Raw genomic sequence first — 57,671 nt, 5'->3', positions numbered from 1 at the left:
CTTATTACTTTATTTATCATGACAATATTACCGCACGTTACTGTACACTTAAACTAAATTATACTATGGTATTAGACAATTGTTATTCATTAATATTTGCTAAAAATTGTTGTTTACGGTAAACTATTCATGAAGTAGTACATAATTAATAGAAATGTAGAAACGCTGAGGAGCAATATTCTCTAACCCCATATCATTAGTTAAGTAGTTTTTCATTTTTCTTAAGTAAAAAATTTCTAGCACTTCAGAAAAAGTTTTATGTTGTTGTATAATGTATGTCTTTGTTTTGTAGTTTTATTTAGCAAAGTTTTTATTGTAATAATGGTTTTCTCCCTAAGGTTTTTATCCGCGTCCTATGGAAATTATACCTAGTAAATAGGTCTACAGTTGTGCAGGGTGTTGAGTGTGAAAACTGGAGCCCTAGTTGCTATATTCATTGTCCTCTTAATAGTAGTAGGAGCAGCAGCATTCTACATAGGAATGCAGTATGCGCCGAAAGAAGAGGTTACTGCAGCCGCCGAGTATACACCACCAGAGAAAGTCCGTGCAGCGTTTGTCTACGTAGGACCAGTCGGCGACTTCGGATGGACATTCCAGCATGACATTGGTAGAAGAGTTGCTGAGGAGCTCTTCGGCAAAGACTGGCTAGAGACAACATACGTCGAGAGTGTTTCAGAGGCACAGTTGTCAGAGACCATTGACAACCTGATATCACAGGGATACAACGTAATCTTTACAACATCATTCGAGTTCATGGACAAGACCATCGAGGCTGGTAAGAAGTATCCAGACAAGTTCTTCTTCCACTGCAGTGGTTACAAGAGGTACAAGAACGTTGGTACCTACTTCGCAGACCTATACCAGATCTACTACCTCAACGGCCTCATTGCTGGTGCTCTAACAAAGACCGGTAAGATCGGTTACGTAGCAGCTTTCACTATACCCGAGGTAGTCAGGCACATCAACGCCTTTGCTATTGGTGCCAAGGAGGTTGGTGAACAGCTAGGCAAGAACATTACTGTCTACGTAATACAAATCGGTGCCTGGTACGCTCCAGACAAGGCTAGACAAGCCGCACAGACACTAGTAGAGCAGTATGGCGTAGACGTAATCGCCTACACTGAGGACTCAACAGCAATAATTGAGTGGGCTCAGAACCTCTACGAAACCGAGGGCAAGCTAGTCTACGTATTCAGCCACTACAGCCCAGGATACTCCAAGGGACCAGACGTTGTACCCAGCGGACAGCTAGTTAGATGGGAGGTAATCTACGTAGACATCCTAGCAAAGATCAAGGCCGGCATCTACACACCATACAACCTAGAGAACGTTGACTACTGGTACCTACTAAACACTGGTGCTGTTGAGCTAGGTGCCCACATCTACGAGAACGGCAGTGTAATGATGATCAACCCGAAGTTTGTCCCAGAACTCAAGAACATCAAGGTTAAAGACAAGCTAACAGGCGAGGAAGTCAGCGTATACGACTTAGTCATGCGTAGATACGAGGAGATGAAGAACGCCTTCATGCTAACACCACTACAGCTAACAGCTGTAACACACAAGTACGAGAATATTGCTACAATCAAGCTCAACTACGGTACAGAAGACAACCCAAGATACATTGACTACCCAATCGCAGCAGTATTCGACCCATTCACAGGGCCACTAAGCGGATACATGAAGGATGAGCCAAGCAAGAAAGTAACCATACCAGAAGGACAGAGACTAGGTCACGACGACCTCTGGGAGATGCAGTGGTTTGTTGACTGGGTAGTATTCAAGGGAGCCATCTAGTCTCCCTAGCCCAGTAGAGTCATTTAAAACCCCAACATACCAGTAAATACAGTATATAGCGGTAAGAGGTGGTATAGTGACTGCCGCCGACACCCAATCTAAACATGTTTTTTCTTCTTCCCCTTCCCCTTCTGCCAAGGGCGAGCCAATAATAGTATTGAGAAATATAACAAAGAGATTCCCAGGAGTCGTAGCCTTAGACAAAGTGTCTATGGATGTTAGAAAAGGCGAGGTGCTGGCACTTCTAGGAGAAAACGGTGCCGGCAAATCAACACTAGTCAAGATACTATATGGAATATACATGCCCGACGAAGGAGAAATAATTGTTGAGGGAAGAAAAGTTACAATAAGTGATCCAAGAGATGCCATAAACCTCGGTATAGTAATGGTCTCCCAGTCACCACAAATAATAGACTCGCTAACAGTTGCAGAAAACATAATTCTTGGGCTAAAACAATACGGGGTCTTCACACCAGTATCCAAAGTAGTAGACTACATAAAGAAGACTAGCCAAGAAATCGGAATCAAAGTAGACCCCAAGACACCTGTCTGGCAGCTAAGCTATACACAGAAACAGCTAGTAGAAATAATGAGGGCAATCCTCCTAGGCGCCAAGGTACTAATACTAGACGAGGCAATAACCTACCTGCCTCTCGAGGAGAAAAAGAAGTTCTACAAATTCATAAGAGCCTTTGCCGACAAAGGCGGAAGCGTCATACTGATAACACACAAAATCTACGAGGCAATGGATGTCGCCGACAGAATAACAGTACTAAGACTAGGACGTGTAGTGGGAACTGTTGAGAAAACAAAAGTCACAATCGATGACGTCCGCAAACTCATGTTTGGAGAAAGATCAGCCGAAATAACCTATGAGAGACTACCATTATCGAAACCCGAGGACAAAGTAGTACTAGAAATCAAAGACGTATGGGTTCTAGGAGACTTCGGCGAATACGCCGTCAAAGGAGTCAGTCTGAAGATTAGAGCCGGGGAAGTAGTTGGTATAGCTGGTGTAGCAGGAAACGGTCAGAAAGAACTCATACAAGCAATAGTTGGTTTAAGAAAGATATCTAAAGGAAAAGTATTCTTCGAAGGAAAAGACGTCACAAACAAGGGTACAAACGTAATACGTAGAATGGGTACCGGATACATACCAGACATACCAGCCCGTTATGGAGTATCCCTAGACAATACTATTGAAGAAAACATAGCGATAATACCAGTATTCACGAACTTCATCATTGACTGGAATAAAATAAGAGATCTTGCGAAAAAGCTTATTGATGAATACAAGATTATGACGCCTTCCTCTACTACACCAGTCAAACTATTATCTGGAGGTAACATAATGAAGGTACTCGTATCAAGAGAACTTACAGCCGCAAAGAAGCTACTAATAGCCTACAACCCAACAAGAGCACTAGACGAGGCAACCGCTATTAAGGTAAGGAAAATAATCAAAGAAAAAGCAATGAAGGAAAAGATAGCCGTGTTATTCGCCTCAGAAGACCTAGACGAAGTATTCCAGATGAGCGATACTATAGCAGTAATGAACTCTGGCAAAATAGTTGGTGTATTCCCCGCAGAGAAAGCCAAGAGAGAAGAAGTCGAGAAACTCATGGTGATGTAGCATGGCCGGCTCTCCTCTCCCTAAAATAATCGTGTTAAAGAGAGTTAAGCCAATCCCCTATAGTGGAGTAGTAATTCCAGCAGCATCACTAGTCTCAGGACTAATACTGGCAACAATAATACTATGGGCTCTTAAGGGAATACCACCAGTAGCCCTATTCTGGAATATCATAGAATCATTCAAAGCACCATCAGTAGTAAAAGACTTCCTGATACTCTCACTAGTAGGTATAGCACTACTAGTATCGTTCACTGGAGCAGTATGGAATATTGGTGGAGAAGGACAAATCCACATGGGCATGATGATCGGAACCTACATAGCATTATTCACTGCCCTAGCCAATATACCGATACTAGCGAAAATCGTTATAGTGATAGCCGCTGCAATACTAGGGTCTCTCTGGGCAGCACTAGCTGGTGTCTTGAGGGCATACGTGAACATAGATGAAGTACCAATAACACTGATGCTAAACTACATAGCATACTATATCCTCGACATCCTAGTATACGGTCCCTGGAAAGGCAAGTACACCTATGGATACATTAGAACAGATGAGATCCCATACGACTTATGGTTTGTCAGAATAAAGCCAAGCACTGCGACTATTGAGGCAGTCATACTGTTCGTACTAGTATTTGCTGGCGCCTGGTTCCTGCTAAAGAACACAAGCATAGGATTGAGAATAAGAGTACTAGGCTCAAACCCACAGATACTAAGGTCCGCGGGAATCAGCGTCCCATTAACAATAGTAATCGCTTTAGCAATCTCTGGCGGCATAGCTGGTATTGTCGGAGCAGTATACCTTCTAGGAGACACTCATAGATTATCCTATCCACTAGAGGAACACACAGCGAACTATGGATACCTAGGAATACTTGTAGCATGGTTGTCAATGCTTGACTTGAAGGCAATACCTGTAGCAGCATACATAGTAAGTGCACTAAGAAACACTGGTATAATGCTACAAATAGCGAAGCTTGGTGGCATCGAGATAATGCTCATATTCATTGGTTCAGTACTACTAACGTACACTATAGTCAGTGTCATGAGCGAGTACACAATCAAGATTGTTTTGCCGACAAGAAAAACAAGCGAGGAAGAGGCCGTGGAAAAGAAGGAGGTGGTTAAGAAATGAACATCGCCGAGATACTCTTAGACACAGCCCCGGTATTCATAATGTTCTACTTGACGGCACTAGGACACGGATTCTTCGAGAAATCAGGAGTACTCAATCTAGCGATCGACGGACTATTCATACTATCTGCAGCAACAGCGTTCGCGGCGGCAGTCTACAGTGGTAATCCATGGATTGGCGTTGCAACAGCAGCAGTAGTCGCAGCATTATTCGGTGCATTCCTAGCATACATAACGACAAAACTACCGATAAGCCATGGCGCAGCAGGACTATCACTGATGTTCCTTGGATACGGTCTAGCATTAACAATAGGAGATCCAGCATACTCCTATGTCTCAGTACACGGTATAAGAGGATACAACATAACACCAGTAGGCATAGTGCCAGTACTAATGTATGTTATACCGATAGCCATAGGAGTACTACTGCTATACGTGCTAAACTATACTAAACTAGGAGCAGCCATAAGAGCAGCTGGAGAAAACCCGCACGCAGCTGCAGCACTAGGCGTCGACGTACTTGGAGTAAGAATTATCGCTGGACTCATAGGCTACGCGCTAATAGGCGCTGGAGGAGCATTCTTCGTACTATCCTACGTTGGCAGCTGGAACCCCAAGCTATACTACCTAGGCTATGGATGGATAGCATTCGCTATATCATTATCAGCCGGCAGACACCCATTGCTAACAGCACTTAACGCAGGAATCTTCGCAGGACTAATCAACTACCAGTTCACAATCCTAGCACTATACGGGCTACCAACAGACGTAGCAAAGATGCTACCATTCATAGCTGCAATACTTGCCATGGTAATATTCAACGTGACACCACTAAGGAGAAAACTAGCTCCACCAGCAAGCCTAGGGAAGATATACTTCAAGGAAGAAAAGACCGTTTAAACCCAACATATTTTTTCTTTTTCCTCTTCTCTTCTTCTCCTTGAGTAACATGTATTTGATACTATACACGGAAAATCATGAAGCCTAATAGGATAAGCTTTATGATAAGTAGAGTGAATAATCCTTTAGCGACCAGGTATTTCAAAGTCTTAGCCAAGTGAGGTAGCATGTTTATGGATAGGAGAAACTTGGGGATAATACTGATATTCATTGGTGTGCTCTTGATAGCTTTATCCTATACTCTTATAGCGCGCGAGGAGCCTCAGACATTCGAGTACAGTGAAGAACATACTATACCACCGGAGAGATATTATAGGTCCTGTTTACCCCTAGTTGAGGGAGACAACATTACTATTGTTGTAAACACGAATAATAGTATAGGACTAGCTTTTACGCCGGCTGATACCGTATATGATGTTCTAGCCAAGAAAAGCTATAGCAACATCTCAGCACCACAAGGAGTATATTCTACGGTAATAAACACTACCCAAGACTACTGTTTATTACTGATAAATAACGGGGACAATGATGTCAGTGTATCCTATACAATGAATATAACTAGATTAACATTTGTCGAACCAATTCCCTATGTATCAATAACAGGCCTAGTTCTCGTGGGTATAGGTATCGCTGTACTCTACTCTATTCCACTAAGTAAGGCGAAGGAGTATAGTGATATTATTACTGGAGACAACATTGTTTGTAGAACAAAGTCTCTAAATAAACATGAGTGTGTAATCACCCTGCCAAGTATTAATGAGGAGTCTCTAGAAAGAATAGTAGAGCATATGACAAGCAATCTTGGGTACAGAGAGAAGAAAAGACTGGGAGATACCATAGTTTTCCTTGAGAAGAAGGGTAGTATTCTTCCGACAAATAATTATTCGAGAAAGAGGAGAAGCGTAATAGTATCTATTGAGCCAGGTATCCTTAGACTAAACTACATTATTTCAATGGCGTCAGCTTCAGGGCCAATGGATTTAGAGGGAATATACAATGAGGTAAAGACTTTGGAAAAACTGTTTATAGAAAACCTTTAGAATCCAATGAAGTCTTCTGGCTTCGGTGGTTCTGGTTTCAGTCCTTTCCTCTCTCTAATCTTCTTCACTATATCCAACAGCATTGAGTCTGGTACTGGTGCCCATCTACTGAACTCCTGACCCCAGAGTGCTTTACCAGCTGTTGCTCCACGTAGTGCTTCTGCTAAGTCAAATGTCTCTGCTACGGGTATCTCTGCAATAATCCTCACAGTGGGTCCTTGTTGTAGTACTTGTAGTATCTTACCTCTTCTCTTAGAGAGAACCGATGTTATGTTACCCATGTACTCCATTGGTGCCCTTATGTCAAGTTTCTGTATAGGCTCTAGTAGTGTTGGTTTAGCTGTCAACATACCAGCGTAGATAGCGTTCCTCACTGCTGGATAGATCTGGCCGGGTCCTCTGTGTGCTGGGTCTTCGTGTATGATTGCATCATGTAGTACTACTTTTACTCCTCTAACAGGCTCCATGGCTAGAGGTCCTTCTCTCATAGCTAGTCTGAATCCTTGTATAATGGTGTCCTTTACTTCACGTAGGTGCTGTACACCTGTTGTCAAGTCCACGAAGACGTTTATGTTCTCGTCAATAGCCCATATCCTCCTGGCTTCATCATAGCTCCATCCTGCTTCGTCTCTAAGTATCTTAGCTCTCTCCCTTGGGTCCATGTCCTCCGTTATAATGCCCTGGTGTATGAGCTCAATAGTCTTCTCGTCAAGAGGCTCAACATGTATGTATAGCTTGTTGTGCTTGTTCGGAGACTTGCCCTCGAATATCTGGCTCTTTGCACGGATACTCTCACGGTATACTATGATTGGTGGTGATACATCTACCTCTAGACCGAATCTCTCTTTGAGGAACGTCAAAGCAATCTCGATGTGGAGCGTGCCCATACCGCTGAGGAGGTATTCGCCTGTCTCCTCGTTTATCTTGACTACGAGACTCGGGTCTTCAATGCTTAGTTTGTGTAGAGCATCAATGAGTTTCGGCAGGTCTCTTGGGTTCTTTGGCTCGATAGCGACTGTTACTACTGGTTCACTGAGGTATCTTAGTCTCTCGAATGGAACCATTGTGTCCTTGAAGTCTACAGCTACTACGGTTTCTCCGGCTCTGGCTTTATCAAGGCCTAGAACTGCGGCAATGTTACCGGCAACTATTTCGTCTGCAAGCTCACGGTATGGACCCATATAGAGGCTTACCTGTAGTATCTTCTTCTTGTCTCTAGCGTTAACAAGCCATACTTCCTCACCAGGTCTTAGTGTACCGGAGAATACTCTACCAGTAGCGACGAGTCCAGCGTGTGGGTCGACTCTGATGTCGTTGATAAGCATTACGAGAGGCCCGTTGGGGTCTGCCTCAAGCATTGCCTTACCTATTTCTGAGTTGAGGTCTCCTCTCCATATCTTTGGTATTCTGTATTTCTGCGCCTCCTTGGGGTTAGGCACGAACTTTACTACCATGTCTAGTATTGCTTCATGCAGTGGAGCCATTTTCTGTACTTCTTCAATAGCCTCTTTGGATCCCTTGCTATAGGCTGCAACAATGTCACTGAACTTTATACCCCTGGCTTGTGCCATCGGGACAGTGAAGCCCCACCTGTCCTTAGCGCTGCCAAAAGCAACCATACCTTTAGCTGGGTCAAGAAGCCATTTTGATTTGAACTCCTTGTCAGCATACATCTGGATGAGAGCATTAACCTCCTTGATTATCTGTACGAATCTCTGCTGTATCTCAGAGGGGCTTAGCTTGAGCTCCTTGATTAAACGGTCCACTTTGTTTATGAATAGGAGTGGTCTAACACGCTCCTCGAGAGCTGTCCTCAAGTACATCTCGGTCTGTGTCATAACTCCCTCTACAGCATCGACAACAAGTATAGCGCCGTCTAGTACTCTAAAGCTCCTAGTTGTTCTTGAGCTAAAGTCTACGTGACCAGGTGTGTCGATAAGGTTGATGACGTAAGCCTTGCCTTTGTACTCGTGGTAAAGGCTTATGTTAGCTGATTTAACGGTGATACCTCTTTTCTGCTCGACATCAAGGTAGTCTAGAGCCAGTGCTTCACCAGCAATTCTCTCAGAGATAATACCAGCTGCTGCTAGCAATGAGTCTGATAGAGTTGTTTTACCGTGGTCTACGTGTGCAGTGATACCTATGTTTCTAACGTGGTCAAGGTTCTTCATTAACTTAAGTATCTCAGTTACTTGCTTGTATCTAACCATACTCGATCAACCCATCAGCTTATACCCAAGCATCCAACTCAAAACTCTAACAACCAATTTCTACTTATAAACCTATTTCGTTTCATTAATTTTCTTTTCAATAAATGAAGCGATCAGTTTATAAGTGTAACGAAGCGCTTTCACAAGATTTCCTTTACCTGAAGCCGCGCCTGCTGCATCGTGCCCACCTCCTCCACCACCAAGGTACTCTCCAACCAGAGGCATTATGTCCTTCCCAATATTGATCCCCAGCTCTCTTGCAACCTTGGGTTTCATACGTACGACAATTCTCGTTTCATCATTAGATGATCCAACGATTGCTACATCTGCACCCAAGTCAAGTATAGCTCTAGCAGCACTTCCCTCAAAGGCACTTACATGTGTATACGCTATAATGTAATCCCCTATTCTCCGGAAAACAAGGCGTTGAGCAGCTTTGAGCCTAGCTATCCTCTCAGAAATATCCATTTCTGTTTGAAGCATCTCTATAACAGCCTTATAGTTAACACCCTCTATCCCAACGAGTTTACCAGCGATTTCAAGTGTTCTCGGTGTTGCCAATAGGAATCTACGTGTATCATATATTATGCCTGCAAGTAATAGCATGGACTCTATGCTGTCTAGTTTGTAGAAGTCTTTTAACAACAAGTATATGATCTCAGAGGTTGATTTAGCGTATGTATCAATTATAGATAATATGCTCCTGCGGGCCATATCACCGCCAGAATGATGGTCGACAACCACTATATTCTTAGAAGAGAGAATGTTCTTGAAAACACCTAGTTGCTCAAAACTGCTTGTATCAACTACTATTACCTTGTCGAAGAACTCGCTTATTGACGATTTATACATTATTAGATGATCATAAATGTTCTCGAGACCTAACTCATTGACTATTTTCTTCGAGACTTCGTTTAGCCCTTCTGGAAAAGAGATAATAACTGTTCTACCAAGTTCCCTCTCTATAAAATTCCTAAGTACATAAGCTGCCGCAAGAGCATCCGGATCAGCGTTCTTGTGCCCCGTTATCAGTATCTTGTTTGCTGCCAGAATCTCCCTTACTAGTCTCCTTGCCAGCGACACGTAAGAGTTCTTGTTCAACAAACTTACTTACCTCCTTAATTACACCTTGAAGTACTGTATCATAATCAATAATGTCTCCTAGTTCACCACCAAGTTCTATATCTATAGAAACATCTATATGAGTACCCTTATTCTCTAGTGCAACAACAATATCCGCATCATAGCTCCTCGATATAGATAATGCTTCGGATAAAAGGCTTCTTATTTTCTCTTCTATTCTAGAAGCTACTTCTTCTAATATTTCATCACTTATCTTGCTTAAATCAAGTCCTATTGTTACTATTTTCTTCTTAGCCAACCTTTATCCCGTACCTTGCCAAGAGGTCTCTAAGCTTCTTCTCTGCTTCACTGACTTGCTTCCTTAATAGCTCTACTTGGTTTTTGTATTTTTGTTGTTTGATCTGTAGAAGCTCTTTTCTTTCCTCAAGCTCTTTAATAACGTCTTCTTTTTTCTTTCTGAACAAAACGTGTCCTACTGACTTGTAGACCTCAACGTCATCAGGTAGCTCCTTAAGATTTGCAAGTATATCCTCTATTTCAGCGAGCTCGCTCTCTGTAAGCCTTAATTCCGCTTCTACTTTAGCTAAAGTATTCCTTAGGTTTTCGTATTCAACAAGAGCCTGTTGTACCTCAGGTGGAAGCTGTCTTTGCTCAGCCATTTTCCTGTACCTCTAGACTCTTTATAATCATGGATATTATGCTGAGATAGCTATTCGCGACAGCTCTTAAAAGATTTATTCTACTACAATATACTTCAACCACAAGTTTTTCCTCCAAACGTATATCTGATCGACACTCTGGCGATGGAGGATTCGTTGTCTCGGGGTACAGGGCATCATAGAGTGATTTAAGAATCCTCTCTTCTCCATCAACTTCTATTTTCATACCGGCTTCCAATAATCTTCACCCTCGATACCTTTAATACCGGGCCACATAGTCTACCCAGTCTATTCAAGAACTTCAATCGTATACCATTCTTCTCCTCGAGAACAATAGTTATATCGGGTTCAGGGGAGAGTCTTGGTTCAAGTATTTTGAGGAGAATATCGGATAATAGAAAACATTCATCGTTAACACAGTTCATGGGGTCAACGTTTATTGTCTGTGGATTATATGCTCTAGAGGAATCTGGTATTTCGCGAGAGAGCCTGACACCACTTAAAATTATTGATGCATAGTGTTTTATGATCTCCTCAACACTTCTTGCTGAAGTAGATGATACCTCATAGATTCTCAGCAAACTGGGATTGCCTTTCTTTTCACCGACTACAATAATGTATTTCGCGCCAACAGCTTTTGCTTCAAAAGCTAATTGTAGTAGTGTCTTTTTGCCTCGATGGCTTTTGACACTACCTGGTAGAACTGATGAGAGATCCTTTATGAAACTACGTGTTCTGTAACTAGGGCGGTGAGAAGTAGTTATGAGGATTGTTGTAGACAAAATAGTTTATTCCCTTCAAAATAATTACTCTTTTCTAACAATGATCTTGGGGAAGTATTTGCTTAGCTCTGTCCTTGGAACATAGGCTCCTCCAGCCCATTTCGCACCGCATTTTCTGCAAGCCCATATACCGGTACTTATCCTGTATACTGTTCCTTTTGTCGCACAGAATGGGCACATGTGTGGAGCATATCTCTTCTGGAGGATATCCCTCACTTTCTTCCTCAATGTGGAGCCGTATCTAGCGCCATACCTACCGGCTATACCTACTACCCTCGTTCTCTTAGCCATTGTACTGCCCTCCATACACGCTAGGCTATTGGTTTACTAAATTCTTCCGGATTTTTTAATACTTTCTCTAGAAACTCGTGTAATTCTCTTGCCTTCCTAAGCGCCAGGTCTATAGCGTAGTCTATTTCACTAGTTCTAAACCCGGCCATACCTGTTTTCTGCATACCAACAATTCTTCCCTTGGAATCCACTGCTATAGTTAGCTTTGCATCGAGTGCAAGTTCTTCTTCTAGTGATGGGTCAACTATTAAGTGTCCTTCAATCAATCCTATAGATACCGTGACGACATTAAGGTTCAATGGTAGTGGTTTTTCTTTAACTGTCTTGTCGACAACAATGTTGTCTCCCTCTATACTAACTATCTTTGGTAACTTAGCCATGTTTAATGCGAGCATTGTAGCAAGCATGCTAGCATCAACAATGTTCCCATCGTGATCTAGAAGGTATATATCATTGAACACGATCCATACTTTCTTACCAGGGATAATAACGAGATCCTCAAGATTAATTGCATGGGGTTCACGTAAACTCCTATCAATAACTCTAGCTGTCTCAATAGCGTTTTCATCTGGTGGACCAGGCTCAAACGATGGTGATGCCAGTGGAACAAATTCTGCGTGAACCTGTAAAACACCCTCATTAGGCCTGTCTCTGAATGGCTCACCAACTTCTATTTTAACACCTGTCATAACCATAGTGTCTCCTAGTTTAACGAGAGCAGAACCCTCAGCTTTCGGTACAGGATTTAATTGCACACTTATACTCCTATAGTCTTCAGGTTTTCTTCCATCAATCCTGTTACCGTTTCTGATAAGCGACAATATGGTTTCTTTCTTGAGCCTAGGTATGACAGGTAGTTGTGTAGGTGTGAGAGACATGTAGGACTCACCTCCATCACGTGGATGGGTATTCTAGGTACTTCTTTGCAAGAGCTTCTTTCTGCATCCTATAGATCTCTTCAATACCTTTCTTGGCAAGCTCGAAAGCCTCCTTGAATTCTTCTGGAGTAAGAACACCATTTAGCTGTAGAAGCACCACTTTTCCTAGCGAAGGCATTATGCCAACAGGCATATCTGCTTCACCGAACTCGTCCTCAACTTCATCGATATCAAGAACTATCACTCCATCGACTTTACCGACAGCAACAGCTGCCACGAGATCCCTCATCGGTATACCGGCGTCAGCCAAGGCTAGTGAAGCAGCTGTTAAACCAGCTGTCCTAGTACCTCCGTCGGCTTGTAGAACCTCTATGAATACGTCAATGGAAGTCCTGGGGTATAATTCTGTGAAAATAGCTGCTTCAAGTGCTTCCCTGATAACTTTTGATAACTCTATCTCTCTTCTACTTGGGGCAGGGCTTTTCCTATCCATCGTGGAGAATGGGGCCATGTGGTATCTGCATCTAATTATCGCTCTGTCAGGTAATGATATATGCTTCGGCAATACTTCACGTGGACCATAAACTGCCGCTATTACTTTTGTTTTACCAAACTCAACAAGAGCAGATCCATCAGCGTTTTTCAGTACTCCTACCTCCATTCTAATAGGTCTTAGCTCATCAGGTCTCCTGCCGTCGTGGCGGAGACCATCCTCTCTTATAAGCTTGGGTTTCTCCTCACTCATAATCCAGCACGCCTCTTCTCCTCTTCTATAAACATCCTCACCCGCTCGGTTAAACCAGGTATATGTGCTTCGGCTTCGATTTTACGTATTGCCCTAATAACTATGTCCTCCATTTTCTTCTCCGGGCATCTTATCCATATTCTTCCGTTCTGCCCGATAATTATAGTGCACCCCGTCATTTCCGTCAACATGTTTATCATGTTCCTCTTCTTCCCTATGATCCTAGGTACCCTACTTGGCTTGACATCTATTACAACGCCTTCAGTGATCTTCCCGAGGCCCTTGCCCTTAATGGTTAGCATGGGGTTTCTTGATCTATCGAAGAGAATTATTTTTGCTACAATATAGTCTCCTACATCAAGATACTTTCTTAAGTCATCTGTTATAGGGTTAAAAGATTCCAGAGCCTCATTAGCGTTGAGCACTGCTTTATATGGACCCTTTATATCAACAATCCAGTTTGTTATTCCCACGCCAACAATTAGACCTATAACAGTATCGCCTTCTTTAGGTAGTGGTGTTCCTTCAAGAGGTATCACTGACACTTTTCCATCATCTACTTCGGCTAGACCAAGTATCATACTGTATACCTTGTTATCCTCTCTATAGGTGTACTCGCCAGCGACAACATCCTCTCCTTCAGCGAGAAGGTCTCCCGGCCGGACTATTTGTCTATTAGCTACATAGATTTTACCCATCACTCATCCCACATGAAGCACCTTTATATTCGCTGTACCGTGTGTCAGCTTATTAAGTCTATCAATTACTTCTTTTTGCATACCAGCGGGAATCTCTATTTCCACGTAGAGTGAGCCATCGCTAAGCCATGTGGACTTCTTAATATCGCCTAACCCTGATACCTGTTTATATATTCTACCGGAGTACTGTGGAGGTATTTTCACGGCAAGAATAGCCTTGGCTACTTTGATTGGTATTATCCTTGCTATCTTCGATATAATCTCTTGTGCTTGTACTTCAACACTCCTATACGGGTCAATAGAAACTCTAGCTTGCTCCATAGCAAGCTCTATTCTCTTGGGGGGAATAGGTAGCTTCGTCTTTGGGTCAATAGCGTTCCTTGCAATAAAGTTTATGATTTGTTTCTTCTTATCCTCGATAATCTTCCTTCTTTGTTCAGCTGTGAGTTGGATCTCGCCTTTCTTCACGATCTCTTCTGCGATCTTTCTTATGTCCTCTGTACCGAAAACCTGGCGGAGAGCCTCTGGCGATGCTTTCAATCCCTTCTTGGCATCCTTGTAGACTATATCACCCACAAGCATGTCATCAATATTTACTTGCTTACCCTCTCTAAGAGCAAGCGCTAGATCTGGTTTCACGAGTATCTCGAATCTATGCCCCCTCGCTTCATATCGTGCTATAACGTACTTGGAGGACAATATTCTACACCTCTTCCTCTAGAATAATAGTATTCTAGTACATAGCTCATATTAAGTTAATGTTGCGCACATCAACTAGCTTCTAGCTTACATGGAGAACAGGGAATGAATACAGTAACCAAAAACATTTGTTACATGTATTCTTCTATTTCTTTTGGCGTCAATATCCTGAACTTCTTCGTCTCAACGTCGACAATACCGATCTCTATGTTCTCGCTGGTGAGTTTTTCTTCAGCGGCTTTTATTAGTGCTTGCACTCCTAGTTTTACGAGAGACTTCATGTCTAAGTCATACTTATAGTTCTTCTCAAGAAATTCTGTGACAACCTGGCTTCTCTCTCCAAGAGCTACAGCATTATAGCTCATGTACCTACCACTAGGCTCAGTCATGTATAATTGTGGTCCCTTGAAGTCTACGCCAATGAATATCATTGCTACACCAAATGGTCTAACACCAGCATGTTGTGTATAAGCTTGTTTTATATCACATATCTGTTTAGCCAAGTACTCAACGGATATGGGTTCGTCGTAGAGGAATCTATGACGTAACGCGATAATTCTTGCATAGTCTATGAGAACCCTGCCGTCGCTAGCAATACCAGCAAAACTAACACCAATATGGTCATCGATCTTGAATATTTTCTGTATAGCCGAGAAATCTATGAGAGGAGAAATTCTGCGCCTCTCAACAACAACAGCTGCACCGGCCTTGCTCTTTAATCCAATAGTAGTCCATCCTCTCCTAACAGCCTCAAAGGCGTACTCGACCTGATAGATTCTACCATCGGGAGAGAATATCGTAATAGCCCTATCATAACCCATTGCAGGAGGACCAAAACTCACTTCAAACACCCTCTAAAAACTACTACTAGATACACTATACTCTCACAAGGGTATAGAGGTTGGGATTATTAAAAACCTTACCTTATACCAAGAAAATCAGCCTCTAGTGTATTCATCATGGCCCTGCTGAAGGGCTCAAGGGTCGGACTCTTCATCACACTATAGATACACTACTATTGAATTCCACTTAATTTACTCAAAGACAAAAGGTGTTTTAATAAACTGGTGCGGGGGGTGGGATTTGAACCCACGCAGGCCTTCGCCAGCGGATCTTAAGTCCGCCCCCTTTGACCAGGCTCGGGCACCCCCGCACCGTATTATTGTCTAGTATGTTGTGTCCTTATATTTCTTATACTGACTTTGATTCATACCACTAAGCTAGTTCTTTACTATAGTTTTCCTTGTTGGCGAATCCTATGCCAGCTATACTGTTGGTATGCGGGTTGTTTATCGTGTTACCCCAGAAAATTAATTATCTGAAACCAAGTCCTAGAGAGAGTAAACAGGGAGAGAGCATTTTGTCAAACATATCTTTTGGAATAAAAGAATTTGATCAGTATTTCAAGAAGGCTCTTCGCCCTGGTATGACAATCCTTATTGCAGGATACCCTGGCGCAGGCAAGACAACATTAGCTGCGACTATAGGGTACAGGAATTGTGCTAAGGGAGGAAAAGTACTGTACATATCGTTTTTCGAGCACGCCGACAGGTTTAAACTACAAATGCGTTCTCTAGGACTAAATTTCGACAAGTACGAAGAAAAAGGATTGTTCAAATACATCAAGGTTCCATTAATCCCTAGCCAAGAAGCTATCGACGACTTCATGAGACAACTAATGGAGTTCACAGTAAAATTCCAGCCAAAAATAATCATTATTGATGGAATAACTCCTCTTGTCCAAGTAATGAAGGATGAAGCCAAGATTAGATCATTTCTACAGACAGTAGTATACGACATACCAAGATTAATCAAGGGAATGCTTATACTAGTAGCAGATCTACCGTTTGGAACCGAGGAAGTGAAGCTAGCTGGAATCGAATTCACCGTGGATGCGGTCTTTATAATGAAGTATAAAGTGATAACATCAAGGATAATAAGATTCCTCGAAATAAGGAAGATACGTGGTGCACCACTAGATATAGCCGAAGTACCTTATCAGATAGCAGAAAAACAAGGTATAAGACTCTTCTTCCCAGTGATCCCGAAGGAGCTTAAACCACCACTTATAGAAGAACCTCTCCACTTCGGCTTACCAACATTGGATGATACTCTTGGACCAATATACAAGGGTTCAGTAATAGTCATAGCATATCCTCCTCATATAAGACCACTAACCCATGCAGGAGGTCTAATTGCAAGCCTGATCGTAAATAATAAATTAAAGACAGTGATCGTGAGCTACAAATATTCGGATAAAGAGATCAAGAAGATCATTGAATCAACATTCAAAAAATACGGCTATCTCGATGAACTAATGAAGTACATAGCAGGTATACACACATTGAATCCCACAGCTATGTCTTTCCAGGAGGTTTTCTTCAGAGAGGATAAGATCATTGAAGAACTTAATCCAGATGTAGTTGTAATACATGGATTTGACGTTATCTTTAGAATAGTGGAATTCTCGGGCACAGGGCTTGATAGGCTATACTCGCTCTTATACAATAGGCTTCTAAGACTAAAATCTGAAGGAAGAATAGTGGTCTTCTTTATACCAAAACTTGGAGGGAAATTTGTAGAAACACTTTCATCTCTTGCCGATGTAACATTCACTATAGACTATAAGATTGAAGAGAACAAGATAAAACCGGTTATAATAGCGTGGAAAAAACCCTGCGAGCCAATACTAGTGTCTCCAGATTTATTGTACAGACACATAGAGAAGAGACTTTCTCAATAGACACGATTTACCTACTTTATATTCAGCTCGTCGCGAACTCTTCACCATTCATTCTGGAGCGGCTTCATCATCCAATAGAATCTAGATAAAACAAGGTTTATACACGTTTCCCATCTTAAATCATGGCGAACTTCTTTTTATTGAGTACATGTATTTTCTCGCTCTCTTAATTGTACCCGTGGTCTTCAAGGGTATGATAAGTACTTTCTTTCCATTAATCTCCCTAATGAGGGATAATACAGCTAAGACAAGTTCTTTTTCCCTATGGCTGGTTCTCACTATTCCCTTTCTAATAGATGGATCATAAAATACTATCTTTGGGTCTGCTTTAGCAGCACCAATGATACCATATACCTTACTGATTTTCTTTTTCAACGCATCTTCTATTTCTTTCTTAGAAAACCTGTCCTCAGATATGATAGAGAACACAATGTATCTCTTCCTGAGTTTGCCAGGTTTCTTTATTGCTTCACCAAAACGTTTCCTCAAGAGTGTACGCATTAAATGAAGCTCTCTTCTATAAAAATAAGCAACATAAATAGATAAAGCAAGGGCTACAAGCGACAATGCCATCGCGAAATAGAGTATTATTATGGAATTCAAGCTCTAACACCATTCTTCGATAATAGTTCTACACATAACCCGGATATACTGTAAACTAGATGTTTTCGTTCGATACCAGTCAAGGTATGTAGTAATTCAACGAGAGACCTTGGGTGAATTAATTGGTTCCAGTCTCTTGCATGACTCGAGAACACTACTGGCACGTCATAGTAGTAGAACATGTGTATTCTACGGTACATCATCGCTCTTATTTTATTATTGGACTCAAGGAAGACGTTTATGGGAACTTCTAGAACTTTTCTAAACTGCTTCATCATCAATGCCTGGGTTTTATCGATGTAATCAATAGAATCTTTGTCCAAGACTATGGTATCAACTCTGCCATCCCTAGCAGCTAGTCTAGCAGCCTGTACATCAAGAGGTTTAACTGATACAATTGGGTATACTGTCTTTATACCCCTGAGTTTCTCTTTGAGATTCTTCTCGCCGGCTGCTTCAATAGTCCTCTTCTTAACAACCAGGACTTTATTCCAGCGCTTTGTCCTCCAATTAAATCCTTTGTCTTCAATACATAGTACAGTATACCCCATGGTATAGGCAATATCAGCTACCCTATCAATGAGATCAGGGTCTATGTCAACCCATAGGTCGACAAATCCTTTCAACTATATCAACCCTATTTCACTCAGAAGCTTTTCAACATCATCTATACCGCCTTTACCCTTAAATGACAACGCTACATGAACTATGTCGTCGGAATCAGATACAACTATTCGTCCACGATACAGCTCCTGCTTATCAAACCTGAAGAAAATCTTGTTGCTTCTCGGGTCATATCTTGCCTTAAGACTTGCACGGAGAATACTCTTCTCCACATCACTTATTTTCGATGCTATGTACTTCATTGTTTCAATAGCATCATTCCCCGAAACAACAGCTTTAATAATTGTTATGATGTTCCCATAGTATCCTTTTACACTTTGCTTAGTTATCTTGACGCGTTCCCTAATGGTCTCTGGGATAAGGTTTAGTAGAGAAGAAACTACCTTATCTAAATCCTCGGTTGCGTGGCAATAAACCGATAATTCTATTCTGTGTATTCTAAGCAAGGTTTTATCCTAGGTAAAATATGTTTAGCCATACTCCTCTTTAGCTCTAACTGCGCTGAGTAAGTCCCTAGCTCCTCTGCTAGCCTCGTGTCTCTTCTTGAGCTTCCTTTCTTTCTGCTTCTTCTTCCACTTGTACTTGATTGTATACTTTAGTCCACGGCTCTTTCTTAGACCACGCATTTTCTTGCCAGCACTTGTTAGTCCACGGAATACACGTCCACGATGACTCTTGCTGCATATCCAGTTTATCTCCGGGTCGTTCTTTATAGCTGGGTGGTGTGGGTCTACGAGAATTACTTCAAACCACTTGTACTGACCATCCTCGCCGACGTAATAGCTGTTTAGTACTTCTAGATTCGGGTATTTCCTAGCCGCACGCTCCTCGGCAATAAGTCTCAGACTCTTAGCTGGAGCGAATCCATATACACCCATTCTCTTGGGTCTACGTCCCTTGTTTGGTCTCTCTTTTCTCCTGCCACCTTTTCTGACACGTACTCTAACAACTATGAAGCCCTGCTTGGCCTTGTAGCCTAGTGCTCTAGCTCTATCAAGTCTTGTTGGCTTCTCGATCCTAACTATAGCAGGCTGTCTACGCCACTCGATAATCCTCTTTTTCATAAGCTCGCCCATAACACCATCATAGGGTCTCTTCCAGAGCTGGGCTATATAGTGGTACATACTCTTGGCCATACCTGATACCCCTTCTCAGTCTACGCACGCCCACTATGCTGTTGAAAACGTATAGAGTACTAGTAGTTTATAAAGATTGAAGCTACAAGATAGCTTTGATACCCCGGGAGAGAAGATGATAAACCATGCCTCCGCCAGAGAAACTAGTTGGTGTTATCGGGAAGACTAATGTCGGTAAATCAACGTTATTTGCCGCACTAACACTCGCCACAGTAGAGATAGCAAATCACCCATTCACTACAATAAAACCAAACGTTGGAGTAGGCTATGTCAAGAAGAAGTGTGTACACGTGGAACTAGGTCTACAGAAATGCGATCCCAGAACAGGTTATTGTGTTAGTGGATGGAGGTTTATTCCAGTAAAAATAATGGATGTAGCAGGACTCATACCCGGGGCAAGCCAGGGCAAGGGGCTAGGCAACAAGTTCATGGATGACCTAAGGCAAGCAGACGTCCTAATACATGTTGTCGATGCAAGCGGGTCGACAGCACCCGATGGAACACCCGCCCAGCCGGGAACCTACGATCCCGTAGAAGAAGCTGTCTTAATTCAGAAAGAGGTTGACGAATGGTTTGCTAGCGTTATACAACGCGTATGGGACAAGGTATCAAGATATTTTATTACGTCACAGAATCCCCTGGATCTTCTCGTACAGAATCTATCCGGGCTATCAATACGTAGACACCACGTCATAGAAGCTATCCGTAAAACAGGTTTGGAGGATAAGAAGTTATCATCCTGGAGCACAAGTGACGTCAGGGAATTCGCTATAACACTGAGGAGGATAGCCAAACCAATAATAATTGCTGCAAACAAAATAGACCTACCACCAGCCCAAGAAAACGTCAAGAAGCTTAAGGAGACTTTCGGGGAAGAACTTGTTGTCCCAGTATCAGCCATAGCAGAGTATGTGCTTAAGAAAGCTGCTCAGAAAAACTTGATAAGATACATCCCTGGCGAAAACAGCTTCGAGATAGTGGATGAGTCGAAACTTACACGAGACCAATTAAGAGGATTAAGGTATGTTAAAGAAAACGTCCTAGACAAATGGGGTTCAACAGGAGTACAAGAACTCTTGAATAGAGCTGTATTCAAGATCTTGAAGCTCATAACTGTTTATCCTGTCGAGGACCACCACAAGTACACCGACCACAAGGGAAACGTCTTACCCGACGCCTATCTGGTTGAAGAAGGGACTACTGCCAGGCAACTAGCGTACATGATACATACTGATCTAGGGAAGACCTTCCTGTACGCAATAAATGCTAGGACTGGTGAACGTGTTGGTGAGGACTATGTCCTTAAAGACAATGATGTGATCAAGATTGTTGCTGCCGCTGCCCACCGCTAATGAGCTTCTTTCTCCAGTACTCTACAGCCTTCCTGTAGTAGTAGCCGCTTTCTTTCCTAGGGCCAAAAGCCTCTAAGCCTTCCTTCATCAGTTTCTCCTTGTACTCTCTCGCCTCCTCCTCAGTGATCTCATTGTGTTCAAGGAGATAATCGATAACCCTAACCGCTTCTTCAACGGTTTTTGCTCTCCTTAAGTAGTCTATTGGCCCGGGAATATAGCCTCTCCAAGGATCATCAAATGGTTTTTCTACAGACAAAGTCATAGACATAGAATCATCGCTTGTAAGCTCTCTGTAGAGATTGGGGTATTTCTTCTTGAATTCATCTATACTCATTCTCATGGAGATTCTTTCCCTAGACTATTTCTTTTCCTCATGTTTAATACTTGGTAAAGACTCTATATAATATTCTTGTCTGACACGATAGAAGACATTATCAGGTACATCCCTGTCAACAATAGCTCCGGGAGCAATCCATGAGTTTACACCTATTTTCACTCCAGGCATTAAGGAGACGTTTATCCCGGTCCTCACATTGGCTCCGACAATTGCACCTAGTTTCCTCCTGCCAGACGATACACGCTTTCCTTTTATCGTCATTTTCACTTCTCTTTCATCGAATCTCAAGTTCGCCGTGATAGTACCTGCACCAAAATTAACGTTTTCACAAATAATACTGTCTCCAACATATGACAAGTGGTTTACATAAACATGCTCTAGTAGTATAGACTCTTTTACTTCGACGCTAAATCCAACTCTTGACTTCCTGCATATTGTCGTGTAAGGTCTTATCCTAGCCGATGGCCCAATAACCACGTCTCTATCTATGTATGCTGGTCCTTCTATTGAAGTGAATTGTTTTACTACACTATTTTCTCCAATGAATACAGGCCCCTTTATAGTTACATTGTCTTCGACGACACCCTTGATCTCGTTTACGAGGAACTTGTTTAAAGCAATCTTGTTTGCTTCAAGAAGATTCCATGGAGTACCTATATCGATCCATTCTGTCTTACCGATACTATACACTTTTATGTCGACACCTTCTCTAGCAGCGTTTGTTATGACATCAGTGAATTCTAGTTCACCGCGTGGAGAGGGTTTTAGTGAACTAATGTATTTCTTCAATATCCTGCTATCAAACTTGTATATACCTGCATTAACCAGGTTAGTGGGAGGCTCCTCGGGTTTCTCTACAATACCCTTGACTCTACCTCTCTCGACTATCAAGACACCATAGTCACGGGGGTTGTTGTGCTCTACAGCTACAACAAAATTACCGTCTAGACTCGTCAAGTCTTTGTATATACTCCAGTCTCCAAGAAATAAATCACCATAGATTATGAGGACGTCGTCATCACTATCCATGGCTTCCAGAGCTTTCGCAACTGCGTCACCTGTACCCAGTTCTCTGCCTTGGTCTACAACCGTGATCTTCCTGCTAAGCTCGTGTTCTTCAACAGCCTTCACTATTTTTTCCTTCATATAGCTGGCGACAACAATGATTTCATCAACACTTGTCTTGGCCAGAGCGTCAAGATGCCAGTATATGAGGGGTTTACAAAGTATCGGGATGAGAGGTTTAGGTCTAGTAGACGTAATAGGTCTTAGTCTCTCTCCTTTACCCGCAACAAGTAGAATAGCCTTCATGGTTTTTCACTTCACAACCTATTATATAGAACAGTGGCTAAGGCTATAAGCCCTGCGGATGCTGCGTAGTCTGTTGACAACGTTATTTCTGGCGCAATATCAACCACTAGGTCGGCATACCTGTATATTCCCAGTGGGATCCCTTCTCTTGATCCAAACAGTAGGTTTACACGCTTATTCGTCTTGAGGATAAGGTCACTGAGCTCATCAGCTACATCAGCAATATACTTGCCTTCTGGCTCAAACACTATTATGACTTCATCCCATCGGTCTCTAACAACTTGGTGGATATCCTGGACGTACACGGGTACTTTATGTGGTCTACGATGGTAGCTCCTCTTCTGGATCTCATACCTAGACTCTATACCCTCTATGACAGAGTTTATGAACAACGCTAGCTGCTCCCCATCAACAAGACCCATCGGCGCTATAACCAAGTCATGTACTTCAAAATTCTGTACCTCCCTGCCAATACGTTTACCCATCTCTATAATCGCGTCACGAGGGCCGAGATAAGGCATTTGCACAATAGATATTCTCTTGAACAATCTGAGCAGCGATTTTTTCTCGGGAGTCATTTTATGCCATTCAATACTACCAGGTAGAATACTTATCAGAGCCTCATCCCCTATGATCTCTACAAGAACTATCTTGTCTGGATACTTTAGGTTGACAGATGCTCCAGTAGCTTTCCTAACAGCATCACCGACAACAACATTAACGTCGAGACTTGTAAAATCGTGGCGTCCTCTCCTAGTTGTACGGACAGCAAATGTTTCGTTGGGACTTATTTTATTACGAGCAATTTCTGCAGCTACTCTAGCCATTTCGTCGAGTCGAGCCTTAGTAACTGCATCAATAGGGATAACCTTGTCCGCCTCAATAACTTTCCTCTCAATCTCTTTGACGAGAAGCTCTGGGTCGAGGGAGCCTGCTTTTACTAGCACGAGACCTTTGAATCTCTTTGGCGATGGTATAACGATAGCGTCACTGTCAATCTCTTTTATACGCGCAGCCACTATTTTCTCGAAGCCAAGCCCTGTTTTAATCAATATTATATCGTATTTCCTCTCCAATACATACACCCACTCTAGTACACAGATAACTAGAGTAGCCAATGGTAATATTCTGGGGTAGAAATAATAAAATAGAATTCTCGGAACCAGTGAATGTATTTTGTTAAAGAGACCCTATGTTTTTCAAAAATTACTTCTTGTACATTAGTGGCGAGACTACTGTTGCAGGCTTAGGTCCTTCAGGTGTTGGTATCGCGAGTAACTTAGACTTGTAGATTTCTACTTTTCTTATTGGATAGATCTTTCTAGCTGCCTCAGCTATTTCTTGTGCAAATCTACCGAAGATCATGGCTTGTATTAGTTCATCTAATGTCATCTGCTTTGACTCATTGACAATTATGTCTCTCATAATCTTTCTAATGGCTTTCTTCTGGCTTGTCTTACACCTATAGCTCGTGAGTGTTACAGCTGTTATCCTGAGCTTGTAGCCGTCCTTAGTCTCTACATCAAATATACCTTGGATCTTACTGCTCTTCCTCCTTATAAGGCTCTTCATATAGTCTCTAGAGAGCTCATGTCCCTTGAATCTTGTTATAGCCTTGTCTCCTTGGACATCAATTATTTGGAAGAACAAGTGAATGTGTACTTGTGTTAGGTCACCAGTTATATCGTATAAAGTGACCTCCATAACTCTACCGATAAGCTTAAGCGGGTCATCAGCAGGTGTTGTACCCAATACTACTTCTCCGAACACCTTAGGTGCTATTACCTGGTACCACTTCTTCAGTTTCCATTTGTCCTTGACTACTACTCTTCTCCGTGCAGACACTATCTAACACCTTGTCTAGGTGTCTTAGACACCAGAGGTATTTAACGCTTTTAGTACTAATCTCCAGGCTCTCTTATTAATGTTATTGAAGAAAAACTATTTCTCTACACTCTTAAGCGATTTAACAAACATGTTTGCCAGAGAAAGAACTTCATCAACACTCTGCCTAATGGAATCAATAACTCTCCCACGGAGATCTCCAGAAAACACAAGTACGTACTTGCCCCCAGCAATTTGTTCCTCAATTTTCATGTAATCCGGGGCAGTAACATTATCTGGATGAAGAGAATCGTACAGACTTCTCAAAGTCTTCTCATCACCAGAAAAAACAAGTTTTACTCTAATGTTTCCTCTTGACAATTTACTCATCCCCCAAATATGTACATAATGGGTTACTCGTTACTCTATGTACAAGAGTTGTTCTTCATTAAAGCTTTCATAGTCTATTTTCTTCTTAGTTTTTATAAGACTAAGGAGTGATGTGTAGTATTTTCCTCCAGTATTTACTACAACATATTTAGTATCATCAACTAGACCTATTTCGCTAAGAACCATCTCAAATACCTCGGGTCGAGAGACAATAGAGGGCTCAACAACAACTCTATTGTTCGTGTCTTCGTATAATCCGTCAATAGCGTTTGCTACGTCACTACTGATAGCATCTATGTGTTTCTCATAAAAGATGAGGAGTCTATCAATAAGCGTGGAGTCTTGTGCGATCAAGAAGTTGTTTATAAGATAGTCTCCTCCCTTAGAGAAGGCGGTTAATACAGCTCCATAAAGCTCCATGAGGTCTATGAAGTCTGCTCCTCTAGACAAGAAGTATATCCTGGAGATAAACTCTAGGGGACTACGCCTCTTCTTACTCTTCTCATTAGCTGTCTTGATGAGTTCTGTAGCAAAATTCTTCAGCACATCCTCTTTAGCAACAAGATCACTACTATGGACTTTATCTGGGTCTTCGAAACCAAGTTTCTTAACAAACTCTATCGCGATCTCTTTCTTACCTGTAAGCCCTGGTATGAAGGGTGTAATCGTATATGTTAGTATCTCATATAGCTTCCTACGTTTCCAACCCCATAACCTGAAGCCAACTACGTCATAGAATATCTTGTTGGATTTAGAGAGTTCTTCAACAATAGCTTTCTCTAGTTTAACAAAGCCCTCTCTAGACAAGTCTTTTCCACGGTTAATACCGCCGAGTAAACATATTACTTTCTCGTTGCCACTCAGAATCCAGTAGTCTTCAATAATCTTGACTATTGTAGCAGATATACTATGTGGCGTCAAGAGAATGTTACCATTCTTTACTTCAACATCCTTGAGTCCTCCGTTGTATAATATTTCGAAACAGTACCCGCCACATACATTATTATCGAAAGGAATATCGATCACGATAGTTGGATCATCTTTATCTACAACAGGCTTAAGAGATATTGATACTGCAACATCGTTCTCCATAAACATCTTGGCTAAAATAGATGTAGCAACAATATTGTCTATAGTCAATAAGGGTATTATCCTTACAAAACCATGTTCTTTAACAATCTTCATGAAGTCCCCGAAAGCCTTACTGGCAATACTGAGATCAAGTGACAAGCCACTGGCCGCCTCCAAACATAACTACCACAGAGAAGCAATATAAGAAGTCAGATAATCGTTCCGCAAATAATATCCAATGAAGTAATAGTCTAGGAGTAATCAGCAGCGGTAATAGACTTGAGAGTGCCTGTTTTAATTCTACAAACTACCTAAGAGGAAAACAGTATAATTGACTATCCATGAGTGTTGAGAGAAATATGTTTACATGAAACCTGATACGAGAAGTCTTGCTTTCTCGGGGTCGTACTTCCAGTCTGGTGGTAGTTTACCTACTCTCTTGTAGTATTTGACTAGTCTATGTATCTTAGACTCAAGGTCTAGTAGACCCTTCTTGGCATGCAAGTCCTTGGGGTGTTCCTCGAGGTGTCTCCTGAGGTTAACGGCTTTCTTCATGAGGAACAATAGGTCTTCTGGTACGGGTAGCGTCACACCGTGTTCTTCAAGGATTTTTGTTAGTTTTTTACCTGTTACCTGTTTGACCAGAGGGATTCCAAACTGGTCTCTCAATATGATGCCTATCATTGATGGAGTGTACCCTTTCTTGGCTAGCTCTACTACTAGAAGCTCTACGTCCTCAGGGCTCATGTCTAGTTTAAGCCATCTAGGTGGTCCTGCTCTAGCTGGTCTTGTTGAGTGTGATTGTCCTTTTTCTCTACGTTTATTCATTTAGACCTCCCCAGTAATGCCGTCTACAGCACCTATTTTCTCAAATCTCACAGGGTATTTTAAGTTTTAAGCAAGCTGATTAGTTTATTGAATGCTTTTGAAACAGCTTTGGCTCTATGGCTATACTTGTTTTTCTCGTCGATACTCATTTCAGCGAAGGTTCTTGTATCGCCTTCGGGAACAAATATTGGATCGAAACCAAAGCCTCCAGTGCCTCTAGGCTCATTTGATATATAGCCATAGACTCTTTCCTCGCATTTTATCAGATAAGGCTCGTGGATTAAGACTACCGCTGATGAGAAGTAGGCTCTCCTGTTTTCTATACCCTCCATTAGCTTGAGTATACCTTTCACACCAATAGTCTTGTATACGTAACTACTGTATGGACCTGGGAACCCGTTGAGTGCTTCTATAAACAATCCAGCGTCTTCGACGAGAATAGGTTTCCTAAACTCCTTGTAGTTTTCGAGAGCAGAATAGAATGCTATATCCATTAAGCTACTGCTTTGAATCTCTATTTTCTTCCCTGGAAGCATTTCCAGACATATACCGAGTTTCTCAGCGATAACAGCCACTTCATTGAATTTGTGTTTATTACTCGTCACAAAGAATATTTTTGCCCTACATGTATTTGTCAAGAGCTATCTTCCTCCTAAGCCTCTCTTCAACGTATCTTCCTCTTAACCTGATCTCGCGCATTCTCTGGAAAACATTCTCGGTAAATTCTGCACCGCATTGCTCCATATAGCCTTTCTTAAACTCCTCCATGAACAAGTCGTGTCTATCGGGTGATAGAGCTGATAATCCTCTACTGAGCAAATGAATGTCTATAGCGTACTCTTCTACATCAGTACTGTACCCAGCCAAACCAAAGTCTATTATGAAGACTTCATCATTATTGACAACAGTGTTAGCTATAGTCAAGTCTCCATGGTATATATTGTTTTTATGCATTACACAGACTTGTTGACCAAGTTTATAGGCTATTTTCTTCAAAGCATCTTCGCTAATACTATTGATTATATTGCTTAGCCTTGTACCACCAATGTATTCTATGACTAAAATACTCTTGTCGGGGTCGACGTAGAATAGTGAAGGAACATTGAGTCCTAATTGTTTAAGAGAAGCTATGACGCGTGCCTCAATTAATGTTCTCCTATACCTGAATAGTTCATCGTATTTTGGGTGCCTGTATGGTTTGGGGAGTCTTATCTTGACTATAGCGTCGAAGCCAAGCCATTTAGTCTTGTATAGTACTGCCTCAGCTCCTCTCGCGATCTCCGTTAATCCTCCGGAAGCCATGGAAGCTCCACCTCATCAATTCTCCATCTCTGTCTCACGAAGGCTTTCCTGGGCTCAATAGTGATACCATGTACATACGCTAGAACACCTGTCCACGCGATCATTGCACCATTGTCTCCAGCGTAATCAAGTGGTACAGTATAGAATTTAGCTCCATGATACTCGGCCATACGCTCCAGTTTCTCATTCAATAGGGTGCTTGCTGCAACACCTCCCGTCAACAAGACTTCTTTCTTTCCAGTAAGCGCGACAACTCTCTCGGCTGCTTCAACAAGTATATTGTAGGCTGTTTCTCTTAGCGATAAACAAATGTTTCCAAGCATCCTCTTGTCATTCTTATACTTGTTCGCTAGCCTTAAAGCAGCTGTCAACAAGCCTGAGAATGATAGATCATTTCCTTTAATAGTGTATGGTAGATCTATAAACTCGCTGCCCCATTCAGCACAAATATCAATCTGATGCCTACCCTCAATAACGTATGGTGGGGCTAATCCTACTTCTCTGGTAAACGTGTCAAACAGATTACCCAGCGGAATGTCGAGTGTTTCCCCTATGACTCTGTATTTTCTCTTCTTCTGTATGGCTATGAGAGTGTTTCCTCCAGAAACATAGACTATAACGGGGTCCTTTAGATTATTCAGTAGCTTACCTATTTCTACATGTGCTACAGCATGGTTTACGGGTACAAGTGGTTTAGAATAATATGTTGCAAGGAATCTAGCCAGAGAGGCGCCAACACGTAAACAAGGGCCGAGACCGGGGCCGAGCGCAACTGCAATAGCGTCGATATCCTTTATTCGCACGTTGGCTTTCTGTAGTGCACGCGATAAAACATTGGCTGCTTCACGTGCATGGTGAATACTTGCTTCGCGTGGATGAATACCTCCTTTCTCTGGGACATACCTGGCTTTCTCATTAGCTAGAATAACGGGTTTTCCGTCGATAAGCCCAGCTATACCTACACCAAAAGTATGAGAAGTGGATTCTATACCCAAAACAAGGGTTCTCATTACTGTCTCCTTAAACAAAGAGCTAACGGATGAACTCCGTGTACCCGCATTTACCGCAGTGCCAACGTGGCGCAGGGACTTTATGGTACGCCATAATGCTGCCGCATCTAGGGCATTTCTTGTTCTTGAGTTTTATTGTTCCTTTCTCGTAATCGTATTCATAGAGTTTATGTACGTGAGCCATAGTCTTCACCCTAGTCCTTGTACAGCATACTCATTTCTTTTAATAATGTATTCTGGCTCAAACATTTTGGCTCTCTCGGGACTATCGTAGATGTGTGCTTCTACTTTAGTGACACCCCATCCATACTCAGACTCTATCTTCCTGACATAAACTCTCTCGATCTCTGCTTTGTATGCTTCAGCGATAGCTTTCCTGACTATGCCACGTGATGGAGTGCCTTTACCTATGTGGCTTAACCTTATGATTATCTCTAGCCTCTTTATTAGAGGATTATACCTCTCTTCTACTACTTCGCCCATATAGTCTTCACCAATTTTTATTGTCTTACCAGCCCCCGGCATTGCTAACACCTGGGGCTAATACTCCACCCTCCTTTCCCTTGAAGTATAGGCATACATTACTGGTTTAAATGTTTTAAGTATTTCTCTAGCCCTAAATACTGTGTACATGTTTTTCTCAATAACAACAACACCGACACCAGGCTGTCCATAAGCTATGGAGTTATAGTTATTGTTTCTAATAGCAGCCAACGGAACAAGATCCTCTTCTCCATCAACAATGATTTCATCAAAAACAGTATTAGAGATAATCGTCAGTGTATTCAGCGACAACGTGCCAGCAGGATTAACTATATAGAGTACCCGCTTACCGGCTTTGTTTTCTTGTTGTACTCTTATTTTTCGCCTAGTCTTGTAGTCAATAATTCTTGCCCGAGAAACAAGTGTTTTCGCGACAACATCTCCTATAGCAATATCCACTTTGACTCCACGAACATATTTGTTCTTCTCAGTGACAATAAGGCTCCCCTGGGGGATAGAAAGCACGTCACGGAGGAAATGAGGCATGAGCAGTACTGGTATACGTATTTGAGACAATTAATCACCTTACTTTGATAGCATATCTACCGGGCTTCTTGATCTCAAGGAGCCTAGCTACATCGGATTTCTCCGGATCAATAATTACAACCATACCCTCCCAGTCTTCAGTAAAATCTCTTGAACCACACAACGGGCATACCTCGGCTTCTCTCTCCACAAGGGCTCTACATTTCCTGCAAGCCTTCAGCGGTTTCCTCTTGACTCTTATTGGCATCGATTAGCACCTCACTCCTTTTCTTTGCTTGCTTGTTGTTCTTTCATCTTCTTGATCCACTCTAATTTACCTAGATATGCCTGCCTTACAGTCAAGCTAACTCTTAGCCCCTTGCCCGGCATGAGTGCTACATTATATACTCTCGCTCTAACACTATCTCCTTTCTCAATGATTCTCCTCGTATCACGTAGAACCAGAGCCTGACGTGTAGGATCATACTCTATGTCTTCATCGCTTATCTGGGATTTGTGGATAAAACCATCGGTGGCACCGAGGTCTACGAATAGACCATAGGATGTAACCGTCACAATAGTTCCTTCAACAACTTCTTTTATAAACGGGTTGAACGCGAGTACAGTGAATTCAGCATCATGATATGTTGCTCCATCGCCATAAATTATCTTGCCCTCGGGGTTTACTTTGACGTCAAGAACAGCGACTATTACACCGAGGTCACGAGTCACTCTGCCTTCATATATCTGTCTCAACGCTTTCCATGCCGCTTCATTTAATGGTTTACCGAAGTCCTCTGGTGGAATCCTTACAACGTCTCTTATTTTATAGATCCTATACAATAAACCATCACCTAACCCTGTCTAACCACATACTTGTAAGCGTTGTTAAAACTGTTTACTAGACTACTTAAAGAGTTTTCCTATAAAAATCCTAGAAAAACCTGTTCCTAGAAAACACCTTGGGATTCAAGTAATCGCTTCTCTTCTCTGAAATAGATTTCTGGCACACCTTTTTCGCGGAGCTTCCGCCGCAACTCCCTATCATTAGTGGCTACAATAAACTTGTTTTCTACTGCAACACGTACTATCAAGTCGTCTACTTTGACCCCTGGTGGACGCTCAATATCTATTACACGGCAATACTTCTTAACAGCCTCGAGGGCTAGACGTGCTGCTTTCTTTTCTTTAACACCGCCTTTCCTAAGTATCTTCTCGAGCTCTTCGACAACAGGCTTGATAACATAGTACTCTGGCTTAGCTAGAAGAAGCTCCTCTATTTGCTCAAAAACATTGACTCCACGGCCAAAAAGCATAAGCATATTCGTGTCTAGGAGGATACGTGGCTTCTTCAACTTGGTTTCTCCTAGGTAAAATATGTCCTACTGTATTTACTCCGCAACTTCCTCAACAATACCCCAGCCTGCTAGCCTCCATCTACCGAGTACACGTCTGCTAATAGCTACTCTAGATCCCTCCCATGCGACCACGGGGTCTCTGAGCTGTACTTCGATAACATCTTTCGATGCCTTGGTTACTATACCTAGCCTAATGGCTGTACCAACTGTTATGACAATGGGTTCTCTGGGTCTTATGGCTTCTAGCTTAACGAGCTCCTTGGTACCAACCACTCTTTCCAGCATCTGATACCTTATCCTAGCATATCTGATCGATGGTGGTAGTTGACCTGGTTTACCAACAATGTTTCCTACAAGAGAATCAGCCTTGGTAAGTGATGGATCTAGTTTCGTGCCTATAGCTAGTAGCCCACCAGGTCTAGCTTCTTCTACCTCAAGGTTACCGAATCTCAGGCTCGTGACTTCTGTTACAACAGGTTCATACTTGTATCTCCCTGGCCCAACAGGTACTCTTATACCAGGTCTAATCTCTATTTCATCGCCGACACGTAGTACTCCCTGTATAAGCGAGCCACCTATTACGCCGCCTTGTAGTTTCTCTGGAGGAGTACCAGGCTTGTTTACATCAAAGCTCCTAGCAACATACATGAGCGGGGGCTTGCTTAGTTCTCTCTCGGGAGTAGGTATGATCTCCTGGATTGCCTGTAAGAGTATATCGATGTTGGCTTTGTGGAGAGCACTAACAGGTATTATGGGGGCGTCTTCAGCCCACGTGCCTTCCAGGAACTTCTTTATCTGTTTGTAGTTCTCGATAGCTTTCTCCCTGGGTACTACATCGATCTTGTTCTGTACAACAATGAGATTCCTAACGCCAATAATATCGAGTGCCGCGAAATGCTCGCGTGTCTGAGGCTGTGGACAAGGCTCGTTAGCTGCTATAACAAGTATTGCTCCATCCATTAGCGCTGCTCCAGACAACATCGTTGCCATCAATGCTTCATGGCCAGGAGCATCAACATAGCTTACCCTCCTCAACAACTTAGACTCTGAGCCATCAGGGCATACTTGCTCGGTAGTATACGCCTCCGGGGGCTCCATGTTCTCACAATAGGCAATACTTCCATCAGCGTAGCCAAGCTTGATGGTCATACCTCTCTTGAGCTCCTCGCTATGCCTAGCAGTCCATATACCAGTAAGTGCTTGTACAAGCGTGGTCTTACCATGATCCACGTGCCCGACAACACCAATATTTACTTCAGGCTGTTTTGGCTCCCAAGGCAATAGACTCTCAACCCTCCACCAAAGTGCTCTAGACAAATAAACTAAAAATGTTTGTTTATAAAAATAGGTTTCCCACGTAAACTGGTCATGTCTAGCTTACAATCACTGTATTAATCTGTACTATGTCCTCGGTTATAGTATTGCCTCTAACGATTTTCCTTCTACGCTCACCTTTCTCTCTCGGATGGAATCCTGGTGGACCCGACAGTAATACTCTCTTCTTGACTCCACCATGGATATCCGGTCTCATTGGGAAGCCACTGTAGTCGCTGCCACCAGTAATCTTGAGCTTAGCGCCTTTGAGCCCGACGAGTGATCCATCAAATACGTCGCCTATCTTCATTCCAACGAGTCTAACAGCTCGTTCATCCTTTATTCTGATCTGCCATGCCTTGGCCCTGAAGACTTCTCCTTCAGCCTCGCTGGCACCAATCTTGTCTGCTAGAATAGCCGCACTGACATGGACTTCATTCTCGGGGATGTTGTCGTCTATCTCGATGACTCCTCTTATATTGATTTTCTCCTTGCTCTCGGGTTTGTAGATCCTTACTGTTACGACGCCATATTTCGCTTCGAGTTTGTCTGCAAGAGCCTTGTTCATCTTTATGATCGGTAGTTTGAATCCTTCTTTCATCTCCTCATCGAAGGGTATATCGTCTCCAACAACTTTTACCTTGATTGGTTTAGCTGTTTTAGCTGCCTCAGGATCTGAGATCACTATCTTGAAGTCTGGCAAACCACATACCCCCGGTGCCTATACGGCACCAGCTTGTATACAGTCTTCTTTATGGGAAACACGCTATACAGGTATATAATATTATTGTGTGAGGCATTACCCTGTTTTGCTCCTAGTGAGAACTTTTACACGATTACTCCAGCCAACGATAACTCTGTCAGCAAGCCCTATGAATAGCCCTGTCTCGATTACACCTGGGAGCATCTTTAGTTCTTTCTCGAGCTCAACAGGGTTGAACAGGGGTGGTTTCAAGTCTATTATAACGCCGCCGACATCAGATACCACTGGGCCATACTTTCCTTTCCTACTGCTTCTCACCACGGGGTTGTAGCCTTTCTCTTTAAGGTATTTGTAGACCATTGAGACAGCCCATGGGAGAACATCTATGGGAACGGGGTGGTTCGTACCTAGTCTATCAACTAGTTTCGTGTAGTCAACGATGAAGATTCTTTCTCTAGAGTAATAGGTTAGTATTTTCTCTAAAGTTAAGGCGGCGCCTCCTCCCTTGATCATGTTTAGTTCTGGGTCAACCTCGTCGGCTCCATCAATATACACGTCTATAGAGTCGATAACCCCGGGATACAATACCTTGAAGCCCTTGGACTTGAGCTTCAGCATGGTGTCAAGTGATGATGCAACAAATAGTCTGTCACGGTAGTCACTAGCCATACCGCCTAGTAGTTCAATAAACTTCTCTACGGTAGACCCAGTGCCAACACCAATAATGTTGGCTCCATCGATATATTTTAGAGCCTCTCTAGCAGCCATAGACTTCGCTTCATCAAGCTCGCTCAAAGAAACCACCAAATACTTGTCTTGTCTAGACAATTGTTTCTAAGTTTAGTCACATATTTAATATAGATTGACCTCTTGGTAGACTGAGGGTTTAGGCGAGGGTGAAACTGTAATGTCCAGTGATACCGAGAGGAAGACATGGATAAGACAACCAATAGTAGTGGTGCTAGGACATGTAGACCATGGTAAGACAACGCTACTTGACTATATCAGGGGCACTGCTGTAGCCAAGAAAGAGCCTGGCGAGATAACACAACATGTTGGAGCAAGTATAGTTCCAGCAAGTGTTCTAAAGAAGGTGGCGGAGCCTCTCAAGAAGTATTTCCCGAAGCTAAAAGTAGAGATCCCTGGTTTACTCTTCATAGACACTCCTGGACACGAGCTTTTCAGCAACCTGAGGCGTCGTGGAGGAAGCGTAGCTGATATAGCGATACTCGTAGTCGACATCATAGAAGGGTTCCAGCCCCAGACCGTTGAGAGCATACAGATACTCAAGGAACGCCGTGTACCATTCGTTGTAGCCGCCAACAAAATCGATAGGATCCCTGGCTGGAAACCCAACCCGGGCGCACCATTCCTTGAAACCATAAACAAGCAGGACCCAAGTGTTGTAGCTAGACTCGACGAGCTCATATACAGGATCGTGGGGCAACTATACGACCAAGGATTCATGGCCGAGAGGTTTGATAGAATACGTGATTTCAGGAGAACAGTAGCCATAGTACCCGTCTCGGCGAAAACAGGAGAAGGTGTTCCAGAACTACTTGCTCTACTAACTGGTCTAGTCCAGCAGTTCATGAAGAAGAAGCTCGTCACAAGCAATGATCCCGCGAAAGGAGTCATTCTCGAGGTCAAGGAAGAGCCTGGTCTCGGCACAACCATAGACGTCATAATCTATGATGGCGTGATGAGGAAAGGTGACCAGATAGTTGTTGCTGGTAAAGAGAAACCTATTCTCACTAAAGTTAGAGCACTATTGATGCCCAGGCCGCTGCAAGACATGAGGGCTCATGAAGGAAAATTCATGACCGTAGACCAGGTTGTAGCGGCTACTGGTGTAAAGATCTCCGCACCCGGGCTTGAGGATGCGTTAGCGGGAGGCCCAATTTACGTTGTACCAAGCCCTGAGCAGGCCGAAGAATACATGAAGAAAGTTAGAGAAGAAGTAGAAGCAATAAGGATCAAGACTGATAACGTGGGTGTTGTTGTTAAAGCTGATACACTAGGTACACTGGAAGCCCTCATAGCTGCTTTGAGGAGAGAAAATATACCAGTTAGGCTAGCCGACGTGGGCCCTGTAACCAAGAATGATGTTATGGAGGCTATTGTGGCAAAGAAGAACAACCCTGTATACGGCGTCATAATAGCATTCAACGTGAAAATACTGCCCGACGCACGTGAATTAATTGAGAAAGAAGAAATCAAAGTATTCAGCCACAACGTGATCTATAGGCTTCTAGAAGAGTACATCGACTGGGTTAAGAAGCTCAAGGAAATGGAGAAACGTAAAGAACTAGAATCACTAATCAGGCCAGGCAAGATAAGGATACTTCCAGGCTACGTGTTCAGAAGAAGCAATCCAGCCATAGTAGGCATAGAGGTTCTAGGAGGAGTGATAAAGCCCGGCTACCCGCTTATGAGAGAAGATGGAACCCGTATAGGCAGTATAATGCAGATCCGGGACAGGGATCAGGTACTGAAAGAAGCTAGAGTGGGCATGGAGGTAGCTATATCGATTAAAGGAAGAGTTCTTGTTGGAAGACATATAGATGAAGGAGACATACTCTACACTGACATACCTAAAGACCACGCTAAGCTATGGCTAACCAAGTATAAGAATGAGCTTAGTGATGACGAGAAAATGGTTCTCAACGAGATAATAAAGATAAAGAGGAAACAAGACCCATTCTATGGGCTAGCGTTCTAAAGTACATTAATCATAAAAGTGAATGAACCTACATGGATTAATGGGGAATAAAGAACTTACCAATCTATTATCTCTTCTTTCTTAAACACAACGTTTATTTCGTGTTCAGCACTCTCAGGGCTATCACTTGCATGTATTATGTTTTCTTGTTTCGATAACGCGTAGTCTCCCCTAATGGTGCCTGGTGGTGCTTGTCTTCCATCTGTAGGGCCTATCATTAGTCTAACGACAGAGATGGCATTGTCTCCTTCGAGAACCATTGCCACGACAGGATTCCTTGTAACGAACTTTATTAGGTCCTCGAAGAAGGGCTTGCCTTTATGTACTTTGTAGAATTCTTCTGCCTGCTCACGTGTGAACTTAAACATTTTCAGTGCTTTTATCTTCAGTCCCTTTTTCTCGAATCTAGAAATAATCTCGCCTACGAGTCTTCTCTCAACACCATCTGGTTTTATGAATACAAGTGTTCTCTCGATAGCCATGGCTTGTACACCGTGGAGAAATGTATTCAGGGGATAAGGGATTTTATGTTTTAGCTTTTCTTAGAGTCCATTTAAGCTTCCTGGGGTTCCTGCCGAGTTTCAAGAAGTTTTTACGGCACTTGCTGCTACAGAACCAGAGTATACTACCATCATTCTTCACATACATTATCCCTGTTCCAGGCTCTATTAGTCTTCCACAGAAACTACAATGAACAATCCTTGGCATCTCTACTACTGCACCCCTCCTTAGCGGACTGGTTTATTCCGGCTAAACCTAATCATGGCTGAACCAATTATTTAAGCTTTATCGCAATATTTATAACAACTACAAGTAGTTAAGAGGGATAAGGAGGAAGACTACATAGGGTGTACGATTAATGAGTGAAGGAGAGGAGAAAAAGAAGATCTATGTTGAACAACCAGCAGTTAATGTCACAGAGGAAATAGGGTTCCCAGCAGAAGTCATACAGATCATTGGTAGAACAGGTGTAACCGGAGAGATAACACAGGTACGTGTAAGAGTTCTCGAGGGAAGAGACAAGGGAAGAATTATCACAAGAAATGTGAAAGGATCTGTTAGAATAGGCGATATACTCATACTAAGAGAGACCGAGAGAGAAGCAAGAAGACTAAGTGGAAGAAGATAAAATACCTCCTTTTAACTACATCTAGAAGACACTGTTCAATTCTAATTAATTCTTCTAAAGGCAATTTATAGAGGTATAATACAGTAGGATTTATAGCGTTTGTAATACCTATATTAATACACATACACAATATACAATGTGTATTAGGAGGATTTGTTAGTGAAACTATTTGATACAATCATAGTTCGAAAATGGAGGGAAAACCTGCTTCTTGCGATCGGTAAGTATAGTATGCTCGGCCTTATTTTCTACATATTTAAATACAATATTTGGGATGTTGCTAAACTAGTTGCCAGCCATGTTTGTCCGTTAGTATACAACTTTGGTGTAATAACTGTTGAGAAAGACATATTCTACATTATTCTTTCACATGTACTGTTCTTTGCCGCAACATATGTTATATCATACACTTTGTTTGTTTTCTTTACTCTACAAGTATTCGTAGTTAGTGTGAAACTCATTGTAACTAGGAAGAAGAGGTATTACATATTATTGGCTTTATTGGTAGCTATCTTAACGTTATTCGTTATATCATATCAGCTACCCGCTTTAAACATAAGAGCAGATATTCTCGCATCGAATAAGATATTGGCCACTCTCGTTCTCTCTGCTACAATTACTTCTGCTGTCTACGTGTATTTCGTGTCTAAAGAAATGATTTCCAGAACAACCATTGGGGAAAAACTACATATTTCAATGAAGCTCGTTAAGGAATATATTACGTATAACCACAAAAAGATCTTGATGATATTCTTCATAGTATTATCGATAGTGCTGGGAGCTGGCTTAGCCATACTTGATGATCCGTCGATAGCAATGTGCATCTCTATAGACTCCTTGTACGCACACATGGGTATACAAATATTCTTAGTAACACTCACGATAACAAGTATGGCTAAACTCGTCTATCCAGAGAAAGTTTATAGAACCGGTGTCTCGTTTTCCAGGGTAACAACCTATGTAACATTCCTTGCTATCGCTCTCATAGCTCTACTTCATATAATTCATCATTTCCTGATTGGAGTACATAACTTATCTCCACTCTGTACATCCGACATAGGGTGCTGCATCTTTTCAGCCAATGTAATTCATTTCCTCTTAGCAGTCTACGTGTTGTTCATGTATTCTCTCGTGATACTGGCAACACTAAACTATATGTTGGGAACAAATATTGAGAACCTCGTGTTTTATAATGCTGCAGCAATACTGTTTGTGCTATACATTTTCTTTGAAGAACTACATATTGTTCAAGTAAACGTGTTCATCGGTATGGTGTTATTGGCTGCGGCTTTAACTGATTTATTGAAGAGTAAAATTGCTACAAAGTAATAAATTGATGTTACAGTATTAAAAAACAGGTAGGTTGTTTACTTTAACAAGAGCTTATGGGGAGCTTACTTTCCTGCTTTTGCTCTGAGTTCTTTTACTTGCTTGATTATTTCCTCTACTAGGTCCTTGGCGCCACCGGGCTCAATGATTGCTGCACTTGCTGCTGCTACTTCGATACCAGCTGCTTCACCTAGTTTCTTCTTGCTTGGTACGTAGACGTAGGGTATCTTCTTTTCGTCACATAGTAGGGGTAGGTGTGCGACAATCTCTGGTGGGTCTACGTCTTCTGCGATTAGTACTAGTTTAGCGAGTCCTCTCTCAACAGCTTTTGTTGTCTCGTTGGTTCCCTTCTTGATCTTGCCGCCTGTTTCTCTAGCCTTCTTTAGTGCTTCATATGCTTTCTCGGCTAGTTCTGGGGGTACCTCAAATTTTACATAGAAAGGCTTGCTCATCTCCTCATCCTCCTCCCATCTAGGTCGTCGAATCTGTGATAATAGGATAAGATTAGTTGGGCTAATAAAACTATCCTCTTACTAGTTGTGTGCATATATCGCTCTTAAACCACTGGGTGTCTTCTCTATACGGGCGAATCCATACCTATAGAACTGTACTACTGTTCCCTCATTGATTTCCTCAAGAGCTTTCTCGACTAATCCATGTTCACGTATAAGCTCTTCTCCCTCCGGCTTCCAGATCTCTATTAAAGACGCTTGGTCTTCTGGCACCCACTGTATTATCGGTGCACCATGCTTCCTAGCTGTATCAAGACTAGTATCGATAAACAATGTCTTGACCACAACTTTGTTCTTCTCTACAATGACTCCCTTGTACTCTACATTGGCTAACTCCATAAGCCTTACTATCTTGTTCTTGGTGAACAATTCTATGTCTCTAGAAGAAACATACACTTTGATACTGGGCCCATTGAGTACATACTTGTAGGATTCTCTTGTATCAGGGTGACGTAGCACATTTGCCTCCAGGGTCTCGGGAGCATTTTCTACGACTAGTTCTAGAGGCTCTACAACCATCATATACCTTGGTGCTCTCGGGTCTATTATCTTCCTGTTGATCGATGCTAGGTTCGCGTAGCTTATCACTGCATCAATACTCTTGATCCCGACGTCCTTTATGATCTCATGTATAGTCTCTGGGACAATACCCCTTCTACGTAGGGCTGCAAGTGTGCCGAATCGTGGATCGTCATAGACCATGAAGCCTTCTTTGATTTTTGCTCTCATCTTTGATTTACTAAGCATGACTCCTTCGAGGCTTAGGCGGCCGAAGTGTATTGTCTCAGGGTATTTCCAGCCCATGTAGTCGTAGAGGTATTTCTGCTTGATAGTGTTTGTCTGGTGCTCTTTTGCACGGAGAATATGTGTTACACCCATCAAGTGATCATCTATGGCTGCCGCGAAGTTGTATGTCGGCCAAACAATATACTTGTCGCCCACAACTGGGTGCGGTGTCTTGCTGGTATCTATGATTCTCAATGCAACCCAGTCTCTCACAGAAGGATCGGGGTGGTTTAGGTCGGTTTTTACTCTGACAACAGCTTCTCCTTCACCGTAGTGTCCTTCGAGCATTTTATCGAATTCTTCTAGCTGCTCTTCAGGAGACTTGTCTCTGTGCGGACATGGTTTACGTTGGTCTCTATACCTACGGAATTCCTCGGGGCTACACTTGTCCACATAGGCTCCTCCACGTTTGATCAATTCTTTGGCGATATCGTAGAATATCGGCATTCTCATACTCTGGATGTATTCTTCATCCCACTTGATGCCAAGCCATTTGAGGTCGTCTTTAATCTGGTTGTATGCGTCTGGGAATGGTGCTTTTGTTCTTGGGTCTGTGTCCTCGAATCTCAGTATCATCTTACCCTTGTACATTACGGCATAGAGGTAGCTCAAGAGAGCTGGTCTAGCGTTCCCCAGGTGTATAGTATAGTCGGGGTTGGGGGCGAACCTGGTTACAACCTTGCCTTCAACGGCATTGGGTAGTGGAGGCAGTTCTTTCTTCTCCTCAACAGTCTTCTCCTCAAGAAGCTCGGGCCAGTTTTCACGTAGTATTCTCTCTTGTTCTTCTAGCGTGAGCTTGTTTACTTCCTCGACAACCTCTTTGATCACTGGTATTAACTGCTTTATTATCTTCCTGACCTCGGGTTTCTCAGCAACAATCTTTGAGACAACGGGTCCTAGAGCAGCTTTGCCTCCATGCTTGTAAGCGTTGAGTAGCGCGTGCTTGTACGCGATTTCTCTAACTTCTTTTAACAGTGATTCTTCTAGCGTCATCTCTACTCACAACCACTAGTATGTATCTCTCGGGACGCTCCCACGGGAAGTTTATCACTAATGTAACTATACCAGAGCAAACACTCTTATAGACTCTTACTTCTCCTTTCCCAGTGATAATGTAGGCTATCTTGTCTCTCTCCTCAACCTCGTCTCCCTCGCTAACAAAAACAATAGGGTCGGCGCCCTTGATCTCCATTAAGCAAATACTCGTGCCCTCCTCGACAAGAATTGCCTCTAATTCACCGCCCGACTTGAACTTGGGGATAACTATTATTGATTTCTTCATCCTCGCTTCAACAAGATCTACTGCTTTCTCGACGACATCCTCATAGAGAATATGCCCATAGTATTTCTCGCCGCCAGGTGTCTTGGAGAAGAAATATTCCCCGTCTTTATACACGATATAGTAGTCTCCTTCAACTCCTTCAACGAATACTTCTGGGAACTCGTATTCGCTCATAATGGATCAACCCGTTTTGATGACCATGTATTTCTCTAGATCTATTCTCCTAGACTCAATAATCGTCTTAAGGGGGTCTAGGAGAATGAATGGTTTACGACGGAGCTCCTTTATGGAGGATGCTCCGACAAGAAACATGACTGATTTCAGCTCGTCAACATAGTTTTTAACATATTCTACGGCACCGTCAACACCTGATTCGAGTAGCTTCCTTAGAACAGGTTGTGCAAAACCATTCATGTCTGCTCCGAGTACTATGTTCTTCGCCGCCCTAATACCATCCCATACGCCACCGCTAGCTATAATGAATGCTTTGGGGTTAGCCCACCTGGCTTCTATGACTGCCTGTGGCGTGGGTATACCCCATTTCCGTAGTTTTTCTGCAAGCAAGACCTTGTCCCGGGCTCCCCTCCTACGTGCACGATACTCTTCTACACGAACCCAATTGGTACCACAAGCACCAGCCACATCGAAGTACTCTATGCCGATACTGCTTAGAAGCTCGACAACCTCCATAGACAATCCATTGCCAACCTCCTTGACTATAACTGGTACACTAAGTTCTCTCACAATATCCTCTAATATACCTAGGGATTCTCTAGTGAACCTCGTATCACCCTCGGGCTGCACGAGCTCCTGCGCCGGATTCAAGTGTACGGCGAGTGCATCAGCTTTTATCGCGTCAACAATATTCTCTATATCACGTAGAGAGAGATCATGGAGAGTGTTCAGCCCTATATTCCCTATGACAGGAACGTTCTTCGCAACCTCTCTTACAATAGTATAGGACTTCTTGATCTCATCAGTAGGCTTCTCGATCATTGCTCTCTGGCTACCAACACCGATAGCTATACCTGTTTTCTCAGCGATTCTTGCAAGCCCTTCATTGATCTTTGTTGCCTCAGGGTGTCCTCCAGTAATCCCTGTTATCATGAGTGGTGCTTCCAGGGTGTAGCCTAGGAACTCTATTGATGTATCTATATCCTTGTAGTCTACGAGGGGTAAAGCCTGGTGTACTAGTATTATAGACTCGTATAGCTCCCGGCATTCACCCGGGAATACAGTGTCTTCTTTGAGGACAACATCTATGTGCTCGAGTTTTCTAACCACTGTCTCGTTCACTAACATCATCCTCCAGTACTAGTAGAGACAAATACCCGGGGAGGTCATCCAGTAAAACACCATCTAATGGGGGAGTTACCCCTTTTACCATGTATTGTAGACTGTTGAAGACAATAAGTGATTCGGTCAACAATTTACTACACTCAAGTCCCGCTATACAACATTTGGCGAGAGCTATGGCGGTATAGCCCCCAAGATGGATGACAGCTGCTCTGAAAGCTTGTTCGTTAAAAAGCTCTGTTACAACACTTCTATCATCATGCCTCAAGTGTTTTGTAATAACAAAATTCTTTTCTATATTGAGCTCCACAGGTTTTTCACCGCCCCTATAGATAATACTCGTGCCAAGAAGTACACTGGTTCTAAGAGCTTTCAGCACCATTAATCTAACAGGGTCGCTGACAATCTTTTCGTCAATAATACTGCAAGCCCTTAGAACTTCGTCATCAGGTAGATCCATTTCTTTCAGCAACAATGTTGTTATGAATGCATATAATCCCAGTCCATATACAGGCTTATCAATGTTTATTTCTATGGAAAAATACTCCTCGGCAATATACTCGCTTAGCATGTCAATGAACTTTTTTATGTAATTAGCCAATACTCTACCATAGTCTTCTCCATTGTTGTAGGATACTTCTACTTTGTTTCCTCCAGAACTAGTATCAAGATTTACTTCAACACGTGTTGAGTGGTTGTGGACTATAACGGGGTTGTTGCATTTTATTGGAGTGTAGAATATAGGTACAGGTATTTCTTCAATCAAACCCATGTTATCCAATTTAATTCCCTGATTAAGTTAATGCCTGTTACTTGCTAAAGAACTGTATGGCGGCATAACCTACTACAGCCGATTTATCGCCTGAAGTGTCACCGCTTGTCGCGTATTTGAGGAGTTTCGCGGCTGCCTTGTCTTTGTATTTGAGTTTCGTGTACTCAGCTAGACCCATCACTCCTCCTGGGCCGCAAGCTGTTACATTGTATTCTCTGACTACATCATAGAACTTGTGTATATCAAGTGTTTCAATAAGAGTATTGATTGCCTCAAGGTCTTTCTTCATGGCTTGTCCATGTGGTTCATAGTGCGTGAAATCAGTGCTCGCCAACACAACTATGTCTCTACCGAGGCTTGTTTCCGCATCAATAATTGACATGGCTAGGTCCTTCGCTACCTCGGGGGTCTGGATGCCAAGGACTATGGGTACGATTCTTACTCTATCACCGTATAGGTACTGGATGAACGGCAACTGTACCTCGATACTATGTTCCTCGACGTGAGCGTAAACATCTAGTTCAGCATAGTTGCTATTGTTAACTATGGCTCTAGCGAGTTCTTCATCGACCTCTAGTTCTCCAAGAGGAGTAGCCCATCTACCCTTGGGGTAGACTGAAACAAGTGCACCGTAGCCAGTATGGTTTGGCCCTATAATGATTATTGTTTCTGGGACGCCTTCCTCGGCTAATGCACTAAATGCATGGGCTGCAACGGGCCCACTATATATGTAGCCTGCATGTGGTACAACAAAACCCGTGCTCCGTTTAATACGTGCTTCAGAGACTTTGGGTATACGGCCAGGACCTACTTCGTGTGTAAAACACCACTCGATAAGCTTCTTGAGCTCATTAGGATCTGAAGGGTAAAAGTAGCCTGAAACAGCTGGTTGACGAACTTCGGGTATATACTCCATTTAAAAATCACCTTTCGATACGGGCCTCGAAAGCAGACGGGGGCTCTGGCAGGTCTTTGTCTGGCGGCAATACTCCTTTCTCTCTAAGTATTTGTCGTGCAAGCAACCAGTAGACTAGTGCTAGGCTCTTCCTACCCTTGTTGTTTATAGGTATGATCAAGTCTATGAACTCTGTCCTGTTATCCGTGTCTACCAGTGCTACAACAGGTATGCCTATCTCAGCTGCTTCCTGGAGAGCCTGGTTGTCGGCACGTGGGTCGGTTATCAGTACTACATCGGGCTCGAAGTACTGTTTTAGAGACGGGTTTGTGAATGTACCGGGCAGGAACCTGCCTATGAAGGCTTTGCATCCAACATACTGACAGAACTTCGTGACAGGCTTCTGGCCGTATTGTCTAACGGATACAGCTGCTAGTTTAGCTGGGTCGTATCTGGCTAGGAATTTCGCGGCGATCCTTATTCTCTCATCAATTTTCCTTATATCGAGTATGTAGAGACCATCGTTTCTAACTCTGTAAACAAATCTCTCCATGAATTTTGTACATATGTGTGTACCTATATGTGCACCAGCAGCCAAGTAGTCTTCAAGAGGGATAAGCAGTTCAACACCTCTTCTCTCCTGCTGTGGCTGTGGTTGTTCTGGTTGTGGTTTTCCTTCAGCTGGTGTCTCAGTCATTCAATCTCACCCCATGGGATACAAGTCAGGATATTTTCGGGAAATTAAGGATCTCGTAGGCGAGGTCGACGTGGGAGAGGAACATTCTTCTACAACAATACCTCTTAACACCTAGTTCATCCAGAACTTTACCCGGATCCTCCCCTGCTTCAACACGTTTCTTGAACTCATCCCAGAGATGCCCTATCGGGGCGCCACATGTAAAACATCTTACAGGAATAATCATGACGTGTTCACCTGTAGGATTTCTGCCATCTTCTTCTAGCACTATACCTCATATACTTCTCTGGCTCAGTACGTCTCGGGTCGCCGGACAACATGTATCTATCATACTCTGTTAGTATCCTCTTGAGCTCCTCGTTGTCGCCAGCATACTTTAGTAAACCACGTGCAATAGCCATTCTAACTGCATCAGCTTGGCTCATGTAGCCTCCTCCCTTAACGTTCACTTTTATGTCAACAGTCTTCCACAAGTCGCCGACGAGTACCAGAGGCTCGTACATCTTTAGTCTAGCGAGCTCGATCGGCCAGATCTCTAGTGGTACACCGTTTATCCATATCCTCCCGCTACCAGGCTTGATTACTGCTCTGGCTATACTTGTCTTCCTCTTACCAGTAGCTATGACTATTTTTTGTGTAGTAGCTGCCTGGCTCACTCTCTATAACCCCTCCAGCCAAGGTGTTTTGAGAGTTCAAGGAGAGTTATATATTTGTTCCTAAGCCTACTGACATCAGCTTCCTCGAATCTAACGAACTCCTTCTCTTTACCCTCAAGCTCCGGCGGTACACCAGTATATACGATTAGCCTCTTATACGCGTTCCTCCCACGAGGCTTGTCCATGGGCAACATGTTCTTCACGGTTCTCTTCAGTATGTTGTGGGGTGCCTTGGGCCTCCTTATACCACTCTTATATGGGTTCCTTAGAGTACGTACTTCTTCGAGGAGCTTGTAGCCCATTATAACTCGTTTAGGCTCACCACTAATAACAGCCTTCTCCGCGTTGACAACGATCACTTTGTATCCTTCAAGAAGCTTCTTGGCTACAATGCTGGCTAGTCTACCGAGTATCTGGTTCGTAGCATCAACCACGAGGGTCTTGGCTTGTGCCTGCCCGCTAGCTGACACGGCTATCACCCAATTATCTTCACATTACTTCCACGAGGATTCTCCTTAACAAGGTCTAGTATAAACATTGGTTTCCCTCCAGCAGCTTTAATCTTCTCTATAGCTTTCTTAGAGAACGCTACAGCAGCAACAGTGACAGGGTGATCCAGTACTCCCGCGCCAAGTACTTTACCCGGTACTACAACCACATCCCCCTCACTAGTATACCTGTTAATCCTACTTACGTTGACTGCTATCCTCTGTCTCCTAGGTTTCTCGAGTAGCTCTGCCACAGCCCTCCATATGGGAGCGTTGTTTCTCCTCGAAGCCTTATATAGCTCGTCTATAGTCTTTCTCAATACTATATTTGTTGGCCCAGTCCTCTTCACTTCATAACACCCTGCTCCCTGAGTTTATCCAGGAACTCATCTAGTTTAGACTCAATAATCTTAACTGCTTCTAAAAGAATTCTCTTGGGTGGGAGAGCACCAGTGGATTCTATTGTGAGTATGAACTCGTTTTCACGATGACCAATACGTATAGCCCCATTGGGGCAAGCTGATTCACACATACGACATAGGGTACAATCAAGAATCTTGTCTTCACGTACAACGAGTTTACCATTCTTCTTATCTAAAACACCTTTAGGACAAACATCAATACACTTAGTGCACTCGCTATCACATTTCTCCGGGTCAATCTTTATGTTAGGAACATACTTGTGGGCGGCTACCGATACAGGGCTCCATTTGGCGTGTTCACGTCCTCTACCAAGACGAGCATATGCTTCAAGACGTATCTCATGTCCTGGTCCAAGGATTAGTATGGGGATTGTGTCATAGACAGGTTTTACGTCTGGGTCGCTTGGCTTGAGGTCCTTGCTATAGACTATGAGGGGTTTACCGGATTCCATAGGGTTCTTTGCTATGAGGTCGAATTTAGCGAAGCACTCCTCGGTGAAGATAGCTTCCTCGCCGGCTTCACGGCATTCCTCTGGGCTCTTGTATTTCTCGAGAGCTGCCTCACTAGTCAATGGGATGAGGCCCAGTCTGTGAGCAACTATTTCATCGTAAAACACGCTTGAGTTAACCGTGAAAACCACGACATCTATAGCCATTGTGGGTACTTCACTTATAGCGGCACGCCTAATAGCATTGAGTATATGGAGAGGAATGTTTTTGACATGAATTCTCAAGCGATTAGGGGCTTTATCCAAAACACTTACTTCAATACCCAAGACTACACCACCAAACCAAAAACAAGACTAGACTCTTCTACCACGTCTACCTCCTGGCCTACGTGTTGTATCGTGTGGTATCGGTGTAACATCCTCAATCCTGCCGATGATGAAGCCTACTCTAGCTAGGGCTCTGATCGCTGCTTGCGCACCTGGGCCAGGAGTCTTTGGTCCATGACCGCCTGGTGCCCTGACTTTAATGTGTAGAGCTGTTATACCCTTGTCCATAGCGGCCATTGCTGCCCTACTAGCCGCCAGCATGGCTGCATAGGGGCTTGGTTTCTCACGGTCGGCCTTTACAACCATTCCACCGCTTGTACGGCTCACTGTCTCGGCTCCAGTCAAGTCTGTTATATGTATAATTGTGTTGTTGGGGCTGCTATAGATGTGGGCTACACCCCATTTGAGCTCACGGCCATAGAAACTCATATCTCATCCACCCCCTAGGCTTCACCACCCTGTTGTTCTTCAGCCATTTTCTTGAAGGGGCTTGTGGGAGCGTAATCAATCAAGTCTTCTTCGTCACGAGAAACAATGTACCCGGGGACAGTGACTCTACGCCCACCAATAGCTATGTGGCCGTGTACAATAAGTTGTCTAGCCTGGTAGATTGTTCTGGCGAGACCCTTCCTGTAGACTATAGTCTGCAGCCTCCTCTCAAGAAGATCCTCTACAGTAAGAGACAATACGTCGTCGAGTGTAGCGTTCTCAGGCAAGAGACCCATCTTGTAGAGACGGTGTAGTAGTGCTTTCTCTTCTTTCTCACGTATCTCTGGTGGTGCTGCTAGGAGTGCTCTGGCTTGGTGCCTGAACTTCCTGATCATTGTCTTGGCTATCCATAGTTCTCTCTTGTTCCTCAGACCATATTCTCCGACAAGCCTCATTTCCTCTATCAGAGTCTCTTTACGCCAAGGATGACGGGGGCCTTCCCATTTCTTCCTAGGCTTCCTAGGATCACCCATGGCCGGGTCTACCTCCTCTTCTTCCTTACACCAACGGTTATACCTAGTCTACCTGTTGTACGTGTCCTCTGTCCTCTAACCTTCAAGCCTAGAGCATGTCTTATACCGCGGTAGCTCTTGATCCTCTTCTCCCTCTCGATATCCTGTTTAACATAATATATTAGTTCTGCTCCAATCAAGTGCATGTCCTTACCGGTCTCATAGTCTTTCCTACGGTTGAGCATCCAAGTCGGGATACCATAGGCTGCAGGATCCTTAAGGGCCTCCTCGATCTTCTTGATCTCCTGATCTGTTAGGAAGCCAATCCTCTTCTCTGGATCAATGCCAAGTACTCTACAAAGAGCATACGCGAGGTTTACTCCAACACCCTTTATTTCAGCTAGACCATAAGCTGTCTTCAGCGTGCCATCAATATCCGTGCCAGCTATACGCACTATATACCTTAGCCCAGCTTCGCTCAAACCAGTATACCACCTACTACCCTATTCTCTCCCGCGTAAAGCACCTTAGAACACCTAAGCCTAAAAACCTATTATAAGGTTATCCTGCAATACACTCTAAGAAACAGCGTCAACGGCTAAATAGTATTGATGAGGTGGACCACCATAGACTATATATACAAGGAATTATTCACCGCAAGCCAGAAAGTCTTCACGATAGCCGACGTGAAGATAGGCGGGCTTCCTGGAGAGAATCCCGTCCTCCTAGTAGGCTCGATATTCTATCTTGGAGACAAGCTTCTCACAGGAGACAACAGGGTTTTCGATAAAGAAAAGGCCTCAGAGCTAATCAACGAAGCTATTTCCATAGCGGAAAACTATAACCTGAGCTTCGGACTAGACGTCGTTCTTCCCCAGGAAGACTATGTCGAGAAAATACTCGAGTTCGTATCAAACTACAACATACCATTGTTCCTGGATTCACCTGACCCGAAAACAAGGATCAAAGCATATACGTTGGCTAGAGAACTAGGTATCATAGACAAGGTTATCGCCAATGGTATAGACATGCACACACCTAGTGAGGAACTAGAAGCAATCAAGAATTCTGGGATAAAGACGGCAGTACTATTCGCGTTCGACCCATCAAACCCGTTCTCTTCACTCAAACCAAAAGACAGGCTCGGTATCGTGGAGAAACTCCTACAACTAGTACACAAAGCTGGAGTAGAGAACATGATAGCGGACGCGATAGTACTCGACCCAGGTAGTATAGCTTTGAGCGCCGAGACAATATTCCTCGTAAAGAGAGAACTAGGACTGCCAGCCGGGTGCGCGCCAGCAAACGCTCTAGGGCCTGTGAACAAGAAGAATTTCGATGTAAATGAGGTCATAGGGATACAGTCCGGCATAGCCGCTATGCTACGTGTATATGGAGCGGATGTAATCATGTATGGTCCTGTGAAGAGGATAAAGTATGTTGCACCAGCTCTAGCGACGGTAGATGGTATGCTAGGTTATCTAGCCCGCCAGGAAGGAGTAAGAATCAGCAGGAAACACCCGATCAAGTCATTGTTGAAGAGAATACAGCAATTATTTGCTCAACAAAAATAGTTCAATACACTGTATCCATGGTGTCTAGCTCTAGTGCTTTAATCCATTCATCCATGAAGTTTTTCTCTTCAGCAAGGTTTACATGGTACACATTCTCAGTGAAGGAGATGATGTGCTTGAAGAACTTCTTGTACAGAGCAGTTATGTAGAGTCCTGTTAAAACCATATTGCCTCCAACAACAATTCTATTGGGGTTATCCACAGGCACTAGCCTAAGGTAAACAGCGTCAACAGGATTTATCGATGACCCGAATCTACCTGAGAGAAACACTATTTCTACATCGCTTTGCTCTAAGCCAGCTTTCTCTAACAGTATGCTCCAGCCTGTTTTCACTGATGCCAGGGCTTTCTGGAACTCACGTAGGTCATGCTGTGTGAAAACTATGTCACCGTGTTCTCCACGTGTAATCCTATAGCATTTTACTCCATTGACTAGCTCGTATCCCTTGACTATACGTCCACTCTTGTCAACAAGTCTCTTCCTGAGAAGCTCCGCTACAAGACTGATGAGACCCGAGCCTGTGATCCCTGTGGGCACGCCCTGGTATTCGAATACTGGCTTGCCATTGCTATCGATTTCTTTGACGGTGATGCTTGTGATCCCTCCGGTGTCAGCCATTGCTCCATATTGGATATGTCCTTCGAAGGCTGGTCCCGCCGGGGTACTTGTGGCGTAGACAAGTGGTTTATCTCTATCAACGACAAGTATGATCTCTGTGTTGGCTCCAAGGTCTATTATCATATAGGGTGTCTTGGCTTGGATATACTCTGTTGCGATGAGGTCTGAGAATGCGTCGCCGCCAACGAAACCAGCTATGAAAGGCATTAGTAGACAAGGCACCTTCCTGTCCGCTGTACTCAGTAGTTTAAGGAATGGCCCCTTCATGGTAGGTTGGAATGGTTTCCTCGCAAGACTATCTAGGGGTAGACCCATGAATATGCTCTCCATAACAGTATTCCCGGCTATTAGACAAGCGATCGTGTTTTCATCAATGAGTTTCCCGATGGCGCTAGTGAGTTTCTTCATCATATCTTTCTTGTACTCATTGTTCTCCAAGGCTTTAGATAGTCTCGACACAACATCAAGCCCATATGTATTCAATGGATTGGAGACAACGCCTCCTCCCTTAATACCTCCGTCGAGACCGATGTACTGGTAGGCGATCTTTGTTGTCCCAAGGTCTATGAGCAGTATCTTATAGTCTTCTCCCTCTATTGGAAGCGACGCCACTATAGTGTCGTTGTAGACCACATGCTTACTTAAACTTGAATCCACTGTATCGAGGAATACTGTTCTATGCATTGATTCTAGTGCCTTGTTATCGATAACCTGGAATAATGGGTCAACATGTTTTATTTCAACAGAGAACATTTGGAGGGCAATAAGCTTTCTTGGCTTAGGTTCCCTGATAAGTCTTACCTTTACGTCACCAAGTATTCTCACTTGACAAGCTAGTCTTAGTCCATTATTGTTCCTGATCCCCCGGATGACCTCGTTTCCCGTGGGCTCACTTGTTTCTCCTTCAACAAATACTTTACATAAACCACATAAACCATTGCCTCCGCAAGGCAGTGTGATGAGGTTTTTGGATGCAAGGAATCTCCCTAGATTCTCTCCTACATCAACCTCATAGACTCCATGTTCTTCAATATAGACCTTGGCTTTGCTTTTAGTCAAGAATTCTTCCTCCCATACTTTTTCTCGGCATACTCATTGATTATCTTCACTGCTTCAACGGCATCGCGGGCCCATGCATCAGCTCCTATTTCCCTGGCGAATTCTGGTGTTGTAGCAGCTCCCCCTATTATAACGAATACCTTGTCCCTGAGATTCTCCTCCACAAGCCTGTCTATAACAGTCTTCATATACTTGATCGTTGTTGTTAACAACGCGCTCATCCCGAGGACATCAGCATCATGCTTTCTTATTGCTTCAATGAACTTGTCGGCATCAACATCAACCCCTAGATCAATGACTTTATGTCCAGCAGCCTGCAACATCACTGCCACAATAGTCTTCCCAATATCATGAATGTCGCCCTTCACTGTACCAATAACAATAGTCAACGACTTGCTGGAAACACCCTTGCTTCTTGATTCTTCCTGGAGCAAGGGCTCTAGCTTACGGAAAACACTCTTAAAGATCTCTGCTGCCTCAAGGAGCTCCGCTATGAAGTACTCGCCCTCCTCATAGAGCTTCCCGATCTCATCCATAGCCTTGCTCATAGGCCCAAGCATTATGTCAGTAGCACTATAGCCCTCATTCAATGCCTTCTCAACACTCTCCTCAACACAATCGGCATCAAGATCGATGAGACAATTCTTTATCTCATCTAAGATATTAGACAATATTCTCCACCACGGTTCAATAGTATGAGAGGAATACTCTTAAACACTAATAGTACAATAGGACAGGTAATAATACTAGCTTCCGGAGGATGAACAGAGTCTTGGTAAGAGTGAGTCACGTCGGCAGTTTCCCTCTGGATTATAGTAGAGAGAACGTCTGTAGAGTGGCAAGAGATCTGTATAAGATAGGTGTTGATGCTCCTCCTTATCCGCAGATGAGGAGCTTCATCGATATATATCTTGAACCACTTGTTAAGACAGGTATTCTCACCAAGAAAGCAACTGGATTCTTTCTAAACATTAGTGTTGAAGAGCTTGCCGAAGTAAAGCCTCCTAGGCCAGAGATCCCTGAGGCAAGGGATCTCGTGGAATGTACTAGAGGAGAAGGTATAGTGTTTAAGTGGTATCGTGCACCAGTAACTGGCGTTTTCACACTAGCATCAAGAATCTATGTAGGAGATAGTATTGGTTTAGAAAACACTTTACTTCCAAGACTGAGCATTGTAATGAAGTTCTTTATAGAATACGTGAAATCTTTCATTAATTATCTAACGGGTCTAGGCTACAATATAGTATTTATTGATGAGCCTGTCCTAGGAGTTATTGTGGGTCGTAGGAGGATTCTTTATGGACTAAAAGATGACGATATCATTGACACTATAGACACCGTACTAAGTACATGGAGTGGCGAAGCTGGTATCCATGTTTGTGGTAGAGTGTCCAGTAAATTAGTCGAAATCCTTGCTATGTCAAATAAATTAAAGTTCCTTAACTTCGAATTCTATGACAACCCCAAGAACATTGAATCAATAAACAAGGATGTTCTCGAGAAATACGATAAAATTATTGCTCCGGGTGTAGCTAGTGCTAAGAAACCTGTTGTCGAGAACGTAGACGATATTCTTGGTGTATTGAAGAGAGTCTATGAGGTTTCTGGAAAGAGAATAGACTTGGTATCTGCCGACTGCGGCTTCGGAGGTCTAAAGAATGCTCTCGGAGACAACGAGGAGGAGTACAAAGTATCTATAAAGAAGCTTGAAAACATTGTTGCTGCTGTAAGGCTTTTCGAGAAACTAGTTTAGTTTCATAAGCTATTTCAAGCGACTTGATAAGCCCATCGAGGTCTAGAGGAGATGAAAACACTACACCATGTAGTAGATCTCTATACTCGCTAAGGAACCCTTGTAACTCGTTGAGAGGTATAGAAGGTTGTTTTATCTTCTCCAATATCTTCTTATTCTTTTCTGTTGACACTATGATGTAAGGGTATAGTTCTACACCCTGCTTCTCTGCTGCATCAAGAACTTTCATGTACTTTTCAATTGATTCCTTACTAAGCCTTAATACTAGGTAGAAGTCTGCACCAGAGTCTATCCTCTTAACAATGTCTTCGAAAGGATAGCGTAGGCTTATTATTGCTCCAATTTTTAGTTTAGGTACTTCTTTCTCAAGAAGCTTGATCGCGTCGATGGTGGTTATGTCTCTGACAATGACACCTGACCTAGGGATGTCTCCGTGAGTCAAAACAATACCATCAATACCATATAGTTGCGCTGCATATGCGAGGGATAGCAGGGCTGTACGATTCACGTCATAGAGCCTTATATGTGATATTACGCATTTACCTGTTACATTCTTCACATAGATACCCGTGGCAATAGAGTTTGGTGCGGGTATTCCTAAAGGAGATTCTGGAATATCAAAGCAATCAACATACTCTTTGACACTAGTTAGTATTGTCTCCAGTTCTCCTATTTCCTTTCTTGGCGCTAGCTCCACTAGTATTTTCAATCTCAGACCACTCTCCTCCCACAACATCCAGTTGATTTAAGCAATCTTATTCACTGAAAAGAGTAGATAAACCTATCGTACTACTAAGGACAATAAATGGAAAACAACTTAATTACAACCTAGATAACTATCTGGATGAGCTACGGAGCTCGTTTCTTCTTTCCTGAAATAAGTTCTTCAAGAATACTCTTTAATTCACGTGCGTTATCCAGCATATCATGGTCATTGTTGAAGAACACGTAGATCTTCTGTGCGTTAAGCCCAAGTATCTTCTTCGCTACATCAACTAGTTCTCCTGTCGAGTACCTGTGTGCATACCATAGTGTTCGCCCATGCATACGGAGGTAGACATAAGGTCCTGATTTAGCGTAGAACCTGTATTCTGGGGCGTCGACCGATACTACTGTTATCTCGTGTTCACGGGCTTTGTCAACCCATTCTCCAGAAAACCATGTATGGTGTCTCCACTCCAGTGCCGCCATCCACCCGAGGTCTAGTTTCGAGAAGAAATTGACTATTCTCTCCCAGTTATTCGGGAGAGCATTGAATGTGGGTGGGAGCTGGAATAAATAGAAGTCAAGTAGATTAAATTCTTCCAAAGGTTTAATGACTTCGCGTAGTTTGTTAAACCACTCTAGTGCTTGGGGAAGCCTTAGTCTATAGACATGGGTTACCCTCCTATGGACTTTAACCGCCCATCTTATGTTCTTTTCCCTACTGTATCTAAGCCATCCTATAACCATGCTTCTATATGGGATCCTATAGAAGCTGGCGTTGAGTTCAATAGCATTGAGATTAGATGATGAAGCATACCAACGGAATCCATCGGGGTTCCAGTCATAGCTCCAGCCACTGGTTCCCACGTAGATCTCTACCACTCTACACCAACCATATCCTACTATAATTACACTATCGAATAGATAATCTTTGCCTCTACACAATATAATTGTTTAATAAAAAGTATCGGTCGGCAAGACGGAGGTCTTCACCCGAGACCCCCGTCATCCGTCCAGGCCAGCATCCTCATCCCAAAGAATCTACGCCTAGGTGTTGTTCATCATCGCCCGCCACATAGTCAGCATCGGCCGTTCTCTGCACCAACTATTGTTTTGTATCTAAACCCTTTTTAACTAAGCTTATATAATGAAGTGCCCTGGCTATTTTATTCCAGGGAAAATATTAGCTGTAAATACAGAGGTTTACCGTGTAGTACACGGTGGATAAGAATGAATGTTTTTGGTTTAGGTAAAGACGATGGGTTCTGGGAGAAAGCATTTGCTGCGACTGGTTTACTTGGCCCACTATCTGCTTTCATGAGTATCTCTATAGCAATAGCCTATAGTCCCTGGTTTAGCTGGTCCCGTAACGCCTTGAGTGATCTTGGTCATTCTACTCGTAGTGGTGTTGCCCCCATATTCAACTTCGGGTTAACGCTCGCTGGGGTACTGATAATAATTTATTGTGTAACGCATCTCTACAGGAAAACCGTTAGCTCATGGTTTATAATGACTATGTCCGGGTTCTTCTTGATACTCATAGCTGTATTTGATGAAGTCTACGGGAAACTACACTTCATAGTCTCTCTTCTATTCTTCCTAACTGGTACACTTGGAAGCCTAGTGTTTTACCTAGAGAAAAAGAATCCTCTCGCCATAACTGGCTTCTTTATAAGTGCTTGTGTATGGATTTTCTACTACTACATACCCAAAATAGTTGATGTAGGCATAAGTGTTGGCATATCCGTACCAGAATTCATATCAAGTATAGCTATATCAGCTTGGCTTATGTGGGAATCTCTAGAAGACCTTGTTAAACACCACTGAAGCAAAAGACTAGCCAACAAGATCTTTATGCATGTAAGGGCTATTGCTGGGTCTATAGTAGCCATGTTTCCTATAGTACTCACGTACCCCTATACCTGATAACACCAGTATTTTCTTCATACCATACTCTTCTCTCGCAATCCTTTCTGCTTCCCTCAAGAGCTTAGAGCCCCATCCTTGATGCTGCCATTCAAACAATGGTTTCTCTCCAACAGGTACCTGAGGTCCGTAGATATGGAGTTCTCTTATGATAGCCGTCCTCCCGTCTATCTCGGGCCTATGTGCTTTCTCGCTGGGTATCCTTAGCCTCAGGAACCCTATGATAATATTGTTCACAGTGTCCTCCACGGCTAGGAACTCTTCTATACCCTTGCTTGCCTCGTATGTTGTCCTTGTTATCCTCGTGTACTTGGGGTCTGGTAGCTTATTGAATTTCCATAGCTGCCGCCCTACTTCGCGGAACCTGATCTCGTTTATAGTGACCCCTTTCTCTAGACACCGTTTCTCAACGAGCTCCCTTAAGTTACCCTTCTTGGGGCCTGCTTCTATGATTGTGGCTGGTATATCCCTCTGGATCCTCATTACCCTAACGTATTTGGGTATGTACCTGTACATCTCCGAGATCAGCTCAATTGCTTCCTCGTCGCTCAAAGGCTTGTACTTGCCTTCACGCCACCACTCATAGAGAACTGTCCCCTTGACTACTACTGTCGGGTATATCTTCAGCATGTCAGGCCTGTAGTCGGGGTCTTCGAAAATCGTCTTGATCATTTCAAGATCCTTGTCCGGATCGCTTCCGGGGAGACCAGGCATGATATGGTATACTACTTTAAAGCCAGAATCCTTCAGTATCCTGGTGGCCTCAATAGTGTCCTTGACTGTATGTCCTCTCCTAACCTTCATTAATATGTCATCGTATATTGTCTGGACACCTATCTCTACCTTGGTTGCACCAAGGTAGAGCATCCAGTCAGCATGTTCTTCTCTAGCCCAGTCTGGACGAGTCTCTATAGTAAGGCCTATACACCTGATTCTCGCTGTCTCGTTCCTCAACTGGGCTTCCTGAAGAGAAACAGGCTCCTGTGGCTTAGGCTCGGGGTACCTGTTCATAGCCTCAAGAGCCATAGCAATAAACCATTCCTGGTAGTCACGAGGCATAGCAGTAAACGTGCCGCCCATGATTATCAGTTCTACTTTAGATGGCTTGTGGCCCAAGTACTCGTATTGCTTGAGCCTAACTCTAACCTGCTCGTAGGGATCGAATCCTACTCTCTGTGCCCTCATGAGCGCTGGTTCTTCACCAATATAGCTCTGTGGAGTACCAAACTCTGGTCCACCAGGACAATAAATACACTTGCCATGAGGGCATGGATAGGGTTTCGACATAATAGCAACTATGGTTACGCCAGAGAGTGTTCTAGAGGGTCTCTTCCTAGATGCTAGTAGTTGCTTAGCTTCAACAATACTCTGCATACACTCTACCCTAAACACTCTTCCCTCATACACTATGTTCTCAAAACCGTTTATAGTTTCATGTAAGCAACTACTTTATCTCTATTTAACTTATCCTCGATCATCCAGGTTATTGTTATATTTGTGGGATTACAAGATTATTAATGTCATAGATAATCTCTTGGTGTTCTTGTCTTGAAGCTTGATTTGGTTAAACGTATTACAAGCAAGAATGTTTCTAAAAGTCTTGAAACCGCTGTAGAGTACGAGAAGTATGTTACTGTGAGTTATGCTTTCAAGTACTTCCCTATAGCTGTTGCTCGCGCCAAGGGCGCGAGGATCTGGGATAAAGATGGTAATGAGTATATTGATTTCTTGTCTAGTGCTGCTACATACAATATTGGGCACACGAATGATGTTGTCATCGAGGCTGTCAGGAAGCAGCTCGAAAAATTCATTCATTATTGCCTCTACTTGTATCATGACCCTGCTGTTGAGCTAGCCAAACTCCTCGTG

Annotated in this window: 71 protein-coding genes and 1 tRNA gene (1 of these 72 only partly in view); 14 read left to right on the top strand and 58 right to left on the bottom strand. The window is 43.1% G+C overall.

The features are described 5' to 3' along the window. Positions 1-480: 480 nt before the first annotated feature. The 5 genes from J4526_04275 to J4526_04255 all read left to right on the top strand — a co-directional run bounded on the left by J4526_04275 (position 481) and on the right by J4526_04255 (position 6,504). A complete protein-coding gene (locus J4526_04275) occupies positions 481-1,797 on the top strand; it encodes a BMP family ABC transporter substrate-binding protein (GenBank protein ID WFO76323.1) in 1,317 nt (438 codons plus the stop codon). A 76-nt stretch (positions 1,798-1,873) separates the two neighbouring features. Then, the gene (locus J4526_04270) at positions 1,874-3,430 is read left to right on the top strand and encodes an ABC transporter ATP-binding protein (GenBank protein ID WFO76061.1); all 1,557 of its coding nucleotides are present in this window, start codon (positions 1,874-1,876) and stop codon (positions 3,428-3,430) included. A gap of 25 nt (positions 3,431-3,455) precedes the next feature. Next, entirely contained in the window at positions 3,456-4,565 is a 1,110-nt protein-coding gene (locus J4526_04265) for an ABC transporter permease (GenBank protein ID WFO76322.1), read from the top strand. Next, entirely contained in the window at positions 4,562-5,464 is a 903-nt protein-coding gene (locus J4526_04260; GenBank protein WFO76060.1) for an ABC transporter permease, read from the top strand. The genes J4526_04265 and J4526_04260 overlap by 4 nt, the downstream gene beginning before the upstream one ends. A 173-nt stretch (positions 5,465-5,637) precedes the next feature. Then, entirely contained in the window at positions 5,638-6,504 is an 867-nt protein-coding gene (locus J4526_04255) for a hypothetical protein (GenBank protein ID WFO76059.1), read from the top strand. Here J4526_04255 and J4526_04250 read toward each other — a convergent pair. The 13 genes from J4526_04250 to J4526_04190 all read right to left on the bottom strand — a co-directional run bounded on the left by J4526_04250 (position 6,501) and on the right by J4526_04190 (position 15,702). After that, positions 6,501-8,714 carry an elongation factor EF-2 gene (locus J4526_04250; GenBank protein WFO76058.1) on the bottom strand — a complete coding sequence of 738 codons (2,214 nt, stop codon included), beginning with the start codon at positions 8,712-8,714 and terminating at the stop codon, positions 6,501-6,503. The genes J4526_04255 and J4526_04250 overlap by 4 nt on opposite strands. Before the next feature lie 72 nt (positions 8,715-8,786). Then, positions 8,787-9,815 carry a DHH family phosphoesterase gene (locus J4526_04245; protein ID WFO76057.1) on the bottom strand — a complete coding sequence of 343 codons (1,029 nt, stop codon included), beginning with the start codon at positions 9,813-9,815 and terminating at the stop codon, positions 8,787-8,789. Beyond that, positions 9,721-10,095: a hypothetical protein gene (locus tag J4526_04240; GenBank protein WFO76056.1), complete on the bottom strand. Its 375-nt coding sequence runs from the start codon at positions 10,093-10,095 to the stop codon at positions 9,721-9,723. The genes J4526_04245 and J4526_04240 overlap by 95 nt, the downstream gene beginning before the upstream one ends. Next, positions 10,088-10,456 carry a prefoldin subunit beta gene (locus J4526_04235; protein WFO76055.1) on the bottom strand — a complete coding sequence of 123 codons (369 nt, stop codon included), beginning with the start codon at positions 10,454-10,456 and terminating at the stop codon, positions 10,088-10,090. The genes J4526_04240 and J4526_04235 overlap by 8 nt, the downstream gene beginning before the upstream one ends. Next, positions 10,449-10,694 (bottom strand): hypothetical protein, encoded by a 246-nt coding sequence (locus tag J4526_04230; protein WFO76054.1) that lies wholly within the window; start codon positions 10,692-10,694, stop codon positions 10,449-10,451. The genes J4526_04235 and J4526_04230 overlap by 8 nt, the downstream gene beginning before the upstream one ends. Next, positions 10,666-11,226 (bottom strand): ribosomal biogenesis protein, encoded by a 561-nt coding sequence (locus J4526_04225; GenBank protein ID WFO76321.1) that lies wholly within the window; start codon positions 11,224-11,226, stop codon positions 10,666-10,668. The genes J4526_04230 and J4526_04225 overlap by 29 nt, the downstream gene beginning before the upstream one ends. Positions 11,227-11,262: 36 nt before the next feature. Next, complete coding sequence (locus tag J4526_04220) at positions 11,263-11,529, bottom strand: 50S ribosomal protein L37ae (GenBank protein ID WFO76053.1); 267 nt, start codon at positions 11,527-11,529, stop codon at positions 11,263-11,265. Positions 11,530-11,549: 20 nt separating this feature from the next. After that, positions 11,550-12,407 (bottom strand): exosome complex protein Rrp42, encoded by an 858-nt coding sequence (locus J4526_04215; protein ID WFO76052.1) that lies wholly within the window; start codon positions 12,405-12,407, stop codon positions 11,550-11,552. A gap of 16 nt (positions 12,408-12,423) precedes the next feature. Then, complete coding sequence (locus tag J4526_04210; protein WFO76051.1) at positions 12,424-13,152, bottom strand: exosome complex exonuclease Rrp41; 729 nt, start codon at positions 13,150-13,152, stop codon at positions 12,424-12,426. Further along, positions 13,149-13,850, bottom strand: coding sequence for an RNA-binding protein (locus J4526_04205; protein WFO76050.1), 702 nt, complete (start codon positions 13,848-13,850; stop codon positions 13,149-13,151). Before J4526_04205 ends, J4526_04210 begins: the two co-directional genes overlap by 4 nt. Positions 13,851-13,853: 3 nt before the next feature. Continuing rightward, the gene (locus J4526_04200) at positions 13,854-14,549 is read right to left on the bottom strand and encodes a ribosome assembly factor SBDS (protein ID WFO76049.1); all 696 of its coding nucleotides are present in this window, start codon (positions 14,547-14,549) and stop codon (positions 13,854-13,856) included. Between the two features lie 131 nt (positions 14,550-14,680). Next, positions 14,681-15,370, bottom strand: coding sequence for an archaeal proteasome endopeptidase complex subunit alpha (gene psmA, locus J4526_04195; protein WFO76320.1), 690 nt, complete (start codon positions 15,368-15,370; stop codon positions 14,681-14,683). Between the two features lie 244 nt (positions 15,371-15,614). After that, a tRNA-Leu gene (locus J4526_04190) sits at positions 15,615-15,702 on the bottom strand. A gap of 207 nt (positions 15,703-15,909) precedes the next feature. Between J4526_04190 and J4526_04185 the strand changes: the two genes are divergently transcribed. Continuing rightward, positions 15,910-17,292 carry an AAA family ATPase gene (locus tag J4526_04185; protein WFO76048.1) on the top strand — a complete coding sequence of 461 codons (1,383 nt, stop codon included), beginning with the start codon at positions 15,910-15,912 and terminating at the stop codon, positions 17,290-17,292. Between the two features lie 120 nt (positions 17,293-17,412). Here J4526_04185 and J4526_04180 read toward each other — a convergent pair whose 3' ends face one another. Genes J4526_04180 through J4526_04165 form a run of 4 tightly spaced genes read right to left on the bottom strand, consistent with a single transcriptional unit; the run spans position 17,413 to position 19,655 of the window. Next, the gene (locus J4526_04180; GenBank protein ID WFO76047.1) at positions 17,413-17,895 is read right to left on the bottom strand and encodes a ribonuclease P; all 483 of its coding nucleotides are present in this window, start codon (positions 17,893-17,895) and stop codon (positions 17,413-17,415) included. Further along, positions 17,892-18,521, bottom strand: coding sequence for an RNase P subunit p30 (locus J4526_04175; GenBank protein WFO76046.1), 630 nt, complete (start codon positions 18,519-18,521; stop codon positions 17,892-17,894). Before J4526_04175 ends, J4526_04180 begins: the two co-directional genes overlap by 4 nt. Then, a complete protein-coding gene (locus tag J4526_04170) occupies positions 18,522-18,965 on the bottom strand; it encodes an exosome protein (GenBank protein ID WFO76045.1) in 444 nt (147 codons plus the stop codon). A gap of 24 nt (positions 18,966-18,989) precedes the next feature. Next, complete coding sequence (locus J4526_04165; protein ID WFO76044.1) at positions 18,990-19,655, bottom strand: 50S ribosomal protein L15e; 666 nt, start codon at positions 19,653-19,655, stop codon at positions 18,990-18,992. Positions 19,656-19,780: 125 nt separating this feature from the next. Between J4526_04165 and J4526_04160 the strand changes: the two genes are divergently transcribed. Then, positions 19,781-21,007, top strand: coding sequence for a redox-regulated ATPase YchF (locus tag J4526_04160; GenBank protein WFO76043.1), 1,227 nt, complete (start codon positions 19,781-19,783; stop codon positions 21,005-21,007). Here J4526_04160 and J4526_04155 read toward each other — a convergent pair. The 19 genes from J4526_04155 to rpiA form a co-directional block, all read right to left on the bottom strand. Beyond that, complete coding sequence (locus tag J4526_04155; protein WFO76042.1) at positions 20,976-21,347, bottom strand: DUF2095 family protein; 372 nt, start codon at positions 21,345-21,347, stop codon at positions 20,976-20,978. The genes J4526_04160 and J4526_04155 overlap by 32 nt on opposite strands. Before the next feature lie 18 nt (positions 21,348-21,365). Continuing rightward, positions 21,366-22,655: an NTP transferase domain-containing protein gene (locus J4526_04150; GenBank protein WFO76041.1), complete on the bottom strand. Its 1,290-nt coding sequence runs from the start codon at positions 22,653-22,655 to the stop codon at positions 21,366-21,368. 11 nt (positions 22,656-22,666) lie between these two features. After that, on the bottom strand, positions 22,667-23,704 hold the full coding sequence (locus J4526_04145) for an SPOUT family RNA methylase (GenBank protein WFO76319.1): 1,038 nt from the start codon (positions 23,702-23,704) through the stop codon (positions 22,667-22,669). A 157-nt stretch (positions 23,705-23,861) separates the two neighbouring features. After that, positions 23,862-24,500 (bottom strand): 30S ribosomal protein S3ae, encoded by a 639-nt coding sequence (locus tag J4526_04140; GenBank protein ID WFO76040.1) that lies wholly within the window; start codon positions 24,498-24,500, stop codon positions 23,862-23,864. Between the two features lie 96 nt (positions 24,501-24,596). Further along, complete coding sequence (locus J4526_04135; protein WFO76039.1) at positions 24,597-24,860, bottom strand: hypothetical protein; 264 nt, start codon at positions 24,858-24,860, stop codon at positions 24,597-24,599. 39 nt (positions 24,861-24,899) lie between these two features. Then, positions 24,900-26,117: a hypothetical protein gene (locus J4526_04130; protein WFO76038.1), complete on the bottom strand. Its 1,218-nt coding sequence runs from the start codon at positions 26,115-26,117 to the stop codon at positions 24,900-24,902. Positions 26,118-26,303: 186 nt separating this feature from the next. Next, positions 26,304-26,768 (bottom strand): 30S ribosomal protein S15, encoded by a 465-nt coding sequence (locus tag J4526_04125; GenBank protein WFO76037.1) that lies wholly within the window; start codon positions 26,766-26,768, stop codon positions 26,304-26,306. Between the two features lie 59 nt (positions 26,769-26,827). Further along, positions 26,828-27,373, bottom strand: a complete 546-nt coding sequence (locus tag J4526_04120) for an XTP/dITP diphosphatase (protein ID WFO76318.1) — start codon at positions 27,371-27,373, stop codon at positions 26,828-26,830. Positions 27,374-27,389: 16 nt separating this feature from the next. After that, complete coding sequence (locus J4526_04115) at positions 27,390-28,070, bottom strand: Kae1-associated kinase Bud32 (GenBank protein ID WFO76036.1); 681 nt, start codon at positions 28,068-28,070, stop codon at positions 27,390-27,392. Next, on the bottom strand, positions 28,052-29,080 hold the full coding sequence (gene kae1 / locus J4526_04110; protein WFO76035.1) for a N(6)-L-threonylcarbamoyladenine synthase Kae1: 1,029 nt from the start codon (positions 29,078-29,080) through the stop codon (positions 28,052-28,054). The genes J4526_04115 and kae1 overlap by 19 nt, the downstream gene beginning before the upstream one ends. Positions 29,081-29,102: 22 nt before the next feature. Beyond that, a complete protein-coding gene (locus tag J4526_04105; protein ID WFO76034.1) occupies positions 29,103-29,264 on the bottom strand; it encodes a 30S ribosomal protein S27ae in 162 nt (53 codons plus the stop codon). Between the two features lie 5 nt (positions 29,265-29,269). Next, a complete protein-coding gene (locus J4526_04100; protein ID WFO76033.1) occupies positions 29,270-29,605 on the bottom strand; it encodes a 30S ribosomal protein S24e in 336 nt (111 codons plus the stop codon). 15 nt (positions 29,606-29,620) lie between these two features. Then, positions 29,621-30,139, bottom strand: coding sequence for a DUF359 domain-containing protein (locus tag J4526_04095; protein WFO76032.1), 519 nt, complete (start codon positions 30,137-30,139; stop codon positions 29,621-29,623). Positions 30,140-30,143: 4 nt separating this feature from the next. Further along, entirely contained in the window at positions 30,144-30,356 is a 213-nt protein-coding gene (locus J4526_04090; GenBank protein ID WFO76031.1) for a DNA-directed RNA polymerase, subunit E'', read from the bottom strand. Positions 30,357-30,367: 11 nt separating this feature from the next. Beyond that, complete coding sequence (locus J4526_04085) at positions 30,368-30,931, bottom strand: DNA-directed RNA polymerase (GenBank protein WFO76030.1); 564 nt, start codon at positions 30,929-30,931, stop codon at positions 30,368-30,370. A 107-nt stretch (positions 30,932-31,038) separates the two neighbouring features. Next, positions 31,039-31,410, bottom strand: coding sequence for a 30S processome protein Utp24 (locus tag J4526_04080; GenBank protein ID WFO76317.1), 372 nt, complete (start codon positions 31,408-31,410; stop codon positions 31,039-31,041). A 69-nt stretch (positions 31,411-31,479) separates the two neighbouring features. Beyond that, positions 31,480-32,727 (bottom strand): translation initiation factor IF-2 subunit gamma, encoded by a 1,248-nt coding sequence (locus tag J4526_04075; GenBank protein ID WFO76029.1) that lies wholly within the window; start codon positions 32,725-32,727, stop codon positions 31,480-31,482. 91 nt (positions 32,728-32,818) lie between these two features. Further along, positions 32,819-33,463 carry a 30S ribosomal protein S6e gene (locus tag J4526_04070; protein WFO76028.1) on the bottom strand — a complete coding sequence of 215 codons (645 nt, stop codon included), beginning with the start codon at positions 33,461-33,463 and terminating at the stop codon, positions 32,819-32,821. A 96-nt stretch (positions 33,464-33,559) separates the two neighbouring features. Then, complete coding sequence (gene rpiA, locus J4526_04065; GenBank protein WFO76027.1) at positions 33,560-34,258, bottom strand: ribose-5-phosphate isomerase RpiA; 699 nt, start codon at positions 34,256-34,258, stop codon at positions 33,560-33,562. Positions 34,259-34,370: 112 nt separating this feature from the next. Between rpiA and infB the strand changes: the two genes are divergently transcribed. Continuing rightward, the gene (gene infB / locus J4526_04060) at positions 34,371-36,185 is read left to right on the top strand and encodes a translation initiation factor IF-2 (GenBank protein ID WFO76026.1); all 1,815 of its coding nucleotides are present in this window, start codon (positions 34,371-34,373) and stop codon (positions 36,183-36,185) included. A gap of 56 nt (positions 36,186-36,241) precedes the next feature. On the opposite strand, the gene ndk is transcribed toward infB, so the two are convergent. Beyond that, on the bottom strand, positions 36,242-36,667 hold the full coding sequence (gene ndk, locus J4526_04055) for a nucleoside-diphosphate kinase (GenBank protein WFO76025.1): 426 nt from the start codon (positions 36,665-36,667) through the stop codon (positions 36,242-36,244). A gap of 43 nt (positions 36,668-36,710) precedes the next feature. Beyond that, positions 36,711-36,893, bottom strand: a complete 183-nt coding sequence (locus tag J4526_04050) for a 50S ribosomal protein L24 (GenBank protein ID WFO76024.1) — start codon at positions 36,891-36,893, stop codon at positions 36,711-36,713. A gap of 151 nt (positions 36,894-37,044) precedes the next feature. On the opposite strand from J4526_04050, the gene J4526_04045 reads away from it, so the two are divergent. Together J4526_04045 and J4526_04040 are read left to right on the top strand one after the other, a co-directional pair. Continuing rightward, positions 37,045-37,314, top strand: a complete 270-nt coding sequence (locus J4526_04045) for a 30S ribosomal protein S28e (protein ID WFO76023.1) — start codon at positions 37,045-37,047, stop codon at positions 37,312-37,314. A 159-nt stretch (positions 37,315-37,473) separates the two neighbouring features. After that, on the top strand, positions 37,474-38,643 hold the full coding sequence (locus J4526_04040) for a hypothetical protein (protein WFO76022.1): 1,170 nt from the start codon (positions 37,474-37,476) through the stop codon (positions 38,641-38,643). Positions 38,644-38,708: 65 nt separating this feature from the next. Here the strand turns inward: J4526_04040 and rpl7ae are convergent, their stop codons facing one another. The 15 genes from rpl7ae to J4526_03965 all read right to left on the bottom strand — a co-directional run bounded on the left by rpl7ae (position 38,709) and on the right by J4526_03965 (position 48,648). Continuing rightward, entirely contained in the window at positions 38,709-39,095 is a 387-nt protein-coding gene (gene rpl7ae / locus J4526_04035) for a 50S ribosomal protein L7Ae (protein ID WFO76021.1), read from the bottom strand. A gap of 81 nt (positions 39,096-39,176) precedes the next feature. Beyond that, on the bottom strand, positions 39,177-40,934 hold the full coding sequence (locus J4526_04030; GenBank protein WFO76020.1) for a glutamate--tRNA ligase: 1,758 nt from the start codon (positions 40,932-40,934) through the stop codon (positions 39,177-39,179). Then, positions 40,900-41,397 (bottom strand): DUF2118 domain-containing protein, encoded by a 498-nt coding sequence (locus tag J4526_04025; protein ID WFO76019.1) that lies wholly within the window; start codon positions 41,395-41,397, stop codon positions 40,900-40,902. Before J4526_04025 ends, J4526_04030 begins: the two co-directional genes overlap by 35 nt. A gap of 6 nt (positions 41,398-41,403) precedes the next feature. Next, entirely contained in the window at positions 41,404-42,525 is a 1,122-nt protein-coding gene (gene fni / locus J4526_04020; GenBank protein WFO76316.1) for a type 2 isopentenyl-diphosphate Delta-isomerase, read from the bottom strand. Next, positions 42,500-43,300: a hypothetical protein gene (locus J4526_04015; GenBank protein ID WFO76018.1), complete on the bottom strand. Its 801-nt coding sequence runs from the start codon at positions 43,298-43,300 to the stop codon at positions 42,500-42,502. The genes fni and J4526_04015 overlap by 26 nt, the downstream gene beginning before the upstream one ends. 28 nt (positions 43,301-43,328) lie before the next feature. After that, positions 43,329-44,207: an MEMO1 family protein gene (locus J4526_04010; protein ID WFO76017.1), complete on the bottom strand. Its 879-nt coding sequence runs from the start codon at positions 44,205-44,207 to the stop codon at positions 43,329-43,331. Between the two features lie 7 nt (positions 44,208-44,214). Then, positions 44,215-44,883, bottom strand: coding sequence for a 30S ribosomal protein S2 (locus J4526_04005; protein WFO76016.1), 669 nt, complete (start codon positions 44,881-44,883; stop codon positions 44,215-44,217). Between the two features lie 25 nt (positions 44,884-44,908). After that, entirely contained in the window at positions 44,909-45,109 is a 201-nt protein-coding gene (locus J4526_04000; protein WFO76015.1) for a DNA-directed RNA polymerase subunit N, read from the bottom strand. A 7-nt stretch (positions 45,110-45,116) separates the two neighbouring features. Then, positions 45,117-45,539 (bottom strand): 30S ribosomal protein S9, encoded by a 423-nt coding sequence (locus J4526_03995; protein WFO76014.1) that lies wholly within the window; start codon positions 45,537-45,539, stop codon positions 45,117-45,119. Beyond that, entirely contained in the window at positions 45,536-46,009 is a 474-nt protein-coding gene (locus J4526_03990) for a 50S ribosomal protein L13 (protein ID WFO76013.1), read from the bottom strand. Before J4526_03990 ends, J4526_03995 begins: the two co-directional genes overlap by 4 nt. A gap of 5 nt (positions 46,010-46,014) precedes the next feature. Then, complete coding sequence (locus J4526_03985) at positions 46,015-46,377, bottom strand: 50S ribosomal protein L18e (protein ID WFO76012.1); 363 nt, start codon at positions 46,375-46,377, stop codon at positions 46,015-46,017. After that, positions 46,374-47,219, bottom strand: coding sequence for a DNA-directed RNA polymerase subunit D (locus J4526_03980; GenBank protein ID WFO76315.1), 846 nt, complete (start codon positions 47,217-47,219; stop codon positions 46,374-46,376). The genes J4526_03985 and J4526_03980 overlap by 4 nt, the downstream gene beginning before the upstream one ends. 33 nt (positions 47,220-47,252) lie before the next feature. Then, complete coding sequence (locus J4526_03975; protein ID WFO76011.1) at positions 47,253-47,654, bottom strand: 30S ribosomal protein S11; 402 nt, start codon at positions 47,652-47,654, stop codon at positions 47,253-47,255. A gap of 14 nt (positions 47,655-47,668) precedes the next feature. Then, the gene (locus J4526_03970; GenBank protein WFO76010.1) at positions 47,669-48,187 is read right to left on the bottom strand and encodes a 30S ribosomal protein S4; all 519 of its coding nucleotides are present in this window, start codon (positions 48,185-48,187) and stop codon (positions 47,669-47,671) included. Positions 48,188-48,195: 8 nt separating this feature from the next. Continuing rightward, on the bottom strand, positions 48,196-48,648 hold the full coding sequence (locus J4526_03965; GenBank protein WFO76009.1) for a 30S ribosomal protein S13: 453 nt from the start codon (positions 48,646-48,648) through the stop codon (positions 48,196-48,198). Positions 48,649-48,777: 129 nt separating this feature from the next. Here J4526_03965 and J4526_03960 point away from each other — a divergent pair, with 129 nt between their 5' ends. Next, on the top strand, positions 48,778-49,740 hold the full coding sequence (locus J4526_03960) for a tetrahydromethanopterin S-methyltransferase subunit H (GenBank protein WFO76314.1): 963 nt from the start codon (positions 48,778-48,780) through the stop codon (positions 49,738-49,740). A 1-nt stretch (position 49,741) separates the two neighbouring features. On the opposite strand, the gene J4526_03955 is transcribed toward J4526_03960, so the two are convergent. Further along, on the bottom strand, positions 49,742-51,418 hold the full coding sequence (locus J4526_03955) for a DUF4445 domain-containing protein (protein ID WFO76008.1): 1,677 nt from the start codon (positions 51,416-51,418) through the stop codon (positions 49,742-49,744). Then, positions 51,415-52,092, bottom strand: a complete 678-nt coding sequence (locus J4526_03950) for a corrinoid protein (protein ID WFO76313.1) — start codon at positions 52,090-52,092, stop codon at positions 51,415-51,417. Before J4526_03950 ends, J4526_03955 begins: the two co-directional genes overlap by 4 nt. 86 nt (positions 52,093-52,178) lie before the next feature. On the opposite strand from J4526_03950, the gene J4526_03945 reads away from it, so the two are divergent. After that, positions 52,179-53,171, top strand: a complete 993-nt coding sequence (locus tag J4526_03945; GenBank protein WFO76007.1) for a methionine synthase — start codon at positions 52,179-52,181, stop codon at positions 53,169-53,171. Here the strand turns inward: J4526_03945 and J4526_03940 are convergent. Together J4526_03940 and J4526_03935 are read right to left on the bottom strand one after the other, a co-directional pair. After that, the gene (locus tag J4526_03940; protein ID WFO76006.1) at positions 53,113-53,880 is read right to left on the bottom strand and encodes a 5,10-methylenetetrahydrofolate reductase; all 768 of its coding nucleotides are present in this window, start codon (positions 53,878-53,880) and stop codon (positions 53,113-53,115) included. The two genes, J4526_03945 and J4526_03940, sit on opposite strands and share 59 nt — an antisense overlap. Positions 53,881-54,020: 140 nt before the next feature. Next, complete coding sequence (locus J4526_03935) at positions 54,021-54,758, bottom strand: DUF72 domain-containing protein (protein ID WFO76005.1); 738 nt, start codon at positions 54,756-54,758, stop codon at positions 54,021-54,023. 348 nt (positions 54,759-55,106) lie between these two features. Here J4526_03935 and J4526_03930 point away from each other — a divergent pair, with 348 nt between their 5' ends. Further along, entirely contained in the window at positions 55,107-55,703 is a 597-nt protein-coding gene (locus J4526_03930) for a DUF998 domain-containing protein (protein WFO76004.1), read from the top strand. Between the two features lie 9 nt (positions 55,704-55,712). Here J4526_03930 and J4526_03925 read toward each other — a convergent pair whose 3' ends face one another. Further along, entirely contained in the window at positions 55,713-57,176 is a 1,464-nt protein-coding gene (locus J4526_03925; GenBank protein ID WFO76003.1) for a tRNA uridine(34) 5-carboxymethylaminomethyl modification radical SAM/GNAT enzyme Elp3, read from the bottom strand. 198 nt (positions 57,177-57,374) lie between these two features. Between J4526_03925 and J4526_03920 the strand changes: the two genes are divergently transcribed. Next, positions 57,375-57,671, top strand: partial view of an aspartate aminotransferase family protein gene (locus J4526_03920; GenBank protein ID WFO76312.1) — the 5' portion only. 1,068 nt of this gene lie beyond the right edge of the window; only the first 297 of its 1,365 coding nucleotides appear in the window; it begins with the start codon at positions 57,375-57,377; the stop codon falls past the right edge of the window.

The sequence above is a fragment of the Desulfurococcaceae archaeon MEX13E-LK6-19 genome (genome assembly GCA_029637525.1).
Classification (GTDB): Archaea; Thermoproteota; Thermoprotei_A; order Sulfolobales; family Desulfurococcaceae; genus MEX13ELK6-19.
The sequence above is the reverse complement of the archived record's forward strand: the minus strand, read 5'-3'. Positions and strand labels throughout refer to the sequence as shown.

Excerpts from the sequence above, each read along its gene's own strand:
- J4526_04275 (WFO76323.1), top strand. The coding sequence starts at position 481 with ATGCAGTATGCGCCGAAAGAAGAGGTTACTGCAGCCGCCGAGTATACA.
- J4526_04260 (WFO76060.1), top strand. The coding sequence starts at position 4,562 with ATGAACATCGCCGAGATACTCTTAGACACAGCCCCGGTATTCATAATG.
- J4526_04255 (WFO76059.1), top strand. The coding sequence starts at position 5,638 with ATGGATAGGAGAAACTTGGGGATAATACTGATATTCATTGGTGTGCTC.
- J4526_04250 (WFO76058.1), bottom strand. The coding sequence starts at position 8,714 with ATGGTTAGATACAAGCAAGTAACTGAGATACTTAAGTTAATGAAGAAC.
- J4526_04235 (WFO76055.1), bottom strand. The coding sequence starts at position 10,456 with ATGGCTGAGCAAAGACAGCTTCCACCTGAGGTACAACAGGCTCTTGTT.
- J4526_04220 (WFO76053.1), bottom strand. The coding sequence starts at position 11,529 with ATGGCTAAGAGAACGAGGGTAGTAGGTATAGCCGGTAGGTATGGCGCT.
- J4526_04215 (WFO76052.1), bottom strand. The coding sequence starts at position 12,407 with ATGTCTCTCACACCTACACAACTACCTGTCATACCTAGGCTCAAGAAA.
- J4526_04210 (WFO76051.1), bottom strand. The coding sequence starts at position 13,152 with ATGAGTGAGGAGAAACCCAAGCTTATAAGAGAGGATGGTCTCCGCCAC.
- J4526_04205 (WFO76050.1), bottom strand. The coding sequence starts at position 13,850 with ATGGGTAAAATCTATGTAGCTAATAGACAAATAGTCCGGCCGGGAGAC.
- psmA (WFO76320.1), bottom strand. The coding sequence starts at position 15,370 with ATGGGTTATGATAGGGCTATTACGATATTCTCTCCCGATGGTAGAATC.
- J4526_04165 (WFO76044.1), bottom strand. The coding sequence starts at position 19,655 with ATGGCCAAGAGTATGTACCACTATATAGCCCAGCTCTGGAAGAGACCC.
- J4526_04160 (WFO76043.1), top strand. The coding sequence starts at position 19,781 with ATGCCTCCGCCAGAGAAACTAGTTGGTGTTATCGGGAAGACTAATGTC.
- J4526_04155 (WFO76042.1), bottom strand. The coding sequence starts at position 21,347 with ATGAGAATGAGTATAGATGAATTCAAGAAGAAATACCCCAATCTCTAC.
- J4526_04150 (WFO76041.1), bottom strand. The coding sequence starts at position 22,655 with ATGAAGGCTATTCTACTTGTTGCGGGTAAAGGAGAGAGACTAAGACCT.
- J4526_04125 (WFO76037.1), bottom strand. The coding sequence starts at position 26,768 with ATGAATAAACGTAGAGAAAAAGGACAATCACACTCAACAAGACCAGCT.
- J4526_04115 (WFO76036.1), bottom strand. The coding sequence starts at position 28,070 with ATGGCTTCCGGAGGATTAACGGAGATCGCGAGAGGAGCTGAGGCAGTA.
- kae1 (WFO76035.1), bottom strand. The coding sequence starts at position 29,080 with ATGAGAACCCTTGTTTTGGGTATAGAATCCACTTCTCATACTTTTGGT.
- J4526_04105 (WFO76034.1), bottom strand. The coding sequence starts at position 29,264 with ATGGCTCACGTACATAAACTCTATGAATACGATTACGAGAAAGGAACA.
- J4526_04100 (WFO76033.1), bottom strand. The coding sequence starts at position 29,605 with ATGCCGGGGGCTGGTAAGACAATAAAAATTGGTGAAGACTATATGGGC.
- J4526_04090 (WFO76031.1), bottom strand. The coding sequence starts at position 30,356 with ATGCCAATAAGAGTCAAGAGGAAACCGCTGAAGGCTTGCAGGAAATGT.
- J4526_04080 (WFO76317.1), bottom strand. The coding sequence starts at position 31,410 with ATGCTTATGCTTTTTGGCCGTGGAGTCAATGTTTTTGAGCAAATAGAG.
- infB (WFO76026.1), top strand. The coding sequence starts at position 34,371 with ATGTCCAGTGATACCGAGAGGAAGACATGGATAAGACAACCAATAGTA.
- ndk (WFO76025.1), bottom strand. The coding sequence starts at position 36,667 with ATGGCTATCGAGAGAACACTTGTATTCATAAAACCAGATGGTGTTGAG.
- J4526_04050 (WFO76024.1), bottom strand. The coding sequence starts at position 36,893 with ATGCCAAGGATTGTTCATTGTAGTTTCTGTGGAAGACTAATAGAGCCT.
- J4526_04045 (WFO76023.1), top strand. The coding sequence starts at position 37,045 with ATGAGTGAAGGAGAGGAGAAAAAGAAGATCTATGTTGAACAACCAGCA.
- rpl7ae (WFO76021.1), bottom strand. The coding sequence starts at position 39,095 with ATGAGCAAGCCTTTCTATGTAAAATTTGAGGTACCCCCAGAACTAGCC.
- J4526_04030 (WFO76020.1), bottom strand. The coding sequence starts at position 40,934 with ATGACGCTAGAAGAATCACTGTTAAAAGAAGTTAGAGAAATCGCGTAC.
- J4526_04025 (WFO76019.1), bottom strand. The coding sequence starts at position 41,397 with ATGAGCGAATACGAGTTCCCAGAAGTATTCGTTGAAGGAGTTGAAGGA.
- fni (WFO76316.1), bottom strand. The coding sequence starts at position 42,525 with ATGTTAGTGAACGAGACAGTGGTTAGAAAACTCGAGCACATAGATGTT.
- J4526_04010 (WFO76017.1), bottom strand. The coding sequence starts at position 44,207 with ATGGAGTATATACCCGAAGTTCGTCAACCAGCTGTTTCAGGCTACTTT.
- J4526_04005 (WFO76016.1), bottom strand. The coding sequence starts at position 44,883 with ATGACTGAGACACCAGCTGAAGGAAAACCACAACCAGAACAACCACAG.
- J4526_04000 (WFO76015.1), bottom strand. The coding sequence starts at position 45,109 with ATGATTATTCCTGTAAGATGTTTTACATGTGGCGCCCCGATAGGGCAT.
- J4526_03975 (WFO76011.1), bottom strand. The coding sequence starts at position 47,654 with ATGAGTTTCTATGGCCGTGAGCTCAAATGGGGTGTAGCCCACATCTAT.
- J4526_03970 (WFO76010.1), bottom strand. The coding sequence starts at position 48,187 with ATGGGTGATCCTAGGAAGCCTAGGAAGAAATGGGAAGGCCCCCGTCAT.
- J4526_03960 (WFO76314.1), top strand. The coding sequence starts at position 48,778 with ATGAGGTGGACCACCATAGACTATATATACAAGGAATTATTCACCGCA.
- J4526_03945 (WFO76007.1), top strand. The coding sequence starts at position 52,179 with ATGAACAGAGTCTTGGTAAGAGTGAGTCACGTCGGCAGTTTCCCTCTG.
- J4526_03930 (WFO76004.1), top strand. The coding sequence starts at position 55,107 with ATGAATGTTTTTGGTTTAGGTAAAGACGATGGGTTCTGGGAGAAAGCA.
- J4526_03925 (WFO76003.1), bottom strand. The coding sequence starts at position 57,176 with ATGCAGAGTATTGTTGAAGCTAAGCAACTACTAGCATCTAGGAAGAGA.